This window comes from Delftia sp. RIT313 (assembly GCF_000632165.1).
Classification (GTDB): Bacteria; Pseudomonadota; Gammaproteobacteria; order Burkholderiales; family Burkholderiaceae_C; genus Comamonas; species Comamonas acidovorans.
This window is the reverse complement of record NZ_JFYT01000069.1, coordinates 1-41,749: the sequence shown is the minus strand read 5'-3', so window position 1 is coordinate 41,749 and position 41,749 is coordinate 1. Positions and strand designations below refer to the sequence as shown.

The window sequence follows — 41,749 nt, the reverse complement described above, 5'->3', positions numbered from 1 at the left end:
ACAAAACAAGCGCGGGGCGTAAGAGGCCGACACTGTCGTGTCCTGCGGAGGGACTGCACCCCGGGGGGCGGCCCGACGCAGGCGCTGACATACGGGGGGTGGAGGCGGGCCGTCGCTGCGCTCGGCCTGGTTTTGAAGTACTCAGCTATTACACTTGCGGCAGGCCGAAAGGCCCGGTGTGTCGAAGCATCTTTTCAACAGCGTTTGTGACCCCCAGCGAAAAGCGGGGTTCTGTCATGTCCAGATCTTTGGGACTGGCGCGTTCGTGCGCGCGAGTCCTGTCGGTTACGGGCGGGATGGGGCTACCCGTAAGGGCGTCCGCACGGCTGTTGACGTGCTTCGAACATCCCGTCCACCTGTTTCCGTGTCGAAGCGGCGCGGGTGGTTCCTTGATTCCAACAGGAGCCAAGACATGCACCCTCTCACCGCCGTACAGGCGAACTCTCCCCAACCACCCCTTCTTCCCACCTGGCAGCAGGCCATGCATGCTTCGCTGGGCCTGGTGCACAGCACGCTGCAGCAGTTGATCGAGCTGATGACCGACGATCCCGACAGGGACGACAGTGAAATCGATGTGGACTGCGTCGTGGAGCTGGCGCTGGAACACATCAAGCGCATGAGTGTCCAGCAGCACGCGGACCGCTATGCCTTCGAGGTGGAATGGGTCAAGGCAACGGCGGCGCTGCGGCTGGCGCAGGGCGCCTTCGGGCGGCCGGAATCACGCTTCGGCTTGCGGCTCAAGGACGCTATCCAGCAGCTGGAGATGCTGCCGGAGCTGGTGGAGTTCGTGGACCAGGGCGACGACGAGTGATGTGACCTGCACGCCAGCGCCGGATCACGGCGTTGGTGGCGTTGGCGTGCAAGGGAAGATATCTGCGGATATCAGAGCGTCTTGAACACTTCGCGCGCGGCTTCGATGGTTTTGTCGATGTCCGCGTCCGTGTGCGCGGCGCTCACGAAGCCGGCCTCGTACAGGGCGGGCGCGAAGTAGTGGCCGCGCTCCAGCATGCCGTGGAAGAAGCGGTTGAAGCGGGCGCCATCGGTCTTCATGACCTCGGTCCAGGTGCTGGGCAGCTCGGGCAGCAGGTAGAAGCCGAACAGGCCGCCCTGGTGGTCCACGCTGAAGGGCACGCCGGCGGCGTCGGCCTCTGCCTTGAAGCCGGCCATCAGGCGGCCGGTCTTCGCGTGCAGGGCGTCGTGGAAGCCCGGCTCGCTGATCAGCTCCAGCGTCTTGAGGCCGCAGGCCGTGGCAATGGGGTTGCCCGACAGCGTACCGGCCTGGTAGACCGGGCCCAGGGGCGAGAGCTTTTCCATGATCTCGCGGCGCGCGCCGAAGGCCGCCATGGGCATGCCGCCGCCGATGACCTTGCCCAGCACGGTGATGTCGGGCGCAAAGCCTTCGATCTGCTGGGCATACAGGCTCTGGGCGCTGCCCAGGGCCACGCGAAAGCCGGTCATCACCTCGTCATAGACCATCAGCGCGCCATGCTCGCGCGTGAGTTCGCGGATGCGGCGCGTGAAGGGCACGCTGGCGCGCACGAAGTTCATGTTGCCGGCAATGGGCTCCATGATCACGCAGGCGATCTGGTCGCCGAACTGGGCGAAGGCCTCCTCGAGCTGGCCCACGTCGTTGTATTCCAGCACCACGGTGTCCTTGACCACGTCCTGCGGCACGCCGGCCGAGGAGGAGGCGCCAAACGTCGCCAGGCCCGAGCCGGCCTTGACCAGCAGCGCGTCGGCATGGCCGTGGTAGCAGCCGTTGAACTTGATGATCTTGTTGCGGCCCGTGAAGCCGCGCGCCAGGCGCAGCGCGCTCATGCCGGCCTCGGTGCCCGAGCTGACCATGCGCACCATGTCCATGGAGGGCATGAGCGAGAGGATCTTCTCGGCCAGCACGACCTCGCGCTCCGTGGGCGCGCCGAAGGAGAAGCCTTCCAGCGCGGCGGCCTGCACGGCGGCCATCACCTCGGGGTGGCCGTGGCCCAGGATCATCGGACCCCAGGAGCCGATGTAGTCGGTGAACTGCTGGGCGTTCTCGTCCCAGAAATGCGCGCCCTGCGCACGGCGCACGAAGCGCGGCGTGCCGCCCACGGCGTTGAAGGCGCGCACGGGTGAATTCACGCCGCCGGGGATCACGGCCTTGGCGCGTTCGAACAGGGGAATATTCAGGTCAGTGGTCATAGTGCAGGAGTCTGCCATGTGCGGGGTACAAGCCAGAGGCGCCAAGCAAGGGCGCAGCCGCTCAGGGGCGGCCTGCCTCAATGCTTGGTGTCATGGGGCGGCATCACAAAGCCTTCGATGGCCTGGGTGTCGGCGTCAAGCTCGGTGAGCGGCTCGGCGGCCTCGGCGTCTTCGTCCTCGGGTTCGGGCTGAGCCCAGAACATGCGGTCCGGGATGAAGTGGCCCATGCCGGGGCGAAAGCCGCTGTCCAGGCTGCGGTCCAGGTACTCCAGCGCCTCCTGCGTGGCCAGCCCCAGGTCGTTGCCGCTGGCCACCAGGGCCGCCAGCGCGGCCGACAGGGTGTCGCCCGAGCCGGTGAACGTGGCGTCGAACATCTCGTACTTGCTGTTGCCCAGCACGGACTGCGCCGTGGCCAGCACGTTGTCCACGAACTGGTCGGGCAGGGGGATGCCGGTGACCAGCACGTAGGGCACTTCCAGGGCCTCGGCCGCCATGGCGATGTCGCGCGCCGTGGGGCTGCGGCTGTTGCTCCAGTCGGGCAGCAGCCAGCGGCACAGCGTACTGTGGCTTCCAACCAACACCGAGGTTTGCGGCAGCACAAGCTCCTTGAGCGCGTCCATGTACTGGTCGAGCGGGTCTTCCTCCCACCACGACAGGTCCGGCATGTAGCAGACGATGGGGATGTCGGGATAGTCGGAAGCTATCTCGGCGATCGCCGCCAGGTTGCCCGGGCTGCCCACGAAGCCGACCTTGATGGCGGACACGGGTATGTCCTCCAGCACGGCGCGCGCCTGCTCGGCCACGGCCTCGTCGTCAAAGGGAAAATGCTCGAAGATCTTGGCCGAATCGCGTGCGTAGGCACCCGTGACCACGGGCAGCGGATGACCGCCGACCGAGGCGATGGTGGCGATATCGGCCGACAGGCCACCTGCTCCGCTGGGGTCGCTGGCGTTGAAGACCAGCACGCATACGGGAGCGGTTTCGTCCACCAATTCGGTGTCGGGACTGGGGGAGTTGGAGGGGTTCAATGCCATGGCTCAGCCCAGTTTGCGCCCCGCCAGCGAAGGCCGTGGCGGGTGGTTATGACTAGATACAATCGTTGCATTCTATGTGAAGGCCCTTTAAGCTGTGACCGACCCTAAAACTTGGATGTGCTTGATCTGCGGGTGGATCTATGACGAGGCGCAAGGCTGCCCCGAGCATGGCATCGCACCCCAGACGCGTTGGGATGACGTGCCCATGAATTGGACCTGTCCCGAATGCGGTGCACGTAAAGAAGACTTTGAGATGGTCGAAATCTGAGCGCGGGACCACCCGCGCCGACTCATACATTTCCGGGAGGTTTCTCAGTGACGACATCGGGCGCACCCTTGCGCGTACTCGTGGTGGATGACAGCAATACCATCCGCCGCAGCGCAGAAATCTTCCTCAAACAGGGCGGGCACGAAGTGCTCCTGGCCGACGACGGCTTCGACGCACTGTCCAAAGTCAACGACTATCAGCCCCAACTGATCTTCTGCGACATCCTCATGCCCAAGCTGGACGGCTACCAGACCTGCGCCATCATCAAGCGCAACGCGCGCTTCTCCGATACGCCCGTGGTCATGCTCTCGTCCAAGGACGGCGTATTCGACAAGGCGCGCGGGCGCATGGTGGGCTGCCAGGACTACCTCACGAAACCCTTCACCAAAGACCAGCTGCTGCAGGCCGTGGAGCAGTTCGGCAAGCAAACCATAGGAGCACTTTGATGCCCATCCGCAAAGTCCTGGTCGTGGACGATTCCAAGACCGAACTGATGTTTCTGTCCGACATGCTGCAAAAGCAGGGACTGCAGGTACGTACGGCCGAGAACGGCGAAGAAGCCCTGCGCAGCCTGGCCGAAGACCGGCCCGACCTGATCCTGATGGACGTGGTCATGCCCGGCCAGAACGGCTTTCAGCTCACGCGCGCCATCACGCGCGACCCGCTGTACGCGGACCTGCCCATCATCATGTGCACCAGCAAGAACCAGGAAACCGACCGGGTCTGGGGCATGCGCCAGGGCGCGCGTGACTACATCACCAAGCCGGTGGATGCAGGCGAGCTGCAGGCCAAGATCGCGGCGCTGAACTGACGCGGTGCGCTGGCCATGGCGAACCGTGAAGCACTGCGCGATCTGCAATCCCGTCTGGCCGGCCGTCTCCAGGCCGCACGCAGCGAAGGCGTCAAGGTGGCGGCCTGGCTGGCCGTCCAGGCCGGCGGGCGCAACTACCTGATGCCGCTGGGCCAGTCCGGCGAGATCTTTCCCTGGGCCGGCGTACAGCCCGTGCCCTATACAAAGCCCTGGTTCCTGGGCATTGCCAACCTGCGCGGCACCCTGGCCGGGGTGATCGACCTGGCCAGCCTGCTGGGCCATGGCGTGGCGCGCAGCGAACCGGCGCTGGCCGAGTCCAGCCTGCTGGCCTTCAATGCCGCGCTGGAAGTGAACGCCTCCCTGCTGGTGGACCGCCTGCAGGGCCTGCGCAGCGCCGACGCCTTTGTGCGCACCGAGCCCGCGCCCGAGCAATCCCCCGCCTTTTTCGGCCCCGTGCATATCGATGAAGCGGGCCACCGCTGGCAGGAGCTGCAATTGCAGCGCCTGTCCCAAACCTCCGAGTTTCTGAGCATTCGCGCCTGAGTTTCTGAAGGTCGTCCCATGTCATTCTTGCAACGTCTTGCAAATCGCTTCCAACGCAAGCCGGCCGACTCCGGCTCGGGCGCGGACAACAGCATGCTCGGAGACACCGTCTCCCAGGATATGTACGCACTCGATGCGTCCATGACCGTGCAGGGCGCGCCCGACGCCATGCCGGGCGACGCCGGCGCAGTCCTGGACCAGGAAACGGTGGTCCTGCCGCTGCTGGGCCGCGCGCCTGCCGCGCGCCACCAGCGCACGCTGTCCACGCTGCTGGGCGTTTCCGTGCTGGCTCTGGTGCTGGCGGCGGCATGGGCTCTGCGCCAGGCGGACGGCTCGGCGCAGCAGCTGGCCGCCACCGGCCAGGCCCTGATGCAGTCGCAGCGCCTTGCCAAGTCGGTGTCGCAGGCGCTGACCGGCGCGGCACCTTCGTTTGCGGACGTGCAAGACAGTGCGGGCGTGCTGGCGCGCAACGTGCGCGCCCTCACCTCGGGCGATGACTCCATGGGCGTGCGCCCGCTGGGCGGCGCCTACGCCGACGAGCTGGGCCAGATCATGCCGCTGATGGAGCGCGCCGAGCAAAGCGCCAAGGTGGTGATGGAGCAAAAGCAGATCCTGACCCAGGTCGGCGACGCGCTGCGCACCATCAACCGCCAGTCCTCGGACCTGCTGGAGATCGCCGAAACCATCTCCTCGCTCAAGCTGCAGCAGGGCGCCAGCCCCGCCGAGATCTCGGCCGCAGGCCAGCTGGTGATGTTGACCCAGCGTATCGGCAAGTCGGCCAACGAATTCCAGACCGCCGAAGGCGTGAGCCCCGAGGCCGTGTTCCTGCTGGGCAAGGACTTGAACTCGTTCAAGGAAATCTCCGAAAGCCTGCTGGGCGGCAGCAGCGAACTGCGCCTGCCCCCCACGCGCGACGCCCAGACCCGCGAGCAGATCGAGGCACTGATCAAGCTCTACGAAGAGACCCGCACCGAGGCCAGCGCCATTCTGGGCAACCTGCAGGGCCTGGTCTCCGCCCGCGAGGCACAGACCGCCATCAACGCCGACAGCGAACCGCTGCGCCGCCAACTGGAAGACCTGCAGACCAAGCTGCAAAGCGGCGCCGGCATCGGCTCGCTGCCCATGGGCCTGCTGGCCCTGGCCACCGTGCTGGTGCTGCTGTGCGGCGTGGGCCTGTCCCGCGTGCAGCTGCTCGACAGCCGCCTGCGCCAGGAAGCTGCCGAACGCCGCCAGGAAGAGTCGCGCGTGCAGGAGCATGAAGCCAAGCGCATCAACGACGCCAACCAGGCCGCCATTTTGCGTTTGATGAACGAGCTGCAGTCGGTGGCCGAGGGCGATCTGACGCAGGAAGCCACCGTGACCGAGGACATCACCGGCGCCATTGCCGACTCGGTGAACTACACGGTGGAAGAGTTGCGCGCCCTGGTGGGCAGTGTGCAGAACACGGCAACGCGCGTGGCGCAGACCACGGCCGAGGTGGATGCCAACTCCACCGAGCTGCTGGCCGCATCGACCGAACAGCTGCGCGAGATCCGCGAAACCGGCCGCTCCGTGCTGGACATGGCCGGCCGCATCAACGAGGTCTCCACCCAGGCGCAGGAATCTGCCCAGGTGGCGCGCCAGTCGCTGGAAGCTGCCGACCTGGGCCTGAAGGCCGTGCAGAACGCCATCGGCGGCATGAACTCCATCCGCGACCAGATCCAGGAAACCTCCAAGCGCATCAAGCGGCTGGGCGAATCCTCGCAGGAGATCGGCGAAATCACCGAGCTGATTTCCGACATTACCGAGCAGACCAACGTGCTGGCGCTGAACGCCGCCATCCAGGCCGCATCGGCCGGTGAAGCCGGTCGCGGCTTCTCGGTGGTGGCCGAAGAAGTGCAGCGCCTGGCCGAACGCTCGGCCGACGCGACGCGCCAGATCGCGGCGCTGGTGAAGGCGATTCAGACCGACACCCAGGATGCCGTGGCCGCCATGGAGCGCTCCACCCAGGGTGTGGTCGAGGGGGCCCGCCTGTCCGACTCCGCCGGCACCGCGCTGACCGAGATCGACTCCGTGTCGCGCCATCTGGCCGAGCTGATCGAGCTGATCTCCTCGTCCACCTCGCGCGAAGCCGTTCTGGCCAACGACGTGGCCGAGAACATCCAGCACATTTTCGCGGTGACCGAGCAGACGGGCGAAGGTACGCGCACCACGGCACAGCAGGTGCGCGAACTCTCGCACATGGCCGAGGAACTGCGCCAGTCGGTGGCGCGTTTCAAGATTGCCTGACCCGGTCCAACATAGCTATGCACAGGCCCTAGGGGCTTGGGGAACTGTCCATGTCAGTGGTTGACGAATCGCAAACGGGCGCGGCGCAGGCCGCGCACACCGAACAGGACCTGGGCCCGCTGGCCTGGGTGCTCGATGAGCTGCGCAAGTCGCTGGAAGGGGCGAGCAAGGCGGTGGCCCGTTTCGTGCGCGATGCCGATGCGGCACGCGCCTCGGACCTTGAGGAGCTTGACACCTCGGCCCTGCGCATCGCCCGCCAGCAACTGCACCAGGCCTGCGGCGCCCTCGAAATGGTGGGCCTGGGCTCTCCGGCCCTGGTGCTGCGCGGCATGGAAAGCGCCGTGCAGCGATTTGTGCAGCGCCCCGAGCTGTGCACCGACCAGGCCGCCGCCACGCTGGAGCGTGCCAGCTTCGCGCTCATCGAATACCTGGAAACCGTGCTGGCCGGCAAGACCGTCTCGGCCGTGGCCCTGTTTCCCCAATACCGTGACACCCAGGCGCTGGCCGGCAACGACAAGGTGCATCCGGCCGACCTATGGCCTGCCGAGCGCCGCGCGCGCGAGCCCGAGTGGGCGCGCCAGCCCGAGCCGCTGGCCTACGGCCCCGATGCCCGGGCCCTGCTCGACGGCGTGGTGCTGCGCATGGTCAAGAGCGACGACCGCGAGGCCGCCGCCCAGATGCGCGACCTGTGCCTGCGCTTTGCCGTGGGCCAGACCGAGGATGTCACCGCGCGCAGCTTCTGGAAGGTGGCTGCCGGCTTCTTCGACGCGCAGTCGCGCGGGATGATCGTGGTCGACCTGTACGTCAAGCGCATGGCCTCGCGCGTGCTCATGCAGTACGCGGCCATGGCCAAGGGCGATCGAACTCCACCGGCGCGGCTGCTGCAGGACCTGCTGTTCTTCTGTGCCCAGGCCCGCCCTGCCGAGCAGGCTGGCGCCGCCCTGCAGGCGGTGCGCCAGGCCTACGGCATGCAGGCCCAGCCCCAGGTGGACTACCAGCAGACACGCTTTGGCCGCTACGACCCGGCGGTGCTGGTGCAGGCGCGCAAGCGCATCACCACGGCAGCCGATACCTGGTCCGCCCTGGCCGGCGGCGACCGTGCCCGCACCAAGACCGTGGTGGACCAGTTCGCCCAGGTGGCCGAATCCCTGGTCAAGCTGCACCCGGCCAGCCATGGCCTGGCGCGCATGCTGATCAAGGTGGCCGAAACCGTGGCCCGCATCGGCGAGCCGCCACCGGCCGAACTGGCCATGGAAGTGGCCACCTCCGTGCTCTACCTGCAGGCGGCCTTTGCCACCATGGACATGGGCGACGAGGAACTGGCCGAGCAGTCCGCCAACCTGGTCCAGCGCCTGGAGGAATCCCTGCAGGGCGCGCCCGCGCGTCCGCTGGAGCCCTGGATGGAGGAGCTGTACCGCCAGGCCAGCGACCACCAGACCATGGGCTCGGTCGTGGGCGAGCTGCGTGCCACGCTGGCCGAGGCCGAGCGGCACCTGGACCAGTATTTCCGCAATCCTGCCGATGCCACCGTGCTGGCACCCGTCTCGGGCCAGATGGCGCAGATGCGCGGCGTGCTGTCCGTGCTGGGCCTGGACCAGGCCACGCAGGCCATGCAGCGCATGCGCGAGACCGTGGAACGGCTGGTGCTGGGTGAGATCGACGACGCAGAACGTCCCCAGGTGTTCGAGAAACTGGGCAACAGCCTGGGCGCCATGGGCTTTCTGATCGACATGCTGAGCTACCAGCGCAGCATGGCGCGCAAGCTCTTCGTCTATGACGAGGCCGAAGGCGGCCTGCGCATCCTCATGGGCCGTCGCGGCCACCGGGCCGATGATGCGGGCAAGGCGCCCGAGCAACTGCCGGCCTTGGACACCGCCGCCGTGCCGCCGCAGCGCGAAGCCGTTGCCGTGGCCCAGCCGCTGCCCGTGCCGCAGGACGCCATCGCCGAGCCGCAATTTGCCGCGCCCTCCACGCCGCCCCCGCCGCCCCCGGCTCCCGTGGACATCGCGACCGAGCCGCTGGCCCAGCCCGCGGCCTCCGAGCAGGACGCGCTGGCCGATGCCGCGGAACTGGCGCAATTCGCCAAGGCCCTCGAAGCGCCGGCCGAGCCGGTCTTCCAGCTGGACCAGTCCCTGGCCGAGCCAGAGCCCGCAGCCGAATCTGCGCCTGAAGCCGTCTCTGAATTCGTCTCTGCATCCGTGTCCGAGCCCGTGCCCCCGCCGGCCGGCCTGTCGGTCTCGGAAGAAGACTCGGACGACGAACTGCTGGGCATCTTCCTGGAAGAGGCCCGCGAGGTGGTGGACAACGGCCTGCAGGCCCTGCGCGCCCTGGCCGACGAGCCGGGCAACCTCAGCGAGCAGACCACGCTGCGCCGCGCCTTCCATACGCTCAAGGGCAGTTCGCGCATGGTGGGCCTGGATGAATTCGGCGAAGCCGGCTGGGCCATGGAGCAGATGCTCAACGCCTGGCTGGCCGAGCAAAAGGCCATGCCCCAGCCCATGCAGGAGCTGGCCAGCGATGCGCTGCGCGCCTTTGGCGCCTGGGCCTCGGCCATAGAGCGCCACCAGGCCGACGCCTGGCAGGCCACGCCTTTCCGCGCTGCGGCCGATGCCATGCGCCTGGAAGGCCTGCGCGCCGACGTGGCCCTGGTGCCGCGCACACCGCGTGCCGAGCCCCTCGCACAGCCCGAACCCGAACTCGAGCCCGCCCCCGCTACCGCCGCAATCGAGGAATTCGCGCCCGTGGCCCAGGAGCCGCAGGCAGAACACCTGGATGCGCCCGAGCAGGCCACGCCCGCCCAGCCCGTCCAGCCCGTCCAGACCTCTGGCGAGCTGGACTTTGCGCTGGACTTCGACCTGCTGGAGCCGGACCCCCAGCCTTCGGCCGCCGCGCCGCAGGAGTCGCTGGAGACACTGACGCCGCAAGCCGCCGAGGCGCCTGCCGAACTGGCCACCGATGCCGTCGAGGAGCTGGACTTTGCGGCCTTCGAAGCCGCCATGCGCGACAGCGAGCAGGAGGCCCTGGCCGTCGTCGCGGGCGACCCGCCCGCGTTGCCCGAGGCCGCCGCCATCGAAGCCGAAGCCATCGAGGCCGAAGCTGGAACTGAAACTGAAGCACCGCAAGCCGCCGTGCCCCTGGCGCCTTTCGAGGGGCTGGACCTGGATCTGGGCCCGACCCCGGCAGCGGCACCCGCCGAAGCGATCGAGATGATCGCGGTGCCAGAAACGGTTGAGGCGGTTGAAGCGGTCGAAGCGCCAGAAACGGTTGAAGCGGTTGAAGCGGTTGAAGCATCCGACGCAGTCGAGTCGGTCACGGCGCCCGAGGTGCCCGAGGCAGAAACCCCGCAGGCCGAAGAGTCCGGCGACGAGGATCTGTCCGGCATCGACGCCGATGGCTTCAAGGTCGTGGATGGCCTGCGCATCAGCGCGCCGCTGTACAACGTCTACCTCAACGAGGCCGACGAATGGTCGCGCCGCCTGGACCTGACGCTGCAGCAATGGGCGACAGAGCCCGGCGAGCCCGTGCCCGACGACGCCGTCGCCTTTGCGCATTCGCTGGCCGGAAGCTCGGCCACCGTGGGCTTCAAGGCCTTGTCGGACCTGGCGCGCCTGCTGGAACATACGCTGACCCATCTGCAGCCGCAGCGCTGTGGCACGCCCGACCAGGTTGCCGCCTGCGTGGCGGCCTCCGACGAAGTGCAGCGCCTGCTGCACCAGTTCGCCGCCGGTTTCCTCAAGACGCCCCAGCCGGGCGTGGAAGAAGCCCTGCAGGCGCTGCTGGCGCTGGACATCGAGGCCGCAGACGCGCCGGACAGCCGCCTGGACGCGCTGGAGCAGCTGGACCAACTGGACCAGCTGGAGCCTCAGGACGCCAGCGATGGCACGGACGCCGTGCTCGACGCCGGTGCCCAGGCGCAGACACCGTCGGTGGCGCCCCTGGCCTACTCCATGCGCCCCCTGGTCAACGATGCGCGCCACGAAGCCGAGCTGCAGCGCCGCATCGACGAGGCCATCGCCCATGCCGTGGCCGTGGGCAGCGACCTGGACGATGACATCGATGCGCTGGACGAGGTCGATCCCGACCTGTTCCCCATCTTCGAGGAAGAGGCCATCGAGCTGCTGCCCCGCCTGGGCGCCGCGCTGCGCCGCTGGCATGGCCGGCCCTCGCTGGACGAGGCGCGCCACGAAACCCTGCGCGCCCTGCACACGCTCAAGGGCAGTGCCCGGCTGGCGGGCGCCATGCGCCTGGGCGAGATGGCCCACCGCCTTGAATCTGCCGTGGAGCGGGTCGATGGCGAATCTCCGACCGCCGAGCAGATCGAGCCCTTGCTGGGCAGCTTCGACGCGCTGCAGGCCGGCTTCGACGTGCTGCGCGTGGCCGGTGAGCAGGCGCAGGAAGCGCCGCTGGACCTGGGCGATGAAATCTCCCACGACGAGCCCGCAGCGGCTGCGGCCTCCGACGCATCGGCAGCGGCTGGATCACCGGCGGCCGCGGCCCCTGTGCCAGCGCCTGTCACTGCGCCGCTGCGCGCCGGTGCCCAGCAGACGGTGCGCGTGCGCGCCCAGCTGCTGGACCGCCTGATCAGCCAGGCCGGCGAGGTGCTGATTGCGCGCTCGCGTGTCGATGCGCGCCTGGCCCAGGCCCGTGGCTCGCTGGACGAGCTGGCCGGCAACCTGGAGCGCCTGCGCATGCAGCTGCGCGACATCGAGGTCCAGGCCGAGAGCCAGATGCAGTCGCGCCTGGCCCTGTCCAAGGACTCGGCCGTGGGCTTCGACCCGCTGGAGTTCGACCGCTTCACGCGCGTGCAGGAACTCACCCGCATGATGGCCGAGTCGGTCAACGACGTGGCCACCGTGCAGCGCAACCTGCAGCGTGACATGGCCGGCGCCGAGGACGACCTGGTCGCCCAGGGCCGCCAGGCCCGCGAGTTGCAGCGCGACCTGCTGCGCACGCGCATGGTGGAGTTCGACTCCCTGGCCGAGCGCCTGTACGCCGTGGTCCGCCAGACCTCCAAGGAGATGGGCAAGCAGGTGCGGCTGAACATCCTGGGCGGCACCATTGAAATGGACCGGGGCATGCTGGACCGCATGATGCCGGCCTTCGAGCACTTGCTGCGCAACTGCGTGGCCCACGGCATCGAGTCGCCCGAGCAGCGTGCCGCCGCAGGCAAGCCCGCCATGGGCACCATTGAAATCATCCTGAGCCAGGAGCGCAACGACGTGGCGCTGTCGGTGGAGGACGATGGCGCCGGCCTGAACCTGCAGCGCATCCGCGACAAGGCCGTGGCCCAGGGCCTGTGGCCCGAGGACCAGACGCTGACGGAGCAGGACGCCGGCCGCCTGATCTTCGAGCCCGGCTTCACCACGGCCACCGAGGTGACCGGCGTGGCCGGGCGCGGCATCGGCATGGACGTGGTGCGCTCCGAAGTCAACGCGCTGGGCGGCCGCATCGAAACCCACAGCGAGGCGGGCAGGGGCAGTGCCTTCCGCCTCGTGCTGCCGCTGACGACCGCCGTCACCCAGGTGGTCATGCTGCGCGCGGGCCAGTTGCTGGTCGGCGTGCCCGCCAGCCTGGTGGAAATCGTGCGCCGCGCGCCGCTGGAGCTGCTGCAGCAGGCCTATGCCAGCCACAGCTTCGAAGACGGCAGCGAGACCCTGCCTTTCTACTGGGCCGGCGCGCTGTGGCAGTCCTCGCTGCGCAGCGAGGAAACCGTGGGCCGCACCCGGCCCGTGGTCATCCTGCGCAGCGCGGCGCAGCGCATCGCGCTGCACGTGGACGAAGTGCTGGGCAACCAGGAAGTGGTGATCAAGAACCTCGGCCCCCAGCTGGCCCGCCTGCCCGGCCTGACCGGCATGTCGGTGCTGGCCTCGGGCGCCGTGGTGCAGATCTACAACCCCGTGGCGCTGGCCAACGTCTATGGCGACGAGGTGCGCGCCCGGACCGAAGAGGCCGAGCGCGCCGCAGGCCAGGGCGACGGCGAAGCCGTGCTGGCCAGCGCAGGGCCGGCCTCGGTGCCGCTGGTGCTGGTGGTGGACGACTCCATCACCGTGCGCCGCGTCACCCAGCGCCTGCTGCAGCGCGAAGGCTACCGCGTGGCCCTGGCGGCCGACGGCCTGCAGGCCATGGAACGCCTGGCCGAGGAACGCCCGACCCTGGTGCTGTCCGACATCGAGATGCCGCGCATGGACGGCTTCGACCTGCTGCGCAACATCCGCGCCGACGAGGCCCTGCGCGACCTGCCCGTGGTCATGATCACCTCGCGCATCGCCCAGAAGCACCGCGAGATGGCGCGCCAGCTGGGCGCCAACCACTACCTGGGCAAGCCCTACTCGGACGAGGAACTGCTGGGCCTGATCCAGCACTACTCCCTGCAGGGCGGCAGCATCAGCGGCGGCCCGCTGGCGCCGCAGTCGCTGCAGGCGCAGCAGGTGGACAGCGAGCCCCTGGGCGAAGGGGCCTGAAGGCCGATGGCCTGAACAAAAAGAGCAGCATCCGCTGCTCTTTTTTGTTTCAACGGCCCGTGCGTGAGGCCCATTTCGAAGTGCTTATGATGTGCAGGATTCTGTACAACTCCTGGGGGAGCCGAACATGGCCATTTCTGCCGGTGACGTGATTCCGCTGTCGCAAGCCAGGGCACACCTGTCTGAACTGGCCGACCAGGTGAAGGCAGGGGCCGAGAAGATCATCACCAAGAACGGTGAGAGCTACGTGGCCATCATCGACGCCCAACGGCTGGGCTACTACCATCAGCTGGAGCGCGAGCGAATCCATTTGCTGCTGATCGACGATGCCAGCCAAGGCCTCGCGGATGTGGCGGCGGGCGAGGTCAAGGATGCGCGCAGCACGCTGGGCGCCATCAAGCGCCGACGTGCTGCCAGGGCGGCCGGGTAATGCATAGCACGCCCTGAACGCGGCCTCGCAGCATGGCAGTCAGGAGCACCGTCAAGCTCACGGGCAACTTCGAGCGGAACCTGCAAGTGCTTGAGGACTTCCTGATCGAGGCCCAGGCCCCGCACGCCTTCGACGCGCTGCTGGACGAACTGACGGAGACCGTCATCCCCAATCTGGAAAGCTTCCCTGGCATGGGTCGCTCGTTTCTTGAGCTGCCGGCTCGCTCGGTCGAGGGCGCCAGGGGCTTGGCACGTCTGAAGAAACAACTGGGCTCACTCGACAAGGACGGCGAGCTGCGTGAGTACGTGATGGCCCACTATCTGCTGCTGTATGCGCGGATCAGGGGCACGGTTTACCTGCTTTCGATCCGCCACCAAAGGCAGCTTTCCTTCGATTTTCCGAATCACTGGACCCTGCAGCGATGAGGTGGGCAGTGGGAATCATTTGGAGTCATCGGCCGCCTGCTTGACCACGCCATAGCGGGCCAGCGTGCGCTCGCGCGCGGCTGCGTGGTCCACCACGGGATGGGGGTAGTCCGTGCCCAGCACCACGCCGGCCTCGGCCAGCTCCAGCGGCCGGGCCTGCCAGGGCGCGTGGCGCAGCGCGGCGGGCAGGCGGGCCAGCTCGGGCACGTAGCGCTCGATGAAGCGCGCATCGGCATCGAACTTCTGGCTTTGCGTGATGGGGTTGAAGATGCGGAACCAGGGCTGGGCGTCGCAGCCCGTGGAGGCCGCCCACTGCCAGCCGCCGTTGTTGGCCGCCAGGTCGAAGTCGTTGAGCTGGCGCGCAAACCAGGCTTCGCCCCGGCGCCAGTCTATGCCCAGATCCTTGACCAGAAAGCTGGCCGCCACCATGCGCAGCCGGTTGTGCATGTAGCCCGTGGTGTTGAGCTGGCGCATGGCGGCATCGACCAGCGGATAGCCGGTGCGGCCCTCGCACCAGGCGGCGTACAGCGCATCGGCCTCGGGGCCGGTATCCCACACGATGGCGTCGTAGGCGGGCTTGAAGCTGGCGTGCACCACGTGCGGATGGTGGGCCAGGATCTGGAAATAGAAGTCGCGCCAGATCAGCTCGGACAGCCAGGTGGCGGCGCCCTCGGCATCATGGGGCTGGCTCTGCGTCTGCTCCCAGGCCAGCCTTGCCAGGCGGCGGATGGAGACCGTGCCAAAGCGCAGGTGCACGCTCAGGTAGCTGGGGCCCTTGACGGCGGGAAAGTCGCGCGCCTGCTTGTAGCGCGGCAGGCGCGGCAGGAAGTCGGCCAGCAGCTCCTCGGCGCCAGCGCAGCCTGTGGGCAGGCGCAGGCCGTCCAGCGTGCCGGCCTCAAAGCCCAGGTCGGCTGCGGTGGGCACGGGGCGGCGCTCGCCTTCGGGGCGCGGGGCCAGGCGCTCGGGCAGGTCGCGCTCGCTGGGATAGGCGGACAGGAAGAAGGGCGTGATCTGGCGCAGCCAGGCGTTCTTGTACGGGGTGAACACCGAGAACGGCGCGCCGGCCTGGGTCAGCACCTCGTCGCGCGCAAAGACCATGTGGTCCTTGAAGCTGTGCAGGGCCACGCCCTCGGCGGCCAGGGCCTGGCGCACGCGGGCGTCGCGGGCCAGGGCGTCGGGCTCGTCGTCCCAGTTGCAGAACACGGCCTGGGCGCCGAGCTGCCGGGCCAGGTCCGGGATCTGCTCTGCGGGCCGGCCGCGGCGCACGATGAGGCCGGTGTCGGCGCGGCCCGAGGCCTCGCGCAGCGCATCGTCCAGCCCGCTCAGGCTTTGGCAGATGAACTCCACGCGCCGGTCTGCACGGGGCAGGGGGGCGAGGATGTCGTCGTCGAACACGAACACGCAATGCACCTGCCGACATTGGCGCAGCGCATGGTAGAGGGCAGCATGGTCGGCCAGGCGCAGGTCGCGCCGCAGCCAGACCAAGCCCACAGGGTAAGAAGGTGGCATGGATCGCCGGTAAAATCCGTGGTTATGTCTGCTGAAACTGCGCCTATCAATCTGACGCACCACTTCCTGATTGCCATGCCTGGCCTGGAAGACGAAGCGTTCTCGCGCAGTGTGATCTACCTGTGCGAACACAGCGAGCGCGGTGCGCTCGGTCTGATTATCAACAAGCCCTCGCAGCTTACGCTGGAAGGCTTGCTGGAAAAGGTGGATCTGGCCCTGGGCCGCGAGGACCTTCGCGGCAACCGTGTCTTCAACGGCGGACCCGTGCAGACCGATCGCGGCTTTGTGCTGCACGATCCCATGGTCATCGAAGGCGCGCCCGACGACGAGTCCGCCTACGCCTCGACCATGACCATTCCCGGCGGCCTGGAGATGACCACCTCCAAGGACGTGCTCGAAGCCCTGTCCGACGGCGCAGGCCCCAAGCGCCTGCTGGTCACCCTGGGCTACGCGTCCTGGGGCGAGGGACAGCTGGAGTCGGAGCTGGCCGAAAACGCCTGGCTCACGGTGGGCGCCGACGCCAACGTCATCTTCGATACCCCGGTCGACGACCGCTATGACCGCGCCCTGGGCCTGCTGGGCCTGCAGCGCTGGATGATCTCGCCCGAAGCGGGGCGCGCATGAGCCTGCCCGCTCCCGAGTCCCAGGCAGCAGCGGCAGCCGGCACGGCCGTGCCGCCCACCGTTCCCTCCCATTTCCAGAGTTTCGTGGCCTTCGACTTCGGGGCCAAGCGCACGGGCTGCGCCGTGGGCACGCGCATGCTGCGCTCGGCCAACCCGCTGCCCACCATCCGCGCCGAGGCCGGCGAGGCCCGCCTGGCCCAGGCCGGCGAGCGCATCAAGGAGTGGCAGCCCGATGCGCTGGTCATCGGCGTGCCCTACCACCCCGACGGCAATGCGCACGAGAACACGGCGCGGGCGAAGAAATTCGGCCGCCAGCTCAAGAGCCGCTTCGGCCTGCCTGTCTACGAGGTGGACGAGCGCTACAGCACCACCGAGGCCCTGGCCGGTGGCGCAAGGGATGCCGATGCGGCCTCGGCCTGCATCATTCTTGAACAGTTTTTGAGGAGTCTTCCATGAGTGAAACCATTGCGGGAGCCGGCAGCCTGGTGCTGGACGCCGAGGCCCTGTACCGCGAACTGCTGCGCGGCGTGCGCAGCCTCATGGGGCCTGAAACCCGCCTGGCCGGCATCACCTCCGGCGGCGCTTGGCTGGTGGAGCGCCTGCACAAGGACCTGAACCTGCCCGGCAACCCCAGCGTGCTGTCCTCGGCCCTGCACCGCGACGACTTCGCGCAGCGCGGCATGGCCACCAGCGCCCAGACGCAGATCGACTTTGACGTCAACGGCGCCGACATCCTGGTGCTGGACGACGTGCTCTACACCGGCCGCACCGTGCGCGCCGTGCTCAACGAACTCTATGACTACGGCCGCCCGGCCTGCGTGCGCCTGGCGGTGCTGGTGGACAGGGGCGGGCGCGAGTTGCCCTTCCAGGCCGACTTTGCCGCGGCGCGCATCGCGCTGCCGGCCGACCGCCTGCTGTCGCTGGCGCGCGATGACGCCGGCGTCTTCCAATTCCGCATCCAAGAGGCCTGACCGTGCTGTACAAGCGCAATCCCCAGCTCAACAAGAACGGCGAACTGATCCACCTGCTGTCCACCGAAGGACTGTCCAAGGACATCCTCACCCACATCCTGGACACGGCGGCCAACTTCGTCAGCGTCAATGACCGCGAGGTCAAGAAGGTGCCGCTGCTGCGCGGCAAGAGCGTGTTCAACCTGTTCTTCGAGAACAGCACGCGCACGCGCACCACGTTCGAGATCGCGGCCAAGCGCCTGTCGGCCGACGTGTTCAACCTGGACATCGCGCGCAGCTCGGCCAGCAAGGGCGAGTCGCTGCTGGACACCATCGCCAACCTCTCTGCCATGGCCGCCGACATCTTCGTCGTGCGCCACAGCGAGTCGGGTGCGCCCTACCTCATCGCCCAGCATGTGGCGCCCCATGTCCACGTGGTCAATGCCGGCGACGGCCGCCACGCCCACCCCACGCAGGGGCTGCTGGACATGTACACCATCCGCCACTACAAGAAGGACTTCGCCAACCTGCGCGTGGCCATCGTGGGCGATGTGCTGCACTCGCGCGTGGCGCGCTCCGACATCCATGCGCTGACCACGCTGGGCGCGGCCGAAGTGCGCGTCGTCGGCCCGCGCACCCTGGTGCCGCCGGACCTGGCGCAGATGGGCGTGCGCGTCTTCCACACGCTGGAAGAGGGCATCCGGGACTGCGACGTGATCATCATGCTGCGCCTGCAGAACGAGCGCATGAGCGGCGCCCTGCTGCCGTCCAGCCAGGAATACTTCAAGAGCTTCGGCCTCACGGCCGAGAAGCTGCGCCTGGCCAAGCCGGACGCGATCGTCATGCACCCGGGACCCATCAACCGCGGCGTGGAGATCGACTCCGAAGTCGTCGATGGCCCGCAGGCCGTGATCCTGTCGCAGGTGTCCTTCGGCATCGCGGTCCGCATGGCCGTCATGTCCATCGTCGCCGGCAACGAGGCTTGAAATGAAGCACCCCCTGAGCGACTGCGTCGCTTCCCCCTCTCTCGCTACGCGGGAGGGGGGCGTACGGGCAGCCGGCGACGCCCTCGCTGCAGGGCGGCCTTTGCTCGGCGTCCCTGAGATGGGCCATGCTTTTTCCATGCCCGGTGTCCTGGACTGAGTCCAGGCGCTTTTTGTGAATGCAAATGTTTTTGATCGCCGCAGGCCGCAGCCCATGCGCCGCCTGCGGTCTACGGGGTAGCAAACCATGAAGATACTCATCCGCAACGGCCGAGTGATGGACCCGGCACGGGGCCTGGACCAGCAGGCCGACGTGGCCATCGATGGCGGCAAGGTGCTGGCCATCGGCAAGGCGCCCGAGGGATTTGCCGCAGAACGCGAGATCGATGCCGCCGGCTGCTGGGTGCTGCCGGGCCTGGTCGATCTGGCCGTGCGCCTGCGCGAGCCCGGCCACGAGCACGAAGGCATGCTGCAGTCCGAGATGGCTGCATCGGTGGCCGGTGGCGTGACCAGCCTGGTCTGCCCGCCCGACACCGACCCCGTGCTCGACGAGCAGGGCCTGGTGGAGATGCTCAAGTTCCGCGCCGAGAAGCTGCACCAGTCGCGCCTGTTCCCGCTGGGCGCGCTGACGCTGGGCCTCAAGGGCGAAGTGCTGACCGAGATGGCCGAGCTGACCGAGTCCGGCTGCATCGGCTTCAGCCAGGCCGAAGTGCCCATGACCAGCACCCAGACCCTGCAGCGCGCGCTGGCGTATGCGGCCACCTACGGCTACACCGTGTGGCTGCGCCCGCAGGAGCTGTACCTGGGCAAGGGCGTGGCCGCCAGCGGCCCGCTGGCCACGCGCATGGGCCTGTCCGGCGTGCCCGTGGCGGCCGAGACGATTGCCCTGCACACCATCTTCGAGCTGATGCGCGGCACCCAGGCGCGCGTGCACCTGTGCCGCCTGTCCAGCGCCGCAGGCGTGGAACTGGTGCGCCGTGCCAAGGCCGAAGGCCTGCAGGTCACGGCCGACGTGTCCATCAATTCGCTGCACCTGACCGATACCGATATCGGCTACTTCGACAGCAGCGCGCGCGTCACGCCCCCGCTGCGCCAGCAGCGCGACCGCGATGCGCTGTCTGCCGCGCTGGCCGATGGCACCATCGACGCCCTGGTCTCCGACCACACGCCCGTCGATGAAGACGCCAAGGTCCTGCCCTTTGCCGAGGCCGAGCCCGGCGCCACGGGCGTGGAACTGCTGCTGTCGCTGGCCGTCAAGTGGTCGCAGGAAAGCGGTGTGCCCCTGAACCGCGCACTGGCCGCCATCACGGCATCGCCCGTGCAGGTGCTGGGATCGGCGCTGGGCGAGCTGCAGGAGCAACTGGGCCGTCTGGCCGAGGGCGGCGTGGCCGACCTGTGCATCGTCGATCCGCAGGCGGCCTGGACCGTGAAGCCCCAGGAACTGGCCAGCCAGGGCAAGAGCACGCCCTTCGGCGGCTACGAGCTGCCGGCCCGCGTGCGCTGCACGCTGGTCGACGGCCGTATCGCTTACGAACGCCGCTGAAATGAAGCGCCCCCTGAGTCGCTTCGCGACTTCCCCCTCTCTACTCGCTACGCGAGGGAGGGGGACGACACCCTCGGTGCGGGGCGGCCCTTCCTCGGTGTCCCTGAGATGGAGCGTGCCTGTTTCACGGGCATGGGCGTTGCCAAACGCGCTGAATGGCTGAAATGAAACGCTTGCGTAATGGAGGGCGCGCCACGCTGCGCGCAGCGCGCCTGTTCGGCCATGTGTGCAAGGGGCTGTGGATCGTGGCCCTGCGCTTTCCGCAGCTGCCCGAGGCGCGCCAGCACGCCCATGTGCAGGCCTGGGCCCTGCAGTTGCTGGCCCATGCGGGCGTGCGACTGGAGATCCAGGGCGAGCCGCCGCGCCAGGGCCCCATGCTCATGGTCAGCAACCATATTTCCTGGCTCGACATTCCCGTGCTGCATGCGGCGCGGCACTGCCGCTTCATCTCCAAGTCCGACGTCAAGGGCTGGCCGCTGATCGGCACGCTGGCCACGGCGGCGGGCACGCTGTACATCGAGCGCACCTCGCGCCGCGATGCCCGGCGCATGGTGCAGAGCATGGAGGAATCCCTGCAGCGCCGCGAGATCCTGGCCATCTTCCCCGAAGGCACGACGGGCGACGGCCGCAAGCTGCTGCCCTTTCATGCCAATTTGCTGCAGGCGGCCGTGCAGATCGATGCGCCCGTGCTGCCCGTGGGCCTGCGCTTCATCGACGGCGCCACCGGCCAGATCAGCCACGCACCCAGCTACGAGGGCGACGAAACCCTGCTGGGCTCCATCTGGCGCACGCTGTGCGCCGACGACCTGGTGGCCGTCGTCCACTATGGCCAGCCGCAGACGGCCGAAGGCCGCGACCGCCGCGTCTGGGCCCAGGACCTGCATGCCGAGGTGGACCGGCTGCGCCAGGCCTGAACGCTGCCAGCGACATGACAGACACCCTCACGCTCCGGCCCTCGCGGCCTGATGACCTTCCGGCCCTGAACGCCGTTCTCTGGGCCACCTACGACAGCACCTGGAAGCCCCAGCTGACGGCGGACAAGCATGCGCAGTTCTGCGCCTCCGGCAAGACCGCGCAGTACGTGCAGTCGCGCGGCCACCTGTTCTGGGTGGCCGAGTGCGATGGCGTGGTCGCCGGCTTCGTGGACTGGGTGGATGACTTCATCGGCGCCCTGCATGTGCTGCCGGCTTGGCAGGGGCGCGGCGTGGGCCGTGCGCTGCTGGCCCATGCGGAGCAGGCCATGCGCGCCGACGGCCACGCCCAGGTGCGCCTGGAGACCGACAGCTTCAACACCCAAGCCCTGGGCTTTTACACGGCGCAGGGCTACGCCACGCTGGACACCTATCCCGACGAGGAATGGGACTGCGGCATGACCACGGTGCTCATGGGCAAGCCGCTGGCCTGAAGGCCAGGGCGGAGCAGGCCCGCCCTCAGTTGCTGTAGGGCTGTCGCTCCAGCACCAGGTTGGCGAAGTCCTCCACCAGGTCGGCGCCCAGTTCCTCGATGGCGTCGTCTTCCTCGTCGAAGGCCCAGAGCACGCGGATGTCCGTGCCCTTGCTGCCTGCATTGTCCAGCAGCTCGAACAGTGAGCGCAGCCCCATGGTCGATGCGCTGTTGATGTACTGCAGCTTCACCTCGGCCACGAAGCGTGCGGGCTGGCTGGCCTCGAAGTACTGCCCCAGCATGGCCAGCAGGGGGTTGAAGAAGGGCAGCGGGTTTTCGGGATAGCACTCGCCTTCGATGCGCAAAAGCTGCTCGGCCGGCGAGAAGACCACTTCGGGCGTGACGGAAGTGCGTTCGGATTTCAGTGCTTGCATGGCGGCGTCATTCGGATTCGGGAAGGGGGCCCGGCGCTCAGATCAGCGCCTTGACGTGGAACACGGCATGGGGCGCGGTATCTGCGGCGTCCTCTCCCGTGGCGATGTGGTACTGCAGCGGTGCCGAGGCGTCGCGCGCAATGGTCAGCCAGCCCAGGCCCGCGCCGCGGCTGATGTCATCGCTGGCGCTGTGGTCGGTGTTGTGCAGCTGGGCCTTGTAGGCGGCCTTGATTTCGGGGTGGCTCATGGCGCGCACGGCATCCAGCTTGGCGGCCAGGCGCGGCACATGTTCGCGGCGCACGGCGTTGCTGCAGGCAATCCAGAAGCGCGCCTGTGCCTGATCGGCCCCCGCGTCCGGGGCACCGGCCGGTGCATCGATGCGGCCCACGCCGATGGCGCCCTGTGCCACGGTTTCGCCGAGTGCCTGGCTGGCTCCGGCGTCAGAGGCAGGCAGCGGCGCCGCGTAGTGCAGCACGTTCTGCGCCATCTCGATGAAGGTGGAAAACAGCTTGCGCTTGGCGCTGCTCGATCCGTCCTCGCTGGCCAGCCGGCACTTGAGCGTGTCGGCTGCCGCCTGGATCACATTGGGGTTGAAGGTGCCCGCGTAGTACAGCAGCAGGCCGTTGTGCTCGGCCTGGGCGCGCAGGTGCGCGAATTCGGACGGGCTCATGGCTGCAGGGCCTGGTTGCGCCACACCAGCAGCGAGACATCGTCGCGACGGCGCTGCGTGCCCTGCCACTGGGCAAAGGCCTGCCGGAATTCGGCGCAGGCCTGGGCGGCGGGGCGGTCGTGCTGCTCGTGCAGGAAGCGCGCCAGGCGCTTTCTGCCGTGGGCGATCTGGCGCGGGCCGCCCAATTGGTCAATGACACCATCGGTGGCCACCATCAGCAGCGAGCCGGGCGCGACCTCCAGCTCCTGCGTGCTCCAGGCCGCGTCGTCGGGCGTGGTCGCATAGCCTATGCCCAGCTTGTCGCCGGCATGGATCTGCACCTGTGCCGCCTCCTGCACGCCGGGCGGCGCCACCAGCAGGTCCAGCCGGGCCGAGGCAAAGCGCAGTTGCGTGCCGCAGGGAGACTGCAGGAACAGCGCGGCGTCCAGGCCGTCGCTGGAGGATTTTTCGGCGGGCAGGCCATCGGCGGGCGCTGCCGGTGCGCCCCAGGCGGGCTGGACGTCGCGGCTGCGCTGCTGCAGCACGCGCTTGATGTAGCGGTTCATCTGGCCCAGCAGGGCGCCGGGGTCGATGGTGGCGCCGGTGCCGGTGCCGGCGCTGGTGCCGATACCTGCAGGCGCCACGGCCTGTTCGAGAAAGGACAGTGCAATCAGCGTCATGAAGGCGCCCGGCACGCCGTGGCCCGTGCAGTCGAACATGCAGCCCAGCAGGCCCTGCGGTGTGGCGCGGAAGAAATACGCATCGCCGCCCACCACGTCGCGCGGCTCCCACAGCAGGCCGTGGTCGGCCAGCTGGCTGGCGAGCACGCGGTCGGATTCGACCAGGTGCGAGCGCTGGATCAGGCTGGCGTAGTCGATGCTGGCCATGAGCTGGCGCGTCTTGTCGGCCTCGATGTCGGACATGGCGGCCATCAGCGCGTGGCCCGTGCCTATGCCTGCGTAGCGGCCTTCCTCCACGGTGATGAAGCCGTCCTTGAGCACGCGGCTGCCGCTGGCCAGCGCCTGCTGCACCAGCTGGTCGATGGGCAGGCCGGCCGCCACCACCATGGGCGCGGTGTCGGTGAATACCAGGCAGCTGCGGCGGCCGAACACGTCGCGCGCAAAGGGCCGCGCGTACTGCTCCATGAAGCGCTGGCGGTTGATCAGGCCCTGCGGCCGGTCATCGGCCACCACGGCCAGGGTTTCGAGCAGGGGCTGCTCGCTGAACAGCCGGTGCACATCCTCGTTGCTGGCCTCGGGCGCGATCGGTGCCGTGGGCTGGCTGAGCTGGCCTGCACGGGCCACAAGGCGCGGCGCGGCGGGCGCCGGGGCCAGCGCGGGAATGGGTGCAGGGTCAGTTAGCTGATCCGCTGCAGGGTGCTGCGTGGAGGAGGGGTCCAGAGCAAACATGGGTGGCCTTGAATTGTCACAAGATGTGACTGATTCTGGGTGCCACCCGTGACCGTCGAATGACAAAGCCCGGACGGCGCGGCGGACGCCGCTGGTTCAGGCTGCAGCGGACTGCGGGGCGCCCTGTGTTTCTCGCGGGAAGGCGACCACGTGATTCATGTCGAGCCGGATTCCCACCCACTCGCCCACCGCATGGTCGTGGTGGCTGGGCACATGGGCCATCACGCTGTGGCCGCTGGCCAGCTCCAGCGTGTAGAGGAACTCCGAGCCGCGAAACGCCTTGCGCAGGATGCGTGCCTGCACGGGCGAGGCATCGTCGTGCACCACATCGTCGGCGCGCAGCAGCACATCGCATTCGCCGCCCGGAAACTGCGCAGGCAGCGGGCAGGTGGCCGGATCGACCAGATCGCCCAGCGCCGTGCGCGCCACCACGCCGCCGGCCCCGGAAGGCGCCAGCGTGGCCGGCACGAAGACGCCGTGGCCGATGAAGTCCGCCACGAAGCGCGTGGCAGGGCGGTGGTACAGCGAATAGGCATCGTCCCACTGCTGCAGCTGTCCCTGGTGGACCACGCCGATCATGTCGCCGATGGCAAAGGCCTCCAGCTGGTCGTGCGTGACGAACAGGGCCGTGGCGCCTGCGGCCTTGAGGATGCCGCGCACCTCATGCGCCAGGCGCTCCCGCAGGTCCACGTCGAGGTTGGAGAAGGGCTCGTCCAGCAGCATCAGCTGCGGGCTGGGCGCCAGCGCGCGGGCCAGTGCCACGCGCTGCTGCTGGCCCCCTGACAGCTCGTGCGGAAACCTCCCTGCACTGCCGGCCAGGCCCACCAGCTCCAGCACCTCGGCCACGCGCTCGGCCTGGCGTGCCTTGGGAAGATGGTGGATGCCGAAGGCCACGTTGCGGCCCACGTTCAGATGGGGGAACAGCGCATAGTCCTGGAACACCATGCCGATGCGCCGCTGCTCGGGAGGGAGCGAGAAATCCGCGCTGCCCACGAGCTGGCCGTCGATGCGGATCTCGCCGCCGCTCACGGGCTCCAGGCCCGCCACGGCCCGCAGCAGCGTGGTCTTGCCGCAGCCCGAGGGGCCGATGAGCACGCCAATGTCGCCAGCGGCCAGATTCAGCGTGACGCCCTGCACGGCAGGCCTGTCGCGGCCCGGGTAGCGCACCTCGAGTTGGGAGACGGTCAAAAACATGCGGCGATTGTAGAACCGCGCAAATGAATAGAATTCGCATTTGCATTGGCGGGCCAAGGGCATGCCCGGAGCCCGCCGACTCCAGCAGCCCGCAGGCACGTCCGGTCTCGGCGGCACATCGGCCCACAGGCCGGCGGCAGCCGCAGATCCCGGCCCGTTCCATAGCCCGGCAGCCAGATCCTCCCCCTCATCCTCTAGCCGAGACCTCCGCTTTGCGCCGTCTGTCGTCCGTACTCCGCTCCCTTCCCCTGCTATTGCTGGCCCTGGTGCTGATGCTGCCCGTGCTGGCCGTGCTCGGCTCCTGGCTGCCCGTGGGGCAGGGCGATGCCCTGGCCGGCTCCATCCTGCGCGAGATGGCGGCCACCGTGCTGCCCGGCTATCTGTGGACCACGGTCTGGCTGGGCCTGCTGGTGGCGCTGGGCGCGGCCATCGTGGGCACGGGCACGGCGGCGGCCGTGACGCTGTTCGACTTCCGGGGCCGGCGCCAGCTCGAATGGCTGCTGCTGCTGCCGCTGGCCATGCCGGCCTATGTCACGGCCTATGCCTATACCGACTTCCTGCAGTTCAGCGGCCCGCTGCAGACCTGGCTGCGCGACACCTATGGCCTGGAAGGCCGGCTCCTGCCCGAGGTGCGCAGCCTCGGCGGCGCGGTCTGGGTCTTCATCTTCTCGCTCTACCCCTATGTCTACCTGCTGGCGCGCACCGCGCTGGGCGAGCGCGCCGCGCACCTGATGGAGGCCGCGCGCCTGATGGGCGCGCCGCTGTCGCGGCGCATCTGGTCGGTGGCGCTGCCGCTGGCGCGCCCGGCCGTGGCCGCTGGCGTGGCCCTGGTGGTGATGGAGACGCTGGCCGACTTCGGCGTGGTCAGCTATTTCGGCATACAGACCTTCACCACGGGCATCTACAAGGCCTGGCTGTCCATGGACAACCGCATTGCCGCCGCGCAGCTGGCGACCTTCCTGCTGGTGCTGGTCGTGCTGCTGCTGCAGCTGGAGCTGCGCGCCCAGCGGCGCATGCGCTTCGTCACCGGCAGCACGGGCCGCGCCAGCTCGGCCGAGGCGCAGCCGCTGCGCCTGCGCGGCTGGCGCTGCGCGCTGGCCTGGCTGGCGTGCCTGCTGCCTGTGCTCATGGGCTTTGTGGCGCCCGTGTTCTTCATGCTGCGCCCGCTGGCGGCCGACTGGTCGGTGCTGCCCTGGGACCGCTTCCTCGATTGGGGGCTCAACAGCGTGCGCCTGGGCACCATCACCTCGGTGCTGGCCGTGATCATCGCCGTGGCCCTGGCGTTTGCCGTGCGCCGCCACAAGGAGTCGGCCGTCACGCGCGGCGTGGTGCAACTGGCCAGCCTGGGCTATGCGGTGCCGGGCGCCGTCGTCGTCGTCGGCCTGCTGCTGCCCGTGGGCTGGGTGCAGCAGGTGCGGCCCGAATGGGGCTTTGCCGGCCTGGTCACGGCCACCGCCGTGGGCATTGTCTGGGCCTACCTGGTGCGCTTTTGCGCCGTGGCCCTGCAGTCCATGCAAAGCGGCTATGCGCGCATCGCGCCCAGCCTGGACGACTCGGCCCGCATGCTGGGCACGGGCGCCTGGGGCATGCTGTCGCGCGTGCACTGGCCGCTGCTCAGGCGCTCCACGGCGGCGGCGGCGCTGCTGGTCTTCGTCGATGTGATGAAGGAGCTGCCCGCCACCATGGTGCTGCGCCCCTTCAACAGCGACACCCTGGCCGTCGTGGCCTACCAGCTCGCGCGCGACGAACGCCTGGGCGAGGCCGCCCTGCCGTCGCTGGCCCTGGTGCTGGTGGGCCTGATCCCCGTGATCATGCTCAGCCGCACGCTGCGCGCCGAGCGCCCGGGCACGGCCCGCTGAGCCTGGGCTGCCGGGTGCTGCAAAGCGCGGCCCGGCAAACCCCGCTACGCTCGCGCCATGCACGCCAGAGTCCTGCGCTATCTCGACGAAGTGGTCCGCCGCGGTTCCATCCGCAAGGCGGCCGAACATCTGCACGTGGCCCCCACGGCCGTCAACCGCCAGATCCTCGACCTGGAGGCCGAGCTGGGCACGCCCCTGTTCGAGCGCATCCACAAGCGCCTGCGCCTCACCCCGACGGGCGAGATGGTGCTGGCCCATGTGCGCGCCACGCTGCGCGAGCATGCGGCGCTGCGCGAGCGCATTGCCGAACTGCAGGGCGCGCGCAGCGGCGAGATCACCGTGGCCGCGACCACGGGGCTGGCCGGCTCGCTGCTGCCCTCGCTGGTGCATGAATTCCGCCAGCGCCACCCGGGCATCGTGGTGCGCATCATCGACCTGCCCCTGAGCGACATCGCGGCCGCCGTGGAAGGCGGCGACGCCGACCTGGGCCTGGCCTACGACCTGTCCGAACGCCCCGCGCTGCGCGCGCTGGCCACCAGCGAATGGCAGATCGGCGCCATCGTGCCGCCCCGGCATGCGCTGGCGCGCCAATCGTCCGTGCTGCTCAGCGAGTGCATAGGCCATCCGCTCATCCTGCCCGCGCCGCCGCTGTCCATCCGCAGCCTGCTGGACGAAGCCTTTGCGCGCAACGCCATCGAGGTCACGCCCGTGGCCGAGTCCACCTCCATGGCGCTGATCCAGCGCCTGGTCATGCTGGGCGAGGGCATTGCCCTGCTCAATCCGCTGGACGTGATGGAGGAGCGCAGCCGCAATGCCCTGGTCTTCGTGCCTTTGCGCGATGCGCATCTGCGGCGGCAGACGCTGGTGCTGACCGGCCGGGCCAGGGGTCAGTTGAGCGCGGCGGGGGAGCTGATGGCCCAGTCCATCGGCCAGGCGCTGGCAAGGCTGTTTGCCGGGGGGCGGTGAGTCTTAGTCACTTGTCCACTTTTTGTGGACACATCGGGCGGAATTCAGCGCTATCGGCAATGGCTTGTCCTTCCTAGACTGGCGGCTTTTCCATTTCGAAGAAGAGAACGCCATGACCTTGATTGCCCTGAACGCCGATGTACTCGTCACCATGGATGCGCAGCGCCGCGAGATCCGCGACGGCGCCCTGGTGGCCGACGGCCCGGCCGTGCAATGGGTGGGCGCCACGGCCGATCTGCCGCCGCAGTACCGCCGCATGGTGGACGACGGCACGGCCCAGGTGCTGGACATGCGCGGCCGCGTGGTCATGCCGGGCCTGGTCAACACGCACCACCACATGTACCAGAGCCTCACGCGCGCCGTGCCGGCCGCGCAGGATGCGGAGCTGTTCTCGTGGCTGACCAACCTGTACATGCTGTGGTCGCACCTCACGCCGGAGATGATCCACATCTCCACCCAGACCGCCATGGCCGAGCTGATGCTGTCGGGCTGCACCACCACCAGCGACCACCTGTACCTGTATCCGGATGGCGCTCGGCTGGATGACTCCATTGCCGCGGCGCAGCAGATGGGCATGCGCTTTCATGCGGCGCGCGGCTCCATGAGCCTGGGCCGCAGCAAGGGCGGCCTGCCGCCCGACGCGGTGGTGGAGGAGGAGGAGGCCATCCTGCGCGACAGCCTGCGCCTGATCCAGCAGTACCACGACAGCGCACGCCACTCCATGCTGCGCGTGGTGCTGGCGCCATGCTCCCCGTTCTCGGTGACGCGCGAGCTGATGCGCGAGTCCGCCGTGCTGGCGCGTGCGCACGGCGTGTCGCTGCACACCCACCTGGCCGAGAACGACAACGACGTCGCCTTCTCGCGCGAGAAATTCGGCCTCACCCCCGCGCAGTACGCCGAAAGCCTGGGCTGGGTCGGCCCCGATGTCTGGCATGCCCACTGCGTCAAGCTCGATGCCGAGGGCATTGCGCTGTTCGCGCGCACGGGCACGGGCGTGGCGCATTGCCCGTGCTCCAACATGCGCCTGGCCTCGGGCATTGCGCCCGTGCGCACCATGCGCGATGCGGGCGTGCCCGTGGGCCTGGGCGTGGACGGCAGCGCCTCCAACGACGGCGCCCACATGCTGGGCGAGGCGCGCCAGGCCCTGCTGCTGCAGCGCGTGGGCCACGGCCCTGCCGCCATGGGCGCGCGCGAGGCGCTGGAGATCGCCACGCTGGGCGGCGCGCGCGTGCTGGGGCGCGACGACATCGGCGCGCTGGCGCCGGGCATGTCGGCCGACTTCGTGGCCTTCGACATGTCGGGCGTGGGCTACGCGGGCGCAGGCCATGACCCTGTGGCCGCGCTGGTGTTCTGCACGCCCACCGACGTGTCCACCAGCGTCATCAACGGCCGTGTCGTGGTCCGTGACGGCCACCTGCTCACGGCCGATCTGCCGCGCGTGCTGACACGCCACCGCGAACTGGCCCGCACGCTGTTCGAGCGCGCAGCGGGCCACTGACATCTCCCTGCAGCGCGGCAGGCCGGCACCCAGGCCATCGCGGGTGCCGGCGTGCCGCGCTGCGCCATTCCCCCGAAGCATTTCCAGGAGGCTCGAAGACCCGGACAGCACTTTCAGGACCCCCACCCTTTTCCGGCACCACTGCCCCGACATACATACAAGCGCCTCTGAAGAGGCCGACGGCCAGGACACAAGGAGACAAGACAATGGAACAACTGCTTTACAAGGTGGAAGACCGACCGCCAATGCTCATCACCACGGTCCTTCTGTCGCTGCAGCACCTGCTGGCGGCGCTGGGCGGCATCATCGCCGTGCCCCTGGTCTTCGGCGGGGCGCTCAAGCTGCCGGCCGACCAGATCGTGGCGCTGGTGAATGCAGCGCTGCTGGGCTCGGGCGTGGTCACCATCGTCCAGTGCAGGGGGGTGGGGCCCGTGGGCATACGGCTGCCCTGCGTCATGGGCACAAGCTTCGCCTTCGTGGGCGCGGGCATCAGCGTGGGGCTGGAGCATGGCGTGGCCGGCATCCTGGGCTCCTCGCTGGTAGGTTCGCTGGTGATGATCGTGGGCAGCTACTTCATGCCCGTGATCCGCCGCTTCTTTCCGCACACCGTGACCAGCGTGGTCGTGACCATGATCGGCCTGTCGCTGACCCCCGTCGCCGTGGACTGGGCTGCGGGCGGCGTGGGCCGCAGCGACTACGGCGCGATCGGCCACCTGGCCATCGCCGGCTTCGTGCTGGTGCTGGTGATCGGCTTCGTGCAGTGGGGCAGGGGCATCGTCTCTGCCTCGGCCGTGGTGCTGGGCATCGCCTGCGGCTATGTGCTGTGCCTGGCGCTGGGCCTGATCGACTTCACCCAGGTGAGCGAGGCCGCGGTCTTCGCCATCCCGCAGCCGCTGACCTTCGGCATGACGTTCCCGGTGGCCGGCATCGTCGCCATGTCCATCGCCTTTCTGGTGACCATCGTCGAGACCACGGGCACCTTCATGGCCCTGGGCGCGGCCACGCAGACGCGCATCGACGGCAAGCGCCTGTCCAGCGGCATGCTGTGCGATGGCGTGGGCTCGGCCTTCGCCGCCGTGATGTCCAGCCCTCCGCTGTCCACCTTCGCCCAGAACGTGGGCGTGGTCTCGCTGACCGGCGTGGCCAGCCGCCACGTGGTCATGCTGACGGGCGTCATGCTGCTGCTGGCCGGCCTCTTCCCCGTGCTGGGCGCACTGGTGGTGACGATTCCGCAGCCCGTGCTCGGCGGCGCGGGGCTGATGATGTTTGCCATGATCATTTCGGCCGGCATCCGCATGCTCAGCGGCGCCGAGCACTCGCGGCGCGCCAGCCTGATCATCGCGGTCTCGCTGGGCTGCGGCCTGGCGGTCACGGTGCGCCCGGACCTGCTGTCCCGCATGCCTGCCTTCGTGCGCGAAGTCTTCGGCTCGGGCATCACCGTCGGCGCCCTGGTCGCGGTGGGGCTGAACCTGCTGCTGCCCGGCCGCGAGGTCGATGCCCATCCCGAGGAAGCCGTGGCCTGATGCGCATTTTCATGGGCCTACACTGCGGCCCATGAACACCACCGCACCCCGCACCGACATCACCATCTACCACAACAACCGCTGCAGCAACTCGCGCGGCGCGCTGGCCCTGCTGCGCGACAACGGCGTGGAGCCGACCATCGTCGACTACATCGCCCAGCCCCTGGACGCTGCGCAACTGCAGGCCCTGGTCCGGCGGCTGGGCGTGCCCGTGCGCGAGCTGCTGCGCAGCAAGGAAGCCGTCTACACCGAGCTGGGCCTGGGCGATGCATCCGTCAGCGATGAGCAGCTCATCGCCGCCGCGGCCGCGCACCCCGTGCTGCTCAACCGCCCCATCGTCGTCACGCCCAAGGGCGCGGCGCTGTGCCGTCCGCCGGAGAAGGTGCTGGCGCTGATCTGAGATGCACGGCGAGGGTTCTAAGCCTCGCCTAAGTCTGCCCCTTCAGACTTCTCCTCAACGCAGCAAGGAACGCTGCTTTTGAGGAAAGGTCTGCGATGAACAAGATTCTGTCCACTCCCCGCCGTCTGGTGCTGGCCCTGGTGGCCGCAGGTGCCATCGGCGCCCTGGGCGCCACGGGCGCCGGTCTGGTTGGTGTGGTGCATGGCGATGCGCGTGCCGCCACGTCGCTGTTTGCGCCTGCAGCACAGCCTGCTTCTACCGCTTCTCCAGCTTCCCCCGCCGCCGCCGTGGCGGCGCCCAACTTTGCCGACATCACGGCGCGCAACGGCGCGGCCGTGGTCAACATCAGCGTGGTCGGCAGCTCGCGTGCCATGGGCGAGGATGGCGACGAGGCCGCTGCACGGCAGGGCCAAGGCCAAGGTCAGGGCCTGCAGGGCATGGACCCCAACGATCCGTTCTTTGAATTCTTCCGCCGCTTCGGCGTGCCCGGCATGCCGGGCATGGGCCAGGGCCAGCCCCAGCGCGATGTGCCCACGCGCGGCGAAGGCTCGGGCTTCATCGTCTCCAGCGACGGCCTGATCCTGACCAACGCCCACGTGGTGCGCGGCGCCAAGGAAGTGACTGTCAAGCTGACCGACCGGCGCGAGTTCAGCGCCAAGGTGCTGGGCGCCGATCCCAAGACCGACGTGGCCGTGCTGCGCATCGAGGCGAAGAACCTGCCCACCGTATCGCTGGGCAAGACGGCCGACCTGCGCGTGGGCGACTGGGTGCTGGCCATCGGCTCGCCCTTCGGCTTCGAGAGCAGCGTGACGGCCGGCGTGGTCAGCGCCAAGGGCCGTACCCTGCCTGACGACTCCTTCGTGCCCTTCCTGCAGACCGACGTGGCCATCAACCCCGGCAACTCGGGCGGCCCGCTGTTCAATGCGCGCGGCGAGGTGGTGGGCATCAACAGCCAGATCTACTCGCGTTCGGGCGGCTACCAGGGCGTGTCCTTCGCCATTCCCATCGAGGTGGCCACGCGTGTGCAGCAGCAGATCGTGGCCACGGGCAAGGTGCAGCATGCGCGGCTGGGCGTGGCCGTGCAGGAGGTGAACCAGGCCTTTGCCGACTCCTTCAAGCTCGACCGTCCCGAAGGCGCCCTGGTGTCCAGCGTGGACAAGAGCGGCCCCGCCGCCCAGGCAGGCCTGGAGCCCGGTGACGTGGTGCGCAAGATCGATGGCCAGCCCATCGTGGGCTCGGGCGATCTGCCGGCCTTTGTGGGCCAGGCGCTGCCGGGCCAGAAGGTCACGCTGGAGATATGGCGCAACGGCGAGGCCCGCACGCTCAGCGCCGTGCTGGGCGATGCCAGCGACAAGGCCGCCAAGGTGGCCAAGGACAAGCCCGACGCCGGCAAGGGCAAGCTGGGCCTGGCCCTGCGCCCGCTGCAGCCCGAGGAAAAGCAGCAGATCGGCGTGAAGGACGGCCTGGTCGTGGCCGACGCCGCAGGCCCGGCCGCCGAGGCCGGCATCACCCAGGGCGATGTGCTGCTGTCCATCAACGGCACGCCTGCCGGTGATATCGAGGCCGTGCGCGCCGCCATGGCCAAGGCCGGCAAGACCGTGGCCGTGCTGATCTGGCGCGATGGCAACAGGATCTTTGTCCCCGTACGTCTCGGGTAAGTGAAAGGAGGTAAGGGACCAGAAGCATCCACACACTTGATTGATCGCACGGCCCCGGCGTGAATGCGCCGGGGCTATCGCTTTGGGAAAACCCAGAGAAAAATGCCAGCGGTCCAAGGATCGGTACGCCAATGTGATGGTTGTATCGTGTGAAATGACGCCCGTTTGCGTTAGTAATGTTTCTTTTTGTGACGGATTGATGTAAGGGAAACCGCTTAGACTGCCGGCCCATCGAGGCGTGCGCTGACCGTCTTGATTCACGGAATACGGCCCCTGGGGGCGCAACGCATCACAGGAAAGGCACGGCTTTGAATCAGGACTACAGCTTGCAGGTGGCGGGTTTGGGCGCATCGTTCGGTGCGCGCGTCATCCTGGCTGAGGTGGACTTCGCACTGCCCGCCCGGGGCGTCACCGTTTTGCTGGGGCCTTCGGGATCGGGCAAATCCACCCTGCTGCGCACGCTGGCCGATCTCAATGCCGCCAACCCGCGTTTTCGCCGCTGGGGCAGCACGCGCTACGCGGGCCAGCCATGGCGCAGCGGCCTGCAGGCGCCGCGCCTGGTGCAGCAGCAGGCCAGGCTGATGATGGCCAGCACCTTCGATGCCATCGTGGAGCTGGCGCGCCCCCGTCTCAAGCTGGTGCCGCATGAACTGCGCGACTGGTGCCGCGCCCAGGTGCAGGCCTTTGGCTTCCCCGAGCTTGCGCTGATGTTCGACCAGCCGGCGCTGCAGCTGTCCCCCGTGCAGCAGCGGGCCGTGGCCATCCTGCGCGAGGCGCTGGCCGAGCCGGCGCTGCTGATGGTGGACGAGCCCACGGCCGAGCTGGAGGGCTACGAGGCCTTCGTGCTGCTGGAACTGCTGCGCCAGGTGGGTCAGCGCACCGCCGTGCTGATGAGCACGCACCACCAGCAGCACGCACAGGCCGTGGCGCAGGACATGCTGCTGCTGGCCGGCGGCCGCATCGCCGAGGCGCAATCCATGGAAGCCTTTCAGCGTGCGCCGCTGTCGCTGGCGGGCCAGCAGTTCCTGCGCACCGGCAGCTGTGCCGTGGCCTCTCCCGATGCGCGGGCCGAAGACCTGGAGGAGGGCGTGCCCCTGCCGCCACCCCTGCCTGCAGCGGCCGTGGCCGCGATCTCCGAGTTTCTGTCGGATGCAGTGGCCACCGAGCCTGCATCCGAGCCCATGCCTGCACCTGAGCCTGCGCCTGCATCCGTGCCTGCATCCATACCTGCGCCGGTACCCGCACCGACACCCGCTCCCCGGCCGCGCGCCGTCAATCCCGCCGTGCTGGTGGACTGGCAGCCGCTGGCCGCCGACCCGCAGGCCGTGCCCGCCAGCCGTGGCCCCAACGGTTTTGCCTGGCTGGTGCCGGGCCGGCTGGCCGGTGCGCCGCAGCCCGGCGTGGTGCAGTCCATGGACTTTGACCTGAAGGCCCTGCGCGGCTGCGGCGTCACCGTGCTGATCACGCTGACCGAAAACGACCTGCCGCAAGAGCCGCTGCAGCGGCACGGCCTGCGCAACCTGCACCTGCCGGTGCGCGACCACGAATCACCCACGGTGGCCCAGATCCAGATGCTGCTGGCGCGCATGTCGGCCATGCTGCGCGCGGGCGAGGTGCTGGCCGTGCACTGCCTGGCCGGCCTGGGCCGCACGGGCACGGTGCTGGCCGCATGGCTGGTGCGCGAGGGCCTCACCGCCGACGAGGCGCTGCGCCGCGTGCGCCTCATCGACGCCCAGTACGTGCAGTCCCAGGCCCAGGAGGACCTGCTCTACGCGTACGAAGTGGCACTGCTGCTGAAGATGGGCTGACCGATCACATCCATTCACAAAAAAGGAAAGCTGCAATGAGCCTGGATAACGTTTTGAGCGAGGTGGCCGGGTCCGTGCCCGAGTGCCTGGCCATCGGCTACGTGGATGCCGCCTCCGGCATGCTGCTGGCCATCCGCACGGTGGACTCGCATCCGCGCGAAGTCATCGACCTCGTGGCCGCCGCCACGGCCGACCTGTTCAACGGCCCCAATGTCTCGATGATCGAGAGCCTGTTCAAGAAGTCGCGCGGCCTCAAGGACGACGGCCACCACTACTTCCAGGAGCTCATCGTCAACAGCGACAACCTCATCCACGTCTTCCTGCGCGGCAAGCTCATGCCCGACTACGTGGCCGTCTTCGTCTGCCGGCGTACCGCCAACCTGGGCATGGCCTTGACCAAGGCCCGGATGGCCATGCCGAAGATTGAAGCGGCGGTGTAGCCGCCGCTCACCCCCTGAGTCGCCAACTGAGCCAGCCTTCCAGGGAGCTATTCTTCAACCATGCGCTTACTGCTTGTCGAAGATGACGCCATGATCGGCGAGGCCGTGCAGACCCTGCTGCGCGGCGAGGGCCATGCGGTGGACTGGGTCCGTGACGGCCTGCAGGCCGATGCGGCCCTGTGCCCCGGCCCGGGTGGCGGCCATGGCTATGACATGGTGCTGCTGGACCTGGGCCTGCCGGGGCAGGACGGATTGCAGGTGCTGCGCCATCTGCGCGGGCGCCGCGACCGCACGCCGGTGCTGGTGGCCACGGCGCGCGATGCCGTGCGCGACCGTATCGCGGGGCTGGATGCCGGGGCCGACGACTACGTGGTCAAGCCCTATGACCTGGACGAGCTGCTCGCGCGCCTGCGCGCGCTGGCGCGGCGTGCCTCTGGCGGGTCCGACCCGCTGTACGAGCGCGAGGGCGTGCGGCTGAACCCCGCCACGCGCGAGGCCAGCGTCGATGGCCGCGACGTGGTGCTCTCCGGCCGCGAATGGGCGGTGCTGGAGACGCTGCTGGCGCGCCCGGGCAGCACGCTGTCGCGCCAGCAGATCGAGGACAAGCTCTACGGCTGGGGCGACGAGGTCAGCAGCAACGCCATCGAGGTCTACATCCACGGCCTGCGCAAGAAGCTGGGCGCGGGGCTGATCCTCAATGTGCGCGGCGTGGGCTACATGGTGCCCAAGCCATGACGGCGCCGGCTTCCTCCCTTGTTTCCTCCCTTATCGCCCGGGCGCGCAGCCGCCTGCCCGGCGCACTGGGCACACGGCTGCTCATGTTCCTGGGCGCGGCCATCGTGCTCACGGCGCTGCTGCAGGGCCTGCTGGCCTACCGCAATGCGCTGCTGCAGACCGACACCCTGTTCGACTACCAGATGCAGCAGACCGCCTTTGCGCTGCGTGCCGGCCTGCCGGTGGATGCGCGCGGCAGGCCCCAGGGCACGCCGCCCGAGGATGAGAACCACGAATTCATCGTCCAGGTCTGGACCAACGAAGGCCTGCGCATTTTTGAATCCGCCCTGGGCGCCGCGCTGCCGCAGATGGCCGTGCTGGGCTTTGCCGACGTGCCTGCGCGCGGCACCGTCTACCGCGTGTTCTCGCTGCAGACGCGCTCGCAGGTGATCCAGGTGGCGCAGGACATGCGCGTGCGCCGCACCCTGGCGCGCGACGCCGCCTGGCAAAGCCTGCTGCCCATTGCCCTGCTGGCGCCCGTGCTGGCGCTGGCCGTGTGGTGGGTGGTGCGCAGTTCGCTGGCGCCCGTGCAGCGCGTGCGCCGCGAACTGGCCACGCGCCGCCCGCAGGACCTTGCGCCCGTGCCTGCCGAGGGCCTGCCCGACGAGGTGCGGCCCCTGGTGGCCGAGCTCAACGCGCTGCTGCAGCGCGTGGGCCAGGCCTTCGAGGCGCAGCAGCACTTCGTGGCCGACGCCGCGCACGAGCTGCGCTCTCCGCTGGCCGCGCTCAAGCTGCAACTGGTGGCCTTGCAGCGCGCGCCCGATGTGGCCGCGCATGACGAGGCCGTGCAGCGTCTTTCAGCCGGCATAGACCGGGCCACACGGCTCGTCGAACAATTGTTGACATTGGCGCGGCAGGAAGCTCAAGGCACGGTACAAGGCACGGCCCCAGGCGTGCAAGACATGCAGGGACAGCACGGCGCTGCCGCGGCCGCACCTGCCGAAGTGGACCTGCGCGAGGTGGTGGAGCAGGCCCTGGCAGACCAGGCCGTGGCCGCCCAGCAGCATGGCCTGGACATGGGCCTGAGCGAGTCCCCGCAACTGCGGCAGTCCTTTGCCGTGGCGGGCGATGCACAGTCCTTGCAGATGCTGGTGCGCAACCTGCTGGACAACGCCGTCAAGTACGTTCCGCAAGGCGGCCGCGTCGATGTCGGCTGGCGCAGCGATGCACAGGGCCGCGCCCTGGTGGTCGAGGACTCGGGCCCCGGCATTGCCGAAAGCGAGCGCGAACTGGTGCTGCGGCGCTTTGTGCGTGGACCCTCTGCGGCTTCAGCCGCTTCTGCGGGCCAGCAGGCGCAGGGCAGCGGCCTGGGCCTGGCCATCGTGCAGACCATTGCCGAGCGGCATGGCGCACGCCTGCTGCTGGACCGCTCGCCCACGCTGGGCGGCCTGCGCGTGCAGGTGATATGGCCGCCTGTGTCGGGCCGCTGACAGCGGCGCGTGGCGCGCAGGCCTATCGGCGTGTAGCGCGCGGCGGGAATGCTTCCCGCCTGCGTCCGGCCGGGTCACAATCCCCAAATTGGTGCCCGCCCGCCTGCCTTGCCATTCCCTCATCAGCCGCGCGGGCAGTCTGCTTCCGTAGTTATTTCGAGAGGTATTTCATGGAGTCCCTTGTCCAGCGCCTGTCCCAGTCCGTGACCCAGGCGCATTCGTTGGAAGAGTTGACGCGGCCCCTGCTGCAAATGCTCGAAGAGAGCACGCAGCTGGAGTCCACCTATCTCACCACCATCAACGAAGAACAGGGCCAGCAGCGCGTGCTCTACGCGCGCAACGCCAGCGAGATGCAGATTCCCGAGGGCCTGGTCGTTCCCTGGGGAGACACGCTGTGCAAGCGCGCCCTGGACGAAGGCCGCATGTACACGCCCGATGTGGGCGCCTGCTGGGGAGACTCCGAGGCCGCGCGTGAACTGGGCATACGCACCTACGCCAGCGCGCCCGTGCGTTTTTCGGATGGCCAGCTCTACGGCACGCTGTGCGCGGCCAGCAAGTCCTCGCAGGCCCTGAGCAGCGAGGCCGAAGGCATGCTGCGCCTGTTCGCCAACCTGATTGCCGAGCGCGTGGAGCGCGAGCAGCTCATCGCCAGCCTGAACCGGACCAACCGGGAGCTGGCGGCGCTGGCCTTGCTGGACCCGCTGACCGGCCTGCCCAACCGGCGCTGTCTCACCGACGAGCTGGGCCGGCTCATCGCCCGGTGCGCCCGCAGCCAGGAATGCGTGGTGGTGGGCTTCATCGACCTGGACCGCTTCAAGAACGTCAACGACGAGCACGGCCACGAGGCCGGCGACGCGCTGCTGCGTGCCATGGGCGAACGCCTGTCCGCCCACCTGCGCAGCGCCGACATGCTGGCGCGCTTTGGCGGGGACGAGTTCGTCTTCATCGGCGTGGGGCCCTTGTTCGGCAGCGAGGCCGATGCCGTGGCGCGTGAACTGCAACAGCGCCTGTCGGATGCCTCGGCCTTCCAGGTCGATCTGCCCGATGGCAAGACGCTGGACTACGGCGGCGCCAGCGTGGGCGTGGTCTGCCTGCGGCCGGACTCCATTGACGCCGACGACGCGCTGCAAAAGGCCGATGCGGCCATGTACCGCGTCAAGATGGCGCGCAGCCGCGAAGCCAGGGGCAACGCGCTGCATTGAGCCAGCCGCAGGCCTGGCCAGGCGGCCAAGACCTGCTGCTGCCTTGCTCCGGCCTGTCTCGCTGCTTCTCGCGCGCGCTCTTTTTTCTTGCCGTCTCAGCCTGCTGCCAGCATGGGCTGCCTGCGCTGCAGCTCCACGGCGCCATGCTGATGGCCGCTTGCCGCCTCCAGCTTGAAGGCGCCCACCGTGCGCACCAGGTCGCCGGCCTGGCCACGCAGGCTGGAAGCGGCGGCGGCCATCTCCTCCACCAGTGCCGAGTTCTGCTGGGTGGCCTGGTCCATCTGCGTGACCGCCTGGCCGATCTGCGCCACGCCCGAGCTTTGCTCGGAACTGGCGGCGCTGATCTCGCCCATCAGATCGGTCACGCGGCGTATGGCGTCCACCACCTCGGCCATGGTCGTGCCGGCCTGGTCGGCCAGCGCGCTGCCGTTGTGCACGCGGCTGGCGCTGTCGGTGATCAGTTGCTTGATCTGCTTGGCGGCCTCGGCACTGCGGCTGGCCAGGCCGCGCACCTCGGTGGCCACCACGGCAAAGCCCCGGCCCTGCTCGCCCGCACGCGCGGCTTCCACGGCCGCGTTCAGCGCGAGGATATTGGTCTGGAAGGCAATGCCGTCGATCACATTGATGATGTCGGCGATCTGCCGGCTGGAATCACTGATGCCGCGCATGGTGTCCACCACCTGCCGCACGACCTCGCCGCCCTGCTCGGCCACGGTGGAGGCGCCCAGCGCCAGCTGGTTGGCCATCTGCGCGTTGTCGGCGTTCTGGCGCACGGTGGAGCTGAGCTGCTCCATGGAGGCGGCCGTCTGCTGCAGTGCGCTGGCCTGGCTTTCGGTGCGTGAGGACAGGTCCTGGTTGGCCTGCGCGATCTGCCCGCTGGCCGCTGCCACGCTGACCGATCCCTGGTGCACCTGGCGCACCACGCCGCGCAGCCCCTCCTGCATGGTCTGCAGGGCGCGCAGCAGCATGGACACCTCGTCCTTGCCGCGCACATCGATGTGCCGTGTCAAATCGCCCGCCGCCACGGCATCGGCCGTATGAATGGCCAGGCGCAGCGACCGTGCCATGTTGCGGATGATGGACCAGCCCAGCAGCACCCCGAGCAGCACACCCGCGATGATGGAGCCCACGGCCACCGCAAAGATCACCTGGTACAGCGATTGTGCGGCGTCGTATTCCTCCTTGGCGACGCGGGTCTGCAGCGCGGTCAGCTGCACGATCACATCACGCAGCGGCGCGTACAGGGCCTCGTCCTTGTCGATCAGCAACTGCCGGGCCAGCTCCAGGTCGCCGGACTGCAGCGCCTGCTGGGCCGGCTTCAGAAAGCCCTGCAGGAACAGCGCGCGCACGGCCTCGAAGCGGTCGGCCAGCTGCGCCTCTTCCTCGGTCATCCGGGTCTGGCGGAACGAGGCCCAGGCCTTGTTCACGTCGTTGATGTTGATCTGTATCTCCTGCTGCTTTTGCTGCGTGTATTCGGGCAGGTGCACGGCAATGGCGCCCGAGACCGCATGGCGGTTGCGCAGCAGCAGGCGCTGCACTTCCAGCAGATCGCCCAGTGCGACCAGGCGCTCTTCATAGACCACCTTGAATCGGCGATTGGACTCGCTGATTCCATATAGCCCAAAAGCGCCGATCACGATCATGAGCAGTGAGAGAAAACCAATCAAGGCGGTCAGGCGAGTCGATAACTTGAAATTATTCATACTGCGTCCTTTGCATGCATTGCGGATGGTTGGTGGGTACTTGCGTTGTCAGGCCGCCCCGTGATGACTCGCATCTCTCACAACGGACTCGGTAATGAAAATGAGATTTCACTAACGGGAAATGCCCGGTCTGCACAAATGCTCACAGGCATCCGGAAACGGCGATGCTGGCTTGCCGATGGCCTGCGTGGCCAATGGCGATCCATGTTGTATTGTTTTGTAAACTATTTGTTACAAACTATAGTATGAATCGAATGCTCCAGGCAATACCAGTTTTTCAGGTATTGGCCTTGGCCTGATAGGGGCTCTCTGCGTATTGCTTCGCTATTGTTTCGCTATGAAAAATACAGGCGGCAACGGCCCTGGCAGTGGCTGCGGCGCCGAACGGCCCGCCTAGAATTCGCCTTTATGCGCTGTGCATGCGCGGTTCATGCGCGGTTCATGCGCGGTTCATGCGCGGTTCATGCGCGGTTCATGCGCGGTTCATGCGCGTTCATCCGCGCTTGCGCGAGGCCCCTGGCCTGCCTTCACGAAAGAGATCCATGAAACCCAAAACCCTTGCCCGCGCGCTGGCCGCCCTCTGCGTGGCTGCGGCCGGACTGCTCTACGCATCGCCCTACATCGCCCTGCACCAGATCGGCAAGGCCGTGGAGCGCCGCGACGCCCAGGCCCTGTCCGGCTACGTGGACTTCCCTGCGCTGCGCGAAAGCATCAAGGGCCAGATGATGGCCAGGCTGCAGTCCCAGATGGGCGGCTCGGGCGACAGCGCCTCCAACCCCCTGGCCGGCTTTGGCCAGCAACTGGCCCAGGGCCTGGTCAGCCAGTTCACCGAGGCGCTGGTCTCGCCCGACGGCGTCATGCTCATGCTGGAAAAAGGCAAGCCCGGCAAACCCACGGACGTGGCCGCCGCAGGCGTGGGCGTGGACACCCAGGGCGGGCCGCCGCGCAAGGACTACTCCGTGGAGTACCAGGGATGGTCCAAGGTCTTCGTGCACCCGCGCGGCGAGCCGGGCGGCTTCATCTTCAGGCGCGAAGGCCTGTTGGGGTGGAGGCTGGTGGCCGTGAAGATGGATTGAGGGGCGCGGGCAGGCGGCCAGCACCCTGGCGCCTCAGCCTTGATGCAGCACCTTCATCACATGGCGCTTGCCCAGCCGCAGCGCGCGGGCATCGGCCTCTGGCTGCGTGTCGCAGGGCTGGTCATCGGTGACGGCCTCCAGGGCCTTGCCGCTGGCCACCTCCAGCAAGGTGGCGCGCGGCAGCCAGGCGCCTGGCGAGGCATCGCTGGGAAGTGATGCGGGCGTGATCCGCACGCCCATGTAAAGAAGGCTGTCCATGGCCTGCCGTATCCGTTCGGATCAGCCTGCCAGGGGCGGGCGGGGCAGGGCCAGCC

37 protein-coding genes are annotated in these 41,749 nt (G+C 68.5%); 28 read left to right on the top strand and 9 right to left on the bottom strand.

Annotated elements, in window-relative coordinates:
• Positions 1 to 412 precede the first annotated feature (412 nt).
• Entirely contained in the window at positions 413 to 811 is a 399-nt protein-coding gene (locus BW39_RS21740) for a hypothetical protein (RefSeq protein ID WP_043824200.1), read from the top strand.
• Between the two features lie 71 nt (positions 812 to 882).
• Here BW39_RS21740 and hemL read toward each other — a convergent pair whose 3' ends face one another.
• Together hemL and thiD are read right to left on the bottom strand one after the other, a co-directional pair.
• Positions 883 to 2,199 carry a glutamate-1-semialdehyde 2,1-aminomutase gene (hemL, locus tag BW39_RS21735; protein WP_373681038.1) on the bottom strand — a complete coding sequence of 439 codons (1,317 nt, stop codon included), beginning with the start codon at positions 2,197 to 2,199 and terminating at the stop codon, positions 883 to 885.
• Between the two features lie 59 nt (positions 2,200 to 2,258).
• Complete coding sequence (gene thiD / locus BW39_RS21730; protein WP_012203499.1) at positions 2,259 to 3,215, bottom strand: bifunctional hydroxymethylpyrimidine kinase/phosphomethylpyrimidine kinase; 957 nt, start codon at positions 3,213 to 3,215, stop codon at positions 2,259 to 2,261.
• Between the two features lie 115 nt (positions 3,216 to 3,330).
• On the opposite strand from thiD, the gene BW39_RS30565 reads away from it, so the two are divergent.
• The 8 genes from BW39_RS30565 (at position 3,331) to BW39_RS21695 (ending at position 14,421) form a co-directional block, all read left to right on the top strand.
• Entirely contained in the window at positions 3,331 to 3,483 is a 153-nt protein-coding gene (locus tag BW39_RS30565) for a rubredoxin (protein ID WP_013804031.1), read from the top strand.
• Positions 3,484 to 3,530: 47 nt separating this feature from the next.
• Positions 3,531 to 3,929 carry a response regulator gene (locus tag BW39_RS21725; protein ID WP_012203501.1) on the top strand — a complete coding sequence of 133 codons (399 nt, stop codon included), beginning with the start codon at positions 3,531 to 3,533 and terminating at the stop codon, positions 3,927 to 3,929.
• Positions 3,929 to 4,294 (top strand): response regulator, encoded by a 366-nt coding sequence (locus BW39_RS21720; protein ID WP_013804030.1) that lies wholly within the window; start codon positions 3,929 to 3,931, stop codon positions 4,292 to 4,294. The genes BW39_RS21725 and BW39_RS21720 overlap by 1 nt, the downstream gene beginning before the upstream one ends.
• A gap of 15 nt (positions 4,295 to 4,309) precedes the next feature.
• Positions 4,310 to 4,837, top strand: a complete 528-nt coding sequence (locus BW39_RS21715; RefSeq protein ID WP_012203503.1) for a chemotaxis protein CheW — start codon at positions 4,310 to 4,312, stop codon at positions 4,835 to 4,837.
• Between the two features lie 18 nt (positions 4,838 to 4,855).
• Positions 4,856 to 7,105, top strand: a complete 2,250-nt coding sequence (locus BW39_RS21710; RefSeq protein ID WP_012203504.1) for a methyl-accepting chemotaxis protein — start codon at positions 4,856 to 4,858, stop codon at positions 7,103 to 7,105.
• Positions 7,106 to 7,155: 50 nt separating this feature from the next.
• Positions 7,156 to 13,566: an Hpt domain-containing protein gene (locus BW39_RS21705; RefSeq protein WP_043824198.1), complete on the top strand. Its 6,411-nt coding sequence runs from the start codon at positions 7,156 to 7,158 to the stop codon at positions 13,564 to 13,566.
• Positions 13,567 to 13,693: 127 nt separating this feature from the next.
• Complete coding sequence (locus BW39_RS21700; protein ID WP_043824197.1) at positions 13,694 to 13,996, top strand: type II toxin-antitoxin system Phd/YefM family antitoxin; 303 nt, start codon at positions 13,694 to 13,696, stop codon at positions 13,994 to 13,996.
• Between the two features lie 32 nt (positions 13,997 to 14,028).
• Positions 14,029 to 14,421, top strand: a complete 393-nt coding sequence (locus BW39_RS21695; RefSeq protein ID WP_043824195.1) for a type II toxin-antitoxin system RelE/ParE family toxin — start codon at positions 14,029 to 14,031, stop codon at positions 14,419 to 14,421.
• 15 nt (positions 14,422 to 14,436) lie between these two features.
• Here the strand turns inward: BW39_RS21695 and BW39_RS21690 are convergent, their stop codons facing one another.
• Entirely contained in the window at positions 14,437 to 15,930 is a 1,494-nt protein-coding gene (locus tag BW39_RS21690) for a cryptochrome/photolyase family protein (RefSeq protein ID WP_043824194.1), read from the bottom strand.
• Positions 15,931 to 15,954: 24 nt separating this feature from the next.
• Here BW39_RS21690 and BW39_RS21685 point away from each other — a divergent pair, with 24 nt between their 5' ends.
• From BW39_RS21685 to BW39_RS21655, 7 genes are all read left to right on the top strand, one after another.
• On the top strand, positions 15,955 to 16,554 hold the full coding sequence (locus BW39_RS21685) for a YqgE/AlgH family protein (RefSeq protein ID WP_012203507.1): 600 nt from the start codon (positions 15,955 to 15,957) through the stop codon (positions 16,552 to 16,554).
• Positions 16,551 to 17,009, top strand: a complete 459-nt coding sequence (gene ruvX, locus BW39_RS21680) for a Holliday junction resolvase RuvX (protein WP_012203508.1) — start codon at positions 16,551 to 16,553, stop codon at positions 17,007 to 17,009. The genes BW39_RS21685 and ruvX overlap by 4 nt, the downstream gene beginning before the upstream one ends.
• Positions 17,006 to 17,524, top strand: a complete 519-nt coding sequence (gene pyrR / locus BW39_RS21675; RefSeq protein WP_012203509.1) for a bifunctional pyr operon transcriptional regulator/uracil phosphoribosyltransferase PyrR — start codon at positions 17,006 to 17,008, stop codon at positions 17,522 to 17,524. The genes ruvX and pyrR overlap by 4 nt, the downstream gene beginning before the upstream one ends.
• 2 nt (positions 17,525 to 17,526) lie before the next feature.
• Complete coding sequence (locus tag BW39_RS21670; protein WP_012203510.1) at positions 17,527 to 18,489, top strand: aspartate carbamoyltransferase catalytic subunit; 963 nt, start codon at positions 17,527 to 17,529, stop codon at positions 18,487 to 18,489.
• A gap of 244 nt (positions 18,490 to 18,733) precedes the next feature.
• Positions 18,734 to 20,029 (top strand): dihydroorotase, encoded by a 1,296-nt coding sequence (locus BW39_RS21665; protein WP_043824192.1) that lies wholly within the window; start codon positions 18,734 to 18,736, stop codon positions 20,027 to 20,029.
• Positions 20,030 to 20,193: 164 nt separating this feature from the next.
• Positions 20,194 to 20,943, top strand: coding sequence for a lysophospholipid acyltransferase family protein (locus BW39_RS21660; protein ID WP_043824190.1), 750 nt, complete (start codon positions 20,194 to 20,196; stop codon positions 20,941 to 20,943).
• Between the two features lie 14 nt (positions 20,944 to 20,957).
• On the top strand, positions 20,958 to 21,434 hold the full coding sequence (locus BW39_RS21655; protein WP_043824188.1) for a GNAT family N-acetyltransferase: 477 nt from the start codon (positions 20,958 to 20,960) through the stop codon (positions 21,432 to 21,434).
• A gap of 25 nt (positions 21,435 to 21,459) precedes the next feature.
• Here the strand turns inward: BW39_RS21655 and BW39_RS21650 are convergent, their stop codons facing one another.
• The 4 genes from BW39_RS21650 to BW39_RS21635 all read right to left on the bottom strand — a co-directional run bounded on the left by BW39_RS21650 (position 21,460) and on the right by BW39_RS21635 (position 25,098).
• Positions 21,460 to 21,846 (bottom strand): DUF1987 domain-containing protein, encoded by a 387-nt coding sequence (locus BW39_RS21650; protein WP_043824186.1) that lies wholly within the window; start codon positions 21,844 to 21,846, stop codon positions 21,460 to 21,462.
• A gap of 37 nt (positions 21,847 to 21,883) precedes the next feature.
• Positions 21,884 to 22,516 carry a DUF6272 family protein gene (locus tag BW39_RS21645; RefSeq protein WP_043824184.1) on the bottom strand — a complete coding sequence of 211 codons (633 nt, stop codon included), beginning with the start codon at positions 22,514 to 22,516 and terminating at the stop codon, positions 21,884 to 21,886.
• On the bottom strand, positions 22,513 to 23,904 hold the full coding sequence (locus BW39_RS21640; protein ID WP_043824183.1) for a SpoIIE family protein phosphatase: 1,392 nt from the start codon (positions 23,902 to 23,904) through the stop codon (positions 22,513 to 22,515). Before BW39_RS21640 ends, BW39_RS21645 begins: the two co-directional genes overlap by 4 nt.
• 96 nt (positions 23,905 to 24,000) lie before the next feature.
• Positions 24,001 to 25,098 (bottom strand): ABC transporter ATP-binding protein, encoded by a 1,098-nt coding sequence (locus BW39_RS21635; protein ID WP_013804019.1) that lies wholly within the window; start codon positions 25,096 to 25,098, stop codon positions 24,001 to 24,003.
• Between the two features lie 212 nt (positions 25,099 to 25,310).
• Here BW39_RS21635 and BW39_RS21630 point away from each other — a divergent pair, with 212 nt between their 5' ends.
• The 11 genes from BW39_RS21630 to BW39_RS21580 all read left to right on the top strand — a co-directional run bounded on the left by BW39_RS21630 (position 25,311) and on the right by BW39_RS21580 (position 38,656).
• Positions 25,311 to 26,957, top strand: coding sequence for an ABC transporter permease (locus BW39_RS21630; RefSeq protein ID WP_043824181.1), 1,647 nt, complete (start codon positions 25,311 to 25,313; stop codon positions 26,955 to 26,957).
• A 57-nt stretch (positions 26,958 to 27,014) separates the two neighbouring features.
• On the top strand, positions 27,015 to 27,923 hold the full coding sequence (locus BW39_RS21625) for a LysR family transcriptional regulator (protein WP_012203519.1): 909 nt from the start codon (positions 27,015 to 27,017) through the stop codon (positions 27,921 to 27,923).
• A gap of 112 nt (positions 27,924 to 28,035) precedes the next feature.
• The gene (locus BW39_RS21620; RefSeq protein ID WP_043824179.1) at positions 28,036 to 29,421 is read left to right on the top strand and encodes an 8-oxoguanine deaminase; all 1,386 of its coding nucleotides are present in this window, start codon (positions 28,036 to 28,038) and stop codon (positions 29,419 to 29,421) included.
• 206 nt (positions 29,422 to 29,627) lie between these two features.
• Complete coding sequence (locus BW39_RS21615; protein WP_012203521.1) at positions 29,628 to 30,944, top strand: nucleobase:cation symporter-2 family protein; 1,317 nt, start codon at positions 29,628 to 29,630, stop codon at positions 30,942 to 30,944.
• Between the two features lie 31 nt (positions 30,945 to 30,975).
• Entirely contained in the window at positions 30,976 to 31,344 is a 369-nt protein-coding gene (gene arsC, locus BW39_RS21610) for an arsenate reductase (glutaredoxin) (protein WP_043824178.1), read from the top strand.
• Positions 31,345 to 31,439: 95 nt separating this feature from the next.
• Complete coding sequence (locus BW39_RS21605; protein WP_043824177.1) at positions 31,440 to 33,002, top strand: Do family serine endopeptidase; 1,563 nt, start codon at positions 31,440 to 31,442, stop codon at positions 33,000 to 33,002.
• Between the two features lie 308 nt (positions 33,003 to 33,310).
• Entirely contained in the window at positions 33,311 to 34,810 is a 1,500-nt protein-coding gene (locus tag BW39_RS21600) for a phosphatase domain-containing putative toxin (protein WP_043824176.1), read from the top strand.
• A 35-nt stretch (positions 34,811 to 34,845) separates the two neighbouring features.
• A complete protein-coding gene (locus tag BW39_RS21595; RefSeq protein ID WP_012203525.1) occupies positions 34,846 to 35,250 on the top strand; it encodes a hypothetical protein in 405 nt (134 codons plus the stop codon).
• A gap of 60 nt (positions 35,251 to 35,310) precedes the next feature.
• On the top strand, positions 35,311 to 35,985 hold the full coding sequence (locus BW39_RS21590; protein WP_012203526.1) for a response regulator: 675 nt from the start codon (positions 35,311 to 35,313) through the stop codon (positions 35,983 to 35,985).
• Positions 35,982 to 37,454 carry an ATP-binding protein gene (locus BW39_RS21585; protein WP_043824174.1) on the top strand — a complete coding sequence of 491 codons (1,473 nt, stop codon included), beginning with the start codon at positions 35,982 to 35,984 and terminating at the stop codon, positions 37,452 to 37,454. Before BW39_RS21590 ends, BW39_RS21585 begins: the two co-directional genes overlap by 4 nt.
• A gap of 170 nt (positions 37,455 to 37,624) precedes the next feature.
• Positions 37,625 to 38,656, top strand: a complete 1,032-nt coding sequence (locus BW39_RS21580; protein WP_043824172.1) for a GGDEF domain-containing protein — start codon at positions 37,625 to 37,627, stop codon at positions 38,654 to 38,656.
• Positions 38,657 to 38,751: 95 nt separating this feature from the next.
• On the opposite strand, the gene BW39_RS21575 is transcribed toward BW39_RS21580, so the two are convergent.
• Complete coding sequence (locus BW39_RS21575; protein ID WP_043824170.1) at positions 38,752 to 40,359, bottom strand: methyl-accepting chemotaxis protein; 1,608 nt, start codon at positions 40,357 to 40,359, stop codon at positions 38,752 to 38,754.
• 542 nt (positions 40,360 to 40,901) lie between these two features.
• Here BW39_RS21575 and BW39_RS21570 point away from each other — a divergent pair.
• Positions 40,902 to 41,435, top strand: coding sequence for a DUF2939 domain-containing protein (locus BW39_RS21570; protein WP_013804003.1), 534 nt, complete (start codon positions 40,902 to 40,904; stop codon positions 41,433 to 41,435).
• Positions 41,436 to 41,468: 33 nt separating this feature from the next.
• Here the strand turns inward: BW39_RS21570 and BW39_RS21565 are convergent, their stop codons facing one another.
• Positions 41,469 to 41,693: a hypothetical protein gene (locus tag BW39_RS21565; RefSeq protein WP_012203534.1), complete on the bottom strand. Its 225-nt coding sequence runs from the start codon at positions 41,691 to 41,693 to the stop codon at positions 41,469 to 41,471.
• Positions 41,694 to 41,749: the final 56 nt, after the last annotated feature.

Excerpts from the sequence above, each read along its gene's own strand:
- BW39_RS21740 (WP_043824200.1), top strand. The coding sequence starts at position 413 with ATGCACCCTCTCACCGCCGTACAGGCGAACTCTCCCCAACCACCCCTT.
- hemL (WP_373681038.1), bottom strand. The coding sequence starts at position 2,199 with ATGGCAGACTCCTGCACTATGACCACTGACCTGAATATTCCCCTGTTC.
- thiD (WP_012203499.1), bottom strand. The coding sequence starts at position 3,215 with ATGGCATTGAACCCCTCCAACTCCCCCAGTCCCGACACCGAATTGGTG.
- BW39_RS30565 (WP_013804031.1), top strand. The coding sequence starts at position 3,331 with ATGTGCTTGATCTGCGGGTGGATCTATGACGAGGCGCAAGGCTGCCCC.
- BW39_RS21720 (WP_013804030.1), top strand. The coding sequence starts at position 3,929 with ATGCCCATCCGCAAAGTCCTGGTCGTGGACGATTCCAAGACCGAACTG.
- BW39_RS21715 (WP_012203503.1), top strand. The coding sequence starts at position 4,310 with ATGGCGAACCGTGAAGCACTGCGCGATCTGCAATCCCGTCTGGCCGGC.
- BW39_RS21710 (WP_012203504.1), top strand. The coding sequence starts at position 4,856 with ATGTCATTCTTGCAACGTCTTGCAAATCGCTTCCAACGCAAGCCGGCC.
- BW39_RS21705 (WP_043824198.1), top strand. The coding sequence starts at position 7,156 with ATGTCAGTGGTTGACGAATCGCAAACGGGCGCGGCGCAGGCCGCGCAC.
- BW39_RS21700 (WP_043824197.1), top strand. The coding sequence starts at position 13,694 with ATGGCCATTTCTGCCGGTGACGTGATTCCGCTGTCGCAAGCCAGGGCA.
- BW39_RS21695 (WP_043824195.1), top strand. The coding sequence starts at position 14,029 with ATGGCAGTCAGGAGCACCGTCAAGCTCACGGGCAACTTCGAGCGGAAC.
- BW39_RS21690 (WP_043824194.1), bottom strand. The coding sequence starts at position 15,930 with ATGCCACCTTCTTACCCTGTGGGCTTGGTCTGGCTGCGGCGCGACCTG.
- BW39_RS21685 (WP_012203507.1), top strand. The coding sequence starts at position 15,955 with ATGTCTGCTGAAACTGCGCCTATCAATCTGACGCACCACTTCCTGATT.
- ruvX (WP_012203508.1), top strand. The coding sequence starts at position 16,551 with ATGAGCCTGCCCGCTCCCGAGTCCCAGGCAGCAGCGGCAGCCGGCACG.
- pyrR (WP_012203509.1), top strand. The coding sequence starts at position 17,006 with ATGAGTGAAACCATTGCGGGAGCCGGCAGCCTGGTGCTGGACGCCGAG.
- BW39_RS21665 (WP_043824192.1), top strand. The coding sequence starts at position 18,734 with ATGAAGATACTCATCCGCAACGGCCGAGTGATGGACCCGGCACGGGGC.
- BW39_RS21660 (WP_043824190.1), top strand. The coding sequence starts at position 20,194 with ATGAAACGCTTGCGTAATGGAGGGCGCGCCACGCTGCGCGCAGCGCGC.
- BW39_RS21655 (WP_043824188.1), top strand. The coding sequence starts at position 20,958 with ATGACAGACACCCTCACGCTCCGGCCCTCGCGGCCTGATGACCTTCCG.
- BW39_RS21650 (WP_043824186.1), bottom strand. The coding sequence starts at position 21,846 with ATGCAAGCACTGAAATCCGAACGCACTTCCGTCACGCCCGAAGTGGTC.
- BW39_RS21645 (WP_043824184.1), bottom strand. The coding sequence starts at position 22,516 with ATGAGCCCGTCCGAATTCGCGCACCTGCGCGCCCAGGCCGAGCACAAC.
- BW39_RS21640 (WP_043824183.1), bottom strand. The coding sequence starts at position 23,904 with ATGTTTGCTCTGGACCCCTCCTCCACGCAGCACCCTGCAGCGGATCAG.
- BW39_RS21635 (WP_013804019.1), bottom strand. The coding sequence starts at position 25,098 with ATGTTTTTGACCGTCTCCCAACTCGAGGTGCGCTACCCGGGCCGCGAC.
- BW39_RS21625 (WP_012203519.1), top strand. The coding sequence starts at position 27,015 with ATGCACGCCAGAGTCCTGCGCTATCTCGACGAAGTGGTCCGCCGCGGT.
- BW39_RS21620 (WP_043824179.1), top strand. The coding sequence starts at position 28,036 with ATGACCTTGATTGCCCTGAACGCCGATGTACTCGTCACCATGGATGCG.
- BW39_RS21615 (WP_012203521.1), top strand. The coding sequence starts at position 29,628 with ATGGAACAACTGCTTTACAAGGTGGAAGACCGACCGCCAATGCTCATC.
- arsC (WP_043824178.1), top strand. The coding sequence starts at position 30,976 with ATGAACACCACCGCACCCCGCACCGACATCACCATCTACCACAACAAC.
- BW39_RS21605 (WP_043824177.1), top strand. The coding sequence starts at position 31,440 with ATGAACAAGATTCTGTCCACTCCCCGCCGTCTGGTGCTGGCCCTGGTG.
- BW39_RS21595 (WP_012203525.1), top strand. The coding sequence starts at position 34,846 with ATGAGCCTGGATAACGTTTTGAGCGAGGTGGCCGGGTCCGTGCCCGAG.
- BW39_RS21590 (WP_012203526.1), top strand. The coding sequence starts at position 35,311 with ATGCGCTTACTGCTTGTCGAAGATGACGCCATGATCGGCGAGGCCGTG.
- BW39_RS21585 (WP_043824174.1), top strand. The coding sequence starts at position 35,982 with ATGACGGCGCCGGCTTCCTCCCTTGTTTCCTCCCTTATCGCCCGGGCG.
- BW39_RS21580 (WP_043824172.1), top strand. The coding sequence starts at position 37,625 with ATGGAGTCCCTTGTCCAGCGCCTGTCCCAGTCCGTGACCCAGGCGCAT.
- BW39_RS21575 (WP_043824170.1), bottom strand. The coding sequence starts at position 40,359 with ATGAATAATTTCAAGTTATCGACTCGCCTGACCGCCTTGATTGGTTTT.
- BW39_RS21570 (WP_013804003.1), top strand. The coding sequence starts at position 40,902 with ATGAAACCCAAAACCCTTGCCCGCGCGCTGGCCGCCCTCTGCGTGGCT.
- BW39_RS21565 (WP_012203534.1), bottom strand. The coding sequence starts at position 41,693 with ATGGACAGCCTTCTTTACATGGGCGTGCGGATCACGCCCGCATCACTT.